Here is a 56,955-nt window from a genome sequence, read left to right on the forward strand (position 1 = left end):
ATGACCTTGAAGGCGTTTAAACAAGTCGTTGCTCGCGCACAAAACCGCTGCGAACAAAAGCCGAAAGCCCCTCGCCACATCCAGTCGACCAGTCCGTACAAAACCTGACAGATCAGGCGCACAGCCACTCCGGACCCATCCTACGTGCCTCCGGGACATTTCCTATTTCAACGTTTACCAGCTTCCAGAAAGCTGTCGGACCGTCATCGCTCCGAATTGACCGAGCATAAATCCGATGTTCCGGGACGTACGCATTTCTCTGGTTACCCCTTTGCAAAACAAGGAGCGACATACAACATGGCCAGTGTTCTTTCTCGACTGTTTGGACTCCACAAGTACGACGCTACTTCGCGATCTGATGCACCGCAGGTCGCAAACTTGCCGGTGCCTGAGACCCGTCCTCTCTCCACATCGACGACGGCCGAGCCCACCACCCATACACTGCGACCCTTGGAAAACTGGTGCCATCCGTTCCAGGACAAGCGCGATCCTCTGAGGCAACTGACCCACCTGGCCAAAGCGGTGGCCGGCTACTACCCACTTGGAAACGGCGGCATGTGGCACGGCGGCGTGCACTTCGACAAAGGCACCGCCGGTACCCTGAAGCAATCCAGCGTGCTTTGCCTGGCCGACGGCGAAGTGGTGGCCTACCGCATCGATACGGATTCGCCGAGAACCGCTTACTTCGCTAATGATCGAACGGTCGAAAAACCCTTTTCGCGCAACTTCGTGTTGGTTCGCCATCACCTTCAACCGCCGAAGATTGAAGGCAGCCAGGACACTCCACCGAGCCTGACTTTTTATAGCCTCTACATGCACCTGAAGGATTGGGGGAAGTACCAGCAGGATTCCACCCTCGCTCGCCCGCCATTCTGGCCCGAGCGCCCGACCTTTCGCGTCAAACAGACGGCAAACGACATTCACCCCGGCCAGCCCGAACAGCGTGGTCTGAAGGTGCACAACAAGGGGCATGGCCAGGTCATCGACTTTCTGCCGCGAGGAGCCGAAGTGGCTATCAGCGGCACCGGAGAATTGCGCAAGTTGGAGAGCAGTCTGGTACCGGCCAAACTGCTCAACCCCGATGGCTCGATCAAGGGCTATCTCTCTACTCAGGTGCTCAAACACCCAGACCGCAAAGAAACCCGCATCAGTTCGTCGAAGAAGACAGTCAACGTCCGGGCCGAACCGGTGATTGCCGATAACGTCATTTTCGAGTTACCGGTCGATTCACAAGTCACGGTCAGTGGCGAAGGCGAGTTTCGCAAGCTCGAGCGCATCAACCAGTATGTGCATTTTGACGCGCTGGAAGGCGCCATTGAGCCGGTAGCGACAGATCAGATAGTGGTGCTCGAGCAGCCTGTCGCAATCAAGGCGGGTGACTTGATCGGCCACCTTGGCCTGTATCAGGACGGCGGCGTGAATCAACCGGATGAGAAGCTGCACCTGGAAACCTTCAGCGGCGATGACGTCGAGGCATTCATCGACGCCAGTCGGGAGTGGGCCAAACGCCTGCCGGAGAAAGATAGAAGCTGGTTGAAATTCCCCATGGGCACGCCCGTAGTGCCTCTAGAAGGAAATACCACGGCTGCGCTATTGCAGGCGTCGAGTGATTCCAGCCCGCGCAGTGCTGCCGATTTACTGATCCCCAAGACGCTGCTCGATAATCTGCCGGCAGACCGAAAAATCCAGGTGCCCGCGAGCCCGACACGCAATGCTCGCACCTGGTATCGGCTGGAGCATTTGCTTCACGATGCCGACAACAACCTTCTCGATGGCTGGGTGTGTGAAGAACCAGGCGTAACGCCTTGGGTCAGTCCGTGGGCCTGGGAAGGCTATGGCGTCATCATCGACTACAGCAGACCCAAGCATTTGCTGGCTTCTTTTCTCAGCACCATAGGCCGTTTCAGCGACGAGGAACGCGAGCGCTATCGTGCCATTGCGGAAAAAGACGACAAAGGCCCGATGAAAAGGCGGTTGTACGAAATCATCGGCCGCCACCCCGACGGCACGCTAACGGTCACTGAATTGCTAGCGGCCCTTGAGCGACCGGCTCATGCGCAGGCGATTTCGCAGATGGTCCTGTACAAGGAAAGCGAGTGGTTTCAGCAGCCGAAGATATGGGACGCCCTGGATGAATTGCTCGGCCATAGCGGCTCGACGCCACACTTGAATTGGCTGGCGGAGAAGCAGCGGATTGCGCAGATGGGGTGGTGGCGGGATGTCGCGGAGAAAGTGGGGTTGCCTTCGTGGGGGAGTGCGTATCACTTTCATCCGATTGGGTTGGTGGGAGCGTTTAACAGTAACCGATTTAAATTTTCTCTCAAAATAATGAAAAGTATTTATCCGGGCCTTCCTGAGGAACGATTCGGTGACTTGCAAAAAATTGCTGAAGAATTAAACGCAAACTTAGATTTTTTCAAGTTGGATACCCCGTTGCGGAGGACGCATTTTTTTGCGCAGATCAGACAAGAAACAGGGAAAAATCTGTCTGTAGATGAGGAGTTTGGATACGGGGGCAGCGCACTCATTAATTTGTTCAGTTATTTTAGGGATAATCCGGAAGAAGCAAGTCGGTACGGATATAAAGTTCGTGCCGGGAAGATTAAAGAAAACGGCCTTCCTATGAGCCGCGCCGATTATGAAGCTATCGCTAATGGGGCATACGGTGGGCGCACAGAACTCGGCAATCGGGGGATTTCAAGCGGTGATGGGTGGAACTATAGAGGGCGCGGTCTGAAGCAGTTGACCGGACGGCACAATTACACATTGTTTCAGCATTGGCATTCAAGATTTTCGGCCCAATGGCCAAATGGTCGTCCTGATTTTATTGAAAATCCGGACTTGTTGTTAGAAATGAAATATGCGGTTCGATCAGCAGCATGTTTCTGGTTGAGTAATAAGCTACATGAAAAGGCAGATGTAGGTAGCGGCTTGCATGTTGTGGATTCAATAACCTCTATTGTAAATAAACATACAGCGAGCCATCCAGATAGAAGAGAAATTTTTATTGAGTTGCTGGAAAAAGGGATTTTGAATTGAAAAAAATATTGATTGCGTGTTTGGTTATTATGTTGTTCGTGAATTCCAAGTCTTGGGCAAAAGACCCATACGTAGATATAGATACGACAATGTGCAGGGAGGGTGAGGATATTTATATTAGTTGTGCTTTCAATGATGGTATGGATCAATATGATTATGTAGGAAAAGTGGCTTCAGTTTGCGCGAAATCGAATGCATCTCCAGACAGCGGATATGTTCAATACCGCTTTGGGAAACCGTCCTACGGTCTTGGCCCGGCAATCGTAGAAATGCAATATCCAGAAGAAAAAACACCTCCAAAAGGTGAGTTTGCAATTTACACTTCGAGAAATTCTGAAAGTAGAGGAGCGGCACTTCGTTTTGCAAACGGTAAATACCTTTATTCACTAGAGCGCCTGAACTCCTTTAGTTATAGAATCGTTGCCAGAAAGCAAGGCGAGAAGGTATTTGATAAAGAATGTAATCTTCCGGGTCTAAACTACCTAACTGACGGTGCATATAAAGGTATGCAAGTGATAGAACTTGGCCGAACAAAAATACCCGGCAGTAATAGGTGCGATGGTGTGGGACTCCGGGAAGCTTATAAATTTGTGGATGCTCATGGGGTAAAAGCATGTCTTGTCTACACGCAAGAGGGCGCGCAAACAGAAGGGGTATCATCCCGTGGACCTGATAGAATATCTCTTTATTCTGCCATGTCACCTGATGATCTAAAGTTTGTTTATGCGTTTCCCTATGGAGGCACAGAGGGAAAAATTCTCGACGCATTTTTTCTTCCCGTAGGAGGGAGGGATGAGAAACTGTTGTTCGTGATGTATCGTATAGAGTCGCCTAAGTTGTGGAAGTCGGTCAGTGATATTTATGGTGTTAGTGTTTTTAGGAGAGAGGGGGATGCTTTGCTTCTAGACGAAAAGCTCACGCTTTTTTTTGATTTCCGTGCGGACACCGTTGATAAGCAAGGACGATCAACGTATGTGTATCCGTATAAGGTAAAAAGCAGTGTTGAGAAAACGGTTGGTTCACCTTTGTTTCACGCCGTCATTGCTAAAAATAAAATCGCCGGCTCCATTTTGGAGAAAACATTTCTTTATGATGGTGGTTCGGAGCCGTTGCTGCAGTCTTTACCCAAGGCGTATCTGATCAAGGGAGACAGCGTTTTAGTGGAGGATGCGAAGTCTGGATGGTGTAGGGTCTCATACCAGACAAAAGTAGAGATGATTACAAAGTGGGTGCAGTGTAAGTCGATAAGCTTTTCGGCGATCTAGGTGAACTCATGCCAATCAAACTGGATAAAATTCCTCCCCTCGCACCGCGCCCCCAGCGACCTCGATTTTTACTTTGGCTGGGTATGTTGTTGCTCTGTTGTTTGCTGGGCATCGGTGGGACGCTGTTGTTCGGCGACGAATCGTTACCTCAGGAACCTTCGGATTTCTGGAGCTTGGCCTTGGGCATCCCTTTCCTGGCTTGGTGCGTGCTGGGATTCGGGCGAGTGCTGTTGTACACCGGTGAACAGGGTGCCGCCGATGGCTGGAATGATGCTCGCGAAGAAGACCTGAGCCGCAAGATGCGTCAGGGGCGTCGCTCGCAACAGGTGTTGGGCGTGAGCGTGCAGACTGCTCTTGAAGAACCTGCGGATGATCCGGAAATACAGCTGGACGCTCTGCTGAGTGGGACGACGGCGCTGAAGTCACAAGCGTCCAGGATGGATGGAGCAATACTTCGCCATAGTTGTTTATCTTGCGACGCAGATGAAAATCCGGAAGCAATAGTGCTGAGTATATGGGCGCAGACGCTCGCCGACCTGGCACCCACTCTGGCGCAGTTGCCTGCCGATCAACCATTGGCCCTGTTGCTGGATGTCGATACCGGTTTGCCGGAGAAGCAATGGCGCCGAGTGTGGCAACAGGCATGGCGCGAATCGGGCATTCGCCAGCCTGCAACCCCCGTCGATGGCCGCGGGCTGACTGCACTGGACCAGTGGCTCGACCAGCGAATTGGCGATCGGGCGTTGCTATTGGTTTTGGCCGTGCAGTTTGCGCCGCAGCAGCCGGATGGCACGGCGGAAGTTGCGGTCGGGTTGTTGTTTGGCAACCGTCTGACGCAGCCCACGTTATCGCCGATTGCCTTTCTGCACCGGCCGGAGCAGGCGCGCAAGCCCGCCTCTGATGATCTGCTTTACGCTACGCGCCAGGCGCTTGAGTGGGTGCCGCTTGAATCGAGATCAGTCGAGCAGGTTTGGCGAGCGGGTATTGATGCGCGGGGAAAGGCCGCGATTGCAGGCGTGCTGTCTGACGTCCCCATGTCAGTGAATAGGCCGCGAATGTGCGACCTTGATGCAATGCTGGGGCATCCAGGCTGCGCTTCGCCTTGGTTGGCCGTCGCTGCCGGGACGCAGGCGATTCGGCGCGGTGCCGGGTCGCAGTTCATTTACAGTGGTGGCGCGGCTGCGGCGGGTCTGTGGGGCACGGTGTTGATTCCGGTGTCACCACTTTTGAAATAGGTGAGTGAGTTCTACCGCCAGCCAGATGAACATCTCGCCGGAAAGCGTGCGCATGCACCGCAAAAACCGGTACCTGAAACTGGAAGTGGGATCGCAGTCGGAGTTGTTTGCGCAGTTTATCGAGTGGTTGCGCAGGCATTGAAAAGTCAAAAGATCGCAGCCTGCGGCAGCTCCTACACGGACGGCGTTGATCTTTCGGCTTTGGCAGTCAGCTGTTCGCGGCAGTAATCGGCAAACAACTGCGCCGGTTTGGTCAGTTGCCCGCGCTTGAGCCATGCCGCCACCAGCCCCGAACCGGTGACGTTTTCGGCGATGTCCACGCACACCACTTTCTGCCCGTCGTATGTGCACTCCGAATGCGGCTTGGTCACCAGGATCGAAAAACCAAAGCCTTGGCCAACCATGCCGCGCACCATCTCGATCGATGGCGAGCTGAAGGCGATGCGTGGGGTCAGGCCCAGCTCATCGAACAGACTGACGAAGTAGGTCCGGCTCGGCTGTACGTCCAGAAGAATCATCGGCTCCAGGCACAGATCCCGCAGCGACACTTGCGCCTGCTGGGCAAAGCGGTGATCCGCCGGCAGCAGCGCGTAAGGTCGTTGCGCCGGCATCAGCGGTTCGGTTTCGATGGTGCCGTCCAGATCGTGCTCGTAAAGGATCGCCAGATCGAAGGCGCCGGAGGTCAGGCCCTGTACCAACTCCTGCTGCTCGCCGTCGCGAATGCGGATTTCCACGCCCGGATACAACGCCGAGAACCCCGCCATCAGTTGCGGCAGGTACAGCGGCGCGACGGTTTCGAAACAGCCAATATCGATCTGCCCGGAGACCACATCGTTGTCGGCCAGGGCGTTCTGTTCGAACTCCCTGGCCATGCGCAGCAGTTCCTGGGCCTTGCGATAGAAGCGCGCACCACTGGGGGTCAACGACACGCCCTGGGCGTGATGGCGGATCAGCAATTGCACGCCGAAGCTGTCTTCCAGCCCTTTGATGGCCGTGGAGATCGAAGGCTGGGCGATGTACAGCTTGCGCGAGGCTTCGGCGACGCTGCCGCATTCGACGGTGGTGATGAAGTATTTCAGTTGACGCAGATTGTAGGCAGCCACAGCAAACCTCGGGGGAGAACGGATCAGGCATCCGGGCAATTTGCGCGCCACCCCTATCCTATCCGCTCGGGCAGCGATTTGTTGTGGTTGAACAATAACCACATGCGGCACCAGAAGGGAGATTGGCTACGTAGTTTTTTCTTGGCCTGCGAACACATTTTTACTGGTTTTCCACCGCTTGGGCCTGAGCGACTATCCAATACACAAGAATGTCCTCTGGAGCATCTGAACGTGTTCGAGCTTGAGTATTGGCAACGCAAGGCCGCTTCCCTGCGGTTTCCCGACCAGGCCGTGATCGACGGCCAGCGCCGCGCGGCGCAGTCGGGACAGACTTTCGCCGCGATCAACCCTGCCACCGGGCAATGCCTGGCCAACGTTGCCGCCTGCGGCGAAGAAGACGTGAACGCGGCGGTGCGTAATGCGCGGCAGGTCTTCGAGGCTGGCACCTGGGCGGCGCGCTCACCGACCGAACGCAAGCAAGTGCTGTTGCGCCTGGCCGACTTGATCCTCGAAAACCGTGAAGAGCTGGCACTGCTCGATTCGCTGAACATGGGCAAACCCGTCGCCGATGCCTACAACATCGACGTGCCGGGTGCCGCCAGCGTGTTCCGCTGGTACGCCGAGTGCCTCGACAAACTCTACGATCAGGTCGCGCCCAGTGCGCAGAACGTGCTGGCGACCATCACCCGCGAAGCCCTCGGCGTGGTGGCTGCCGTGGTGCCGTGGAATTTTCCGCTGGACATGGCCGCGTGGAAACTCGCTCCGGCCCTGGCGTCGGGCAACTCGGTGATCCTCAAACCGGCCGAGCAATCGCCATTTTCGGCCCTGCGCCTGGCTGAGCTGGCGCTGGAAGCCGGTGTACCTGCGGGTGTGTTGAACGTGCTGCCGGGCCTCGGCGAGCAGACCGGCAAGGCCCTCGGCCTGCACCCGGACGTCGACTGTCTGGTGTTCACCGGCTCCACCGAAGTCGGCAAATATTTCATGCAGTACTCGGCCCAGTCGAACCTCAAGCAGGTGTGGCTGGAATGCGGTGGCAAGAGTGCGAACCTGGTGTTTGCCGATTGTCAGGACCTGGATCTGGCGGCCGAGAAAGCCGCATTCGGCATCTTCTTCAATCAGGGGGAAGTCTGCTCGGCCAACTCACGGTTGCTGGTGCAGCGCTCGATCCATGACGAATTCGTCGAACGCCTCAAGGCCCAGGCTGAACGCTGGTTGCCGGGGGATCCGCTGGACCCGTCGAGCGCCGCCGGGGCCATCGTCGACAGCCGTCAGACCGCGCGCATCATGAAGTTCATCCAGCAGGCCGAGCAGCATGGTGCGAGCAAAGTCTGTGGCGGTCGGCAGTCGATTTTCAACGGCTCGGACAACTTCATCCAGCCGACGATTTTCACCGGCGTGACGCCGGACATGCCGTTGTTTCGCGATGAAGTGTTCGGCCCGGTACTGGCCGTCACGGCGTTCAACGACGAGGCCCACGCCTTGCAACTGGCCAACGACAGCGTCTACGGTCTGGCGGCTTCGCTATGGACCGATGACCTCAATCGCGCCCACCGTGTGGCGCGACAACTGCGAGCCGGTACGGTGTCGGTCAACAGCGTCGATGCGCTGGACGTGACCGTGCCTTTTGGCGGCGGCAAGCAGTCGGGTTTCGGTCGCGACCTGTCCCTGCATTCATTCGATAAATACACCCAGTTGAAGACCACCTGGTTTCAATTGCGCTGATAACAAAACGGAGAACTGGCGATGACCACACCACGTGACACCCGCGACTATCAGGCCGCCGACGCTGCGCACCACATCCATGCGTTCGTCGATCAGAAAGCCCTCAATGACGAGGGGCCACGGGTGATGGTCCGTGGCGAGCGCCTGCACCTGTGGGACAACGATGGCCGGCGTTACCTCGATGGCATGTCCGGGCTGTGGTGCACCAACCTCGGTTACGGGCGCAAGGACCTGGCCTTTGCTGCGAGCCAGCAACTGGAACAGCTGCCGTACTACAACATGTTTTTCCACACCACTCACCCACAGGTGATCGAACTCTCCGAGCTGCTGTTCAGCCTGCTGCCGGGGCACTACAGCCACGCGATCTACACCAACTCCGGCTCCGAAGCCAACGAGGTGTTGATCCGTACGGTGCGGCGTTATTGGCAGGTGCTCGGCAAGCCCGAGAAGAAAATCATGATCGGCCGCTGGAACGGATACCACGGTTCGACCCTGGCCGCGACGGCACTGGGTGGCATGAAGTTCATGCACGAAATGGGCGGCATGATTCCGGACATCGAGCACATCGACGAGCCGTACTTCTTCGCTCATGAGGGCAACCTGACGCCGGCGGAATTCGGTCTGCGTGCAGCGCAACAGCTGGAAGCGAAGATTCTCGAACTGGGTACCGACAAGGTCGCAGGCTTCATCGCCGAACCGTTCCAGGGCGCGGGCGGGATGATCTTCCCGCCCGAAAGCTACTGGCCGGAAGTCCAGCGCATCTGCCGCAAGTACGATGTGCTGGTGTGCGCTGATGAAGTGATTGGTGGCTTTGGTCGTACCGGCGAGTGGTTCGCCCACGAGTACTTCGGTTTCGAGCCGGACACCCTGTCCATCGCCAAGGGGCTGACCTCGGGCTACATCCCCATGGGTGGCTTGATCCTGTCGAAAAAAATGGCCTCGGTGCTGGTGGAGCAGGGCGGTGTGTTTGCCCACGGCCTGACCTATTCCGGGCACCCGGTGGCGGCAGCAGTGGCGATCGCCAACCTCAAGGCCCTGCGCGATGAAGGCGTGGTGACGCGGGTCAAGGATGACATCGGCCCGTACCTGCAACAGTGCCTGCGCGAAGTGTTCGGCAAGCACCCGATGGTGGGGGACATCCAGGGCACCGGCATGGTCGCGGCGTTGCAACTGGCCGAAGACAAATCCACTCGCAAGCGCTTTGCCAACGAGAACGACATTGCCTGGCGTTGCCGTACGATAGGCTTTGAGGAAGGGGTGATCATTCGCTCGACCTTGGGCCGGATGATCATGGCGCCGGCGTTGATTGCCAGTCGTGAAGAGATTGATGAGCTGATTGCCAAGACCTTGAAAGCGGTGGACCGTACGGCACAGGAATACGGCCGGATCTGATATCGCTGGAAGGTCCTTCGGACCTTAATCGCGAGCAGGCTCGCTCCTACATTGGATTTGTGTCGTTCATCGGAAACGAGGGCGACATAGACCCCTGTAGGAGCGAGCCTGCTCGCGATTGCGACAGACATAAAAGATCGCAGCCTTCGGCAGCTCCTACAGGGGATCGCATTCCAATGTAGGAGCTGTCGAAGGCTGCGATCTTTTGCTGTTCTCAAGCTTTGCACCCACCTCGGGCATCCCCGCCCACAGCGCCCTTTCACAGTGCGGGCTAACGAGTTTTTTCATCGTTCGCATCCACATATTTCCTCATTTTCCTAAGCCTGCCCTTGGGCCAACATCGATCTCGCCAGCCAGCCCAATGCTGCATGCCGAAGGGTCCATCAGAGACCACAGGCCGCAGCTGCACCAGGGCCGCTGGCCGTACTGCCCATGACAAAACTAAATCAACAGCTTTGGGAGTGCTCCATGATCAAGTCCTTGCTTACCCGCGTTGCCCATCCACTGGCGATCACCGCCATCGCCGCGACGGTCGCCACCAGCGCCCAGGCCGGCACCCTGTCCATCGGTCATACCACCTGGGTCGGCTACGGCACCCTGTACCTGGCCCAGGACCTTGGCTACTTCAAGGAAAACGGTTTGACCGTCGAGTTGCCGGTGGTCGAGGAAGCGGCGATGTACATGGCTGCACAGGCTTCCGGCGAGTTGTCCGGCTCGGCGTCGACCATCGACGAGGTGCTCAAGTACCGTCCGCAATTCTGCTTCAAGGCGGTGGCCGCGCTGGACGACAGCCATGGTGGCGACGGCGTGCTGGTCGGCAAGGACGTCAAGAGCCTGCAGGAACTCAAGGGCAAGGCCGTTGCGGTCAACGAAGGTTCGACCTCGCAGTTCTGGCTGTCGTATCTGCTGAAAAAACACGGTATGAGCATGAGCGACATCACCGTGCAGAACATGACGGCCGACGACGCCGCCACTGCGTTCATCGCCGGTCGCGTACCGGCCGCCGTGACCTGGGAGCCGCACTTGTCGATGGTTCGCGACAAGCAGCAGGGCAAGGTGCTGATCGACAGCAGCAGCACGCCGGGCGTGATTGTCGACGTGGTCGCACTGAACTGCGCCGTCATCGAAAAGCAGCCGGAAGACGTCAAGGCCCTGGTGGCCGGTTTGTATAAAGCGGTGCAGTACACCAAGGACCATCCGCAGGAAGCCTACAAAATCATGGCCAAGGGCGTTGGCGGCTACCTGGCCGATCCGAAGGAGCTGGAAGCTGCCGCGCAGGGCGTGCGCTTCTACGATCAGGCCATGAGCGAAAAACTTCTGGGCGCACCGGGCAAGCCGGGTGACAGCGCGCCGCTGATCAAGCTGGCCAACGAGACCGCCAGCGAGCTGCAAGGCAAGCCCTACAACGTCAGCAATGACGACCTGATCGACAACCGCTTCGTCACCCCGCTCTAGGAGGCTGCATGTTCAAGCGCAATTCATGGCTGAGCCGCTGCATCACGCCCAAGACCGGTCTGCCGGTCTCGGTGATCTGGAGCGCGAGCGGTCTTGCCTGGGTGCTGTTGGTCGGCCTGTGGGCTGGCTTGTCCTACGGTGGCGTGGTGCCGGGCATGTTTCTGCCGACGCCGGGTGCGGTGGTCGAGGCCGCTGTGCGCCTCGGTCGAGACGGCACACTCGGCCAGCATGTGTGGGCCAGCGTCGAAGTGGTGATGGTCGGCTTCATCGTGTCGTCCCTGGTGGCAGTGCCGCTGGGTTTGCTGATGGGCAGCTTCCGCATCGTCCAGGCCTTTCTTGAGCCGCTGGTAAATTTCATTCGTTACCTGCCGGTGACCTCGTTCGTGCCGCTGTTCATCTTGTGGATCGGCATCGGTCTGGAGCAGCGGGTGTCGGTGATCATCTTCGGCGTGTTTTTCCAGCAACTGGTGATGATTGCGGACGTGTCCAAAGGCATCTCCAAGGACCTGATCAACGCCTCCTACACCCTAGGTTCGAACCGTCGTGATGCGGTGCTGCATGTGATCGCTCCGGCTTCCCTGCCAGGCGTTCTCGACACCCTGCGGGTGACCATGGGCTGGGCCTGGACTTACCTGGTGGTGGCTGAACTGGTCGCCGCTTCCAGTGGCCTGGGTTATCTGAGCCTCAAGGCCATGCGTGGCTTTCAGGTGGATGTGATTTTCCTGGCCATCGCGATCATTGGCCTGCTGGGCCTGGTCACCGATCAACTGTTCCGTTTCCTACGCCTGAGGATTACCGCATGGGCTCAGTAACCGCCGCCACTCATCGTTTTGTCGCCCCTCAGGCTGCCCCGGTGAACGCGCCTCGGCTGCAGGTGGATAAGGTCAGCCTGCGTTACAAGAAACCCGATGGCGGCACGTTCACCGCTTTGGAGGAAGTGTCGTTCGAGGTGCCGGACCAGCAATTTGCAGTACTGGTCGGGCCTTCGGGTTGCGGCAAGTCGAGCCTGTTGTACCTCACCGCCGGTCTGGCCGAACCGACCTCGGGCGAAATTTACGTCGGCGGCCAACAGGTGGAAGGCCCCGGTGCGGATCGCGGCATGGTGTTCCAGAGCTACACGCTGTTCCCGTGGTTGACCGTGCGCCAGAATGTCGAGTTCGGCCTCAAGCGGCGCGGCATGCCGGCGGCGCAACGCAAGGACATCGTCGATTACTACGTCAACGAAGTGGGCCTGAGCGGCTTTGCCGACAACTACGCCAAGCAGCTGTCCGGCGGGATGATGCAGCGCGTCGCCATTGCCCGCGCGCTGGCCAATGACCCGCAGATCCTGCTGATGGACGAGCCCTTCGGCGCCCTCGACAGCCAGACTCGCCTGCAAATGCAGCAGTTGTTGCTGCGGGTGTGGGGCAACAGCAAGAAGACGGTGTTGTTCGTGACCCACGACATCGACGAGGCGATTCTGCTCGGCGATCGGGTCTACGTCATGGGCGCCAGGCCGGGGCGGATCAAGCAAATCCTCGATGTGCCGATCGAACGTCCACGCAACCTGGACATGGTCATGGAGCGCTCGTTCATCGAGATGAAGCGCGAGATCTTCGGGCTGCTGCATGATGATCTGGAGGCGGTGCATTAAGTCGCAAATGCACACCCCTGTAGGAGCTGGCCTTTGTGGCGAGGGGGCTTGTCGGATCGCCGCACCGCCCCGTTCGGCTGCGCAGCAGTCGTAAATACTGTGTTCGAAAATCTTGGGGCCGCTTCGCGACCCAATGGGGGCAAGCCCCCTCGCCACACAAGCCCACGCCCACAGATTTATGTATCAGGGGGCAGCCGGCAACAGGAACCGGGCAATCACCGGCAGGTGATCGGAGATGCGCAACGTATCATCCTGCCGCACCATTGCCTCGACCCGTTTGATCCGCGGGCTGTAGAACAGGTAGTCGACGGTCCGGTCCGGGCCGTTCAGCCCGGGATCGTTCGGGTAATGGGTCAGCCAGCGCTCGCGGTCGATACCACTGGCTTCGTTGTTGGTCGGGATCATCGGATACTTGTCCCACAGGATGTGCAACGGGCTGTCGGCGGAGTAGGGCGAGCGTTGCGTATCGGGCAGGCGTCGATACTGGCCAAGCGGCAACAGGTTGAAATCCCCGCCGATCAGCCACGGCGTGCCACGGCTTTCGAATTTATCGAGAGTCCTGGTCACGGCGGTCACCTGGTTTTGCGAGGTATTGTCGGCTTGGGTCGCACGCTCCAGATGGGTATTGAACACCGCCAACTGCCCGCCATCACTCAACGGCAAGTAGCTCACCAGCAAAGCGTTTTTGGGCTTGAACTGGCGGCTGAGCGGATTGCCCGAGGTGATGGGCAGTTGCAGGCGTTCGGCATGTTCGATCTGGTAACGGCTAAGGGTTGCCAGTTGCCGGCCAACACTGCCGAAGATGTGCGGGTTCGGCACGAAGTCGGCCTTCCAGTCGAAGGCGCTGGTGCCACAGGGATACAAGTCGGCGAGCCGTTCTTGCAGCAGTTTGAGTTGGTGCTGGTAATCGCTGGCCTTGGCGCCGTCGTCCAGTTCCTGCAACAGCACGATGTCCGGTTGTTCGTCGCGAATCACCCGCGCCACTTCGTCGAGGCTGAAAGCCATGTCTTCCGCTGTGGGACGTTCGTCGGTGCCAGCGGCCAGGTCATTCCAGAACACGTAACGCTTGCCGGCCAGGTACTGAACGTTCCAGGTCATCACCTTCAGCGCCTGTCCGGGAACCAGGGTGGGGGCCTGGGCACTGCAACTGACTGGCAATACTTCTTTGGCGTCGGGGCGCCAGGTCAGGCTGTATATCATCGCGGTGATCAGGCCGATCACAATCAGCAGGCCCAGCAGGGTGTAGCGCAGTAGACGGGTCATGGCTCGGCTTATTAGCGTTACAGGATTGCTCCCGAGCATACCCGAGAGCGATGGTCGCGCCCAAGGTCAGAGCGAGCTGTCATTTCTCTCAGGCAACGGGTTGATCAGCATGAACAGTCGGAACAGCACCACGCTGGTAAACAGCTGCAGGAAACTGTGGGCACTGTCGATCAATAGTGAGACCACCGGGTTTTGCGGTTCCGGATACGCCGCCAGAGTGGCCCCCCTGAGCAGCCACAACGGCCCCATCACACACAGAATGCACAGCAGAATGCGCAGGAAGTGACCGCTGGTCAGGCGCAGGCTTTCCTTCATGGCCGCCAGCGGCGCCAGGCCGCGCAACACCAGCAGGTATTCGCCAAACGCCAGGGTCACCATCAGGTAGATACCTGGCAGGAAATACAGCGACAGGCCCAGCAGAATCAGCACGGTATTGAGCGCCGTCAGCAGGGCGAAGCGCGGCCACAGGCTCGCCGCCATCGTCAGCAGGTCGCGGTTGCGCGGCGACTCGCCGCGGCTGCGGGCGTCGAGAAACAGAATCAGCGCGGCGGTGTACAGCGGGTACACCAGCAGGCCGACAATCACGCTGATGCCGGGGAAACTGTCCGGCTCCGTGGAGTGGTCGACCACTTGTTGCAGCAGCGCCTCAAGCATCACCAGCGGCAGGCACAGCTGCACGATCTGGCCCAGATTGCGCTTGAAGAAATACAGGGAGTCACGCAGGACATCTAACGGATTCATCAGTGGGTATCGCAGGTTGGAAGCAGTGGCTCACTTTAACCGATGAAGTACTCGGGGACGCAAACGTAAACGTTCGGTAAAGGTCATTGAAACATCTTGTTTCAGCCTCCATTAAGGTCGAGCACCTTATCCTCAGTGGAAAAGGGCAACGATTTCCCCCGGCAATCTACGAGGTCGCCATGAACAGCGAAGAACAAACCCTGATCGATGGACTGTTTTCCCGGCTGCAACAGGCCGAAACGGACTCAGCCCCGCGCGACGCCCAGGCCGAGGCGCGGATCAAGGAACACCTGACGCGCCAACCGGCGGCAGGTTATTTCATGACCCAGGCGATTCTGGTGCAAGAGGCGGCGATCAAGAGCCTCGATGAACAGAACAGGCAACTGACCGGGCAAGTCCAGCAGTTGCAGGCCGAACTGCAACAGGCCAAGGCTCAGGCAACCCCGGCTCCGGCACCGAGTAGCGGTGGCTTTTTGTCGAGTATCTTTGGTGGCGCATCCCGTGATCCTCAGCCCGCGCCAACCCAGAGTGCACCGCCGTCGAGCGGTGGCTGGCGTGAGCCGGGACGCTCGTCGTTCGGTTCACAATCGCCACAGCAGAACTTCGGCGCGCCGCCGCAAAACTTTCCACAGCAGGGCTATGCACCGCAGCAACAGGCCCCGGCAGCGGCTGGCAGCAGTTTCCTCGGTGGAGCGCTGAAAACCGCGGCTGGCGTAGCGGGTGGCGTGATGCTGGCACAAGGCATCAGCAGCCTGTTCCATCACAATCAGCAACCGGAAGTCGTCGAAGTCATCAAGGAAGAGCCGGCCCAGGTCAACGACCAGGGCAACAACGGCTGGGGCGATGACCAGCGCGTGGCCGGTAACGATTCCTGGAGCAACGATCAGGGCGGGTTCAGCGACGCTGATTACAGCGATGACAACTCATCGCTCTTCGGCGGCGACGACGATTCCTACGTCTGACACATCAGTGGCAAGGGAGCTTGCTCCCTTGCCACATAGCCGATTATTCGCGGAACAATCCTTCGGGCTGGCATACTGGGCGACCTTTCGGGCCAGGTGCCTGATTCAGCCTTGAGGAAAGCCGGTGAAAAAAATCGCAGTGTTCGCCGATGTCCAGAACCTCTACTACACCGTGCGTCAGGCTTATGGTTGCCACTTCAACTACGCCGCACTGTGGGCTGACATCAGCAAACAGGGCGAGATCGTCGAGGCCTACGCCTACGCCATCGATCGCGGTGACAGTAAACAGCAGCAGTTTCAGCAGATCCTGCGCAACCTCGGTTTCACCGTAAAGCTCAAGCCGTACATCCAGCGCAGCGATGGTTCGGCCAAGGGCGACTGGGACGTGGGCATTACTCTCGACATCATGGATGCCGCCGACCATGTCGATGAAATCGTCCTGGCCTCCGGCGACGGTGATTTCGACATGCTGCTCGAACGCATCATCAGCAAACACGGGGTGCAAGCGGTGGCCTACGGTGTGCCGGGTCTGACCGCCAACTCGCTGATCCGCGCCGCCAGCCGCTACGTGCCGATCGAAGGCGCGCTGCTGCTCAAGAATTGATTTTTACGGAGTTGAACCAGGTTTGGAACGCATAGCAGTCATCGACTTTGAAACCACCGGGATCTCCCCGAGCAGCAGCTGCCGGGCCACGGAAATCGCCGTGGTGATCCTTGAACAGGGGCGCATCGTCGAGCGTTACCAAAGCCTGATGAACGCCGGCGTGCGCGTCCCGGCCTTCATCGAACAACTCACCGGCATCAGCAACGCCATGCTGCGCACCGCGCCGCCGGCGGAGCAGGTGATGAACGAAGTGAATGAATTCGTCGGTACCACGCCACTGCTGGCGCACAACGCCGCATTCGACCAGAAGTTCTGGGATTTCGAACTGGGGCGGATCAAACGCACCCGCTTGCAGAATTTTGCCTGCTCGCTGCTACTGGCCCGCCGCTTGATGCCTGCCGCGCCGAACCACAAACTCGGCACCTTGACCACGTTCGCCAACCTGCCCCACACCGGCAAGGCCCACCGGGCCATGGCCGATGCCGAGATGGCGGCCAACCTGACGGCGTACCTGGCCGAAGAGTTGCGCCAGAAGCATGGTTTGCGCGAGCTGTCCCATGATCTGTTGTGCAAGTTGCAGAAGGTCCCGGCGGCGAAAGTGGGCGAACACCTAAAGCGCTATCGCGGGTTCTGAATTCACCACACATCCCCTGTAGGAGCTGCCGAGTGAAACGAGGCTGCGATCTTTTGACTTTGATTTTAAAGATCAAGATCAAGAGATCGCAGCCTCGTTTCACTCGACAGCTCCTACGGTCCTACGGTCCTACAGAAAGCTATTTGCCATTCCCTTCGATATGCCCCAACGGCACCCGCTTCTCGATGGCGCTGGACAACACAATCGAGGTCTTGCTGAACCCGAACGTGGCAATCCGGTTGATCAGTTCTTCCAGCTCCGGCATCGAGCCCACAGCCGCTTGCATGATCACGCACGGGTCACCCGTCACCCGATGGCATTCGGTCAATTGCGGGATTTTGATCAGGTCGTCGTAGGCTTTCTGGTTGCCGTGCTGGTTCAGGCGCAGTTCGATCACGCACTGGATCGGCAGGCCGAGCTTGGCCATGTCGACTTTTGCCTGATAACCGGTGATCACGCCGCTGGCTTCGAGCTTGGCCACGCGCTCGGCCACGGCCGGGGCGGACAGGTTGACCTTGCGCGCCAGGTCGGCGTAGGACGCGCGACCGTTTTCCAGCAGGGCGCTGAGCAGCATGCGGTCGTATTTGTCCATGGAACGGCTCCTGAAAATGACTGACTTTCGAAAACACGGTTTATCGCAAAAAACTCCGTGTTTTGAAAAGTGTACCGATACGATAAACAGGTTTTGTAACTTATTTTCCGTCGTTGGCCTTTCTAGAATAGCCGTTCACTTGTCTTGCCTGCGAGCTGCTCCCCATGCCTGGCCTCCGTCGTTTTCCCTTACCGTTGATCGCTGCCTTTTTCGCGTTGTACGTGATTTGGGGCTCGACCTACCTGGTGATCCGCATCGGCGTGGAATATTGGCCGCCGTTGCTGCTCGCCGGCATCCGCTTCGTCATTGCCGGGACCTTGATGTACGCCTTCCTGCGCTGGCGCGGGGCACCGGCGCCGACCTGGGCGCAATGGAAAGCCGCGGGGATGATTGGCGTCTTGCTGCTGGCGTGCGGTAACGGTGCGGTCAGTGTGGCCGAGCATACGGGCGTGGCTTCCGGGGTGGCGGCTTTGGCAGTGGCGACGGTGCCGCTGTTTACCTTGCTGTGCGGATATTTCTGGGGCGCGCGTAATACCCGTCTCGAATGGGCCGGGATTGTGCTCGGTTTGATCGGCATCGCCATGCTCAACCTCGGTTCCAACCTGCAGTCGAGCCCGCTGGGTGCGGCCCTGCTGATTTTCGCAGCGGCGACCTGGGCCTTCGGCTCGGTATGGAGCAAACACTTGCCGTTGCCTCAAGGCGCGATGGCCAGTGCCGTGGAAATGCTGGTGGGTGGCGTCGTGTTGCTGATCGCCAGCGCGGTAAGCGGTGAACACCTGGAAAAGATGCCGCCGCTCGAAGGTTGGGCCGCGTTGGCGTATCTGACCGTGTTCGGTTCGATCATCGCCTTCAACGCCTACATGTACCTGTTGAAGCACGTGCGTCCGGCGGCGGCCACCAGTTATGCCTACGTCAACCCGGCGGTGGCGGTGTTGCTGGGGATCGTGTTCGTTGGCGAGACTATCGGTATCGAGGAAGCCCTGGCGATGGCAGTGATCATCAGCGCCGTGGTGCTGATCGGTTTGCCGCAGTGGCGTCGCACGCCAGCGCGGCCAGTGGTGCCGACGGCAGTGCCGACAGAATCCCGTGTGAATTAGGGTAAACTGCGCGCCATTGCATCTTGTTTTGCACACTTGTTTTGAACAACCCGCGCTGAATTTTCCTACGGTACTCCCATGACTTTCGCCACCCTTGGCCTGATCGAACCCTTGCTGCGCTCCCTCGAGACGCTCGGCTACCAGACTCCGACGCCGGTTCAGGCGCAAGCCATTCCGGCGGTGCTGGCCGGTCGTGACCTGATGGCCGCGGCCCAGACCGGCACCGGCAAGACCGCCGGTTTCGCCTTGCCGCTGTTGCAACTGCTGGCCATGGAAGGGCCGAAAGTCACCGCCAACTCGGTGCGCGCGCTGATCCTGGTACCGACCCGCGAGCTGGCCGAGCAGGTTCACGAAGCCGTGCGCCAGTACGCCGAAAACTTGCCGCTGCGTACTTACGCGGTCTACGGCGGCGTCAGCATCAACCCGCAAATGATGAAGCTGCGTAGCGGCGTCGACCTGCTGGTGGCGACCCCGGGCCGCTTGCTCGACCTGTTCCGCCAGAACGCGCTGAAGTTCAACCAGCTGCAAACCCTGGTGCTGGACGAAGCCGACCGCATGCTCGACCTGGGCTTTTCCGAGGAGCTGGCGAACATTTACCGCGCGCTGCCGAAGAAACGTCAGACTTTGCTGTTCTCCGCGACCTTCTCCGATGACATCCGCCTGCTGGCCGGGCAGATGCTCAACGATCCGCTGACAATCGAAGTCAGCCCGCGCAACGTCGCGGCCAATACGGTCAAGCAATGGATCGTGACGGTGGACAAGAAGCGCAAGCCGGAACTGTTCGTGCACCTGATGCGCAAGGGCAAGTGGAAGCAGGTGCTGGTGTTCGCCAAGACCCGCAACGGCGTGGACGCGCTGGTGGAAAAACTCCAGGGCCTGGGCATCAACGCCGACGGTATCCATGGCGACAAACCCCAGGCGACCCGCCAGCGCGCACTGGACCGGTTCAAGGCGAGTGAAGTGCAGATCCTGGTCGCTACCGACGTGGCGGCTCGGGGCCTGGACATCGAAGACCTGCCGATGGTGGTCAACTTCGATTTGCCGATCGTCGCTGAGGACTACATCCACCGCATCGGTCGTACCGGCCGCGCGGGTTCGACCGGCGAGGCGATTTCCCTGGTGTGTGCCGATGAAGTGAATCTGTTGTCGGCCATCGAGATGCTGACCCGTCAGACCCTGAAGCGGCAGAACGAGCCGGACTTCGAGCCTGAGCACCGGGTGCCGGACACCGATGCCAGTGGCCAGGTGGTCAAGAAGCCGAAAAAACCGAAGAAGCCCAAGGCGTCCGGTGGTGGCGGTGGTAAACGCAATCTGGGTCGGTGGGTTGATAGCGGAGAGGTTGCGCCGGCGGAACCGTCGATCAAGCCTGTGCGCAAGGTGCCGGTGTTCAATACCGGGCCGCGTAAGCGCAAGCCTTGATTAACTGCGACGTCTGTTAAGCCGCCATCGTCGGAACGCCGCCCGGAGCCGGCTCGCTCCTACAGTTGGAATGCATTTTTCTGTAGGAGTGAGCCTGCTCGCGATGGACGCGCCTCGGTCTTCAGCCCTTGCGCTGCAACCACTCAATCATTCCAAGACCGGCCGCCCGCCCGCTGGCGAAACACGCGGTCAGCAGATAACCGCCAGTCGGCGCTTCCCAATCGAGCATTTCCCCGGCGCAAAACACGCCGGGCATTTGCTTGAGCATCAATCGCTCATCCATCGCCTCGAACAACACACCACCCGCGCTGCTGATGGCCTCGTCCAGTGGACGGGTTTTTACCAGTGTCAGTGGCAATGCCTTGATCGATTTGGCCAGCAAGGTCATGTCGGCAAAGCAGTCGGCGCTGGTCAGTTCACGCAATAGCGCCGCTTTTACCCCATCGATGCCCAACTGACTGTGCAGGTGTTTGGCCATGGAGCGCGATCCCCGGGGTTTGCTCAACGCCGCCGCAACTTTATCCACAGGCCGGCCCGGCAACAGGTCCAGATGAAGGGTTGCCGAGCCGTGCTGGTTGATCGCCTCGCGGATCGGTGCCGACAGGGCGTAGATCAAACTGCCCTCGATCCCGGTGGCGGTAATCACACATTCGCCGAGCCGCGGCACGTCGTCGTTAAGGCCGATGGCGGTGTTTTTCAGCGGCGCGCCGGCGAATTTACTGACCATCAATTCGCTCCAGGCCTGCACCTCAAAGCCGCAATTGCTCGGTTGCAACGGTGCCAGTCCCACGCCGTGTTGCTCCAGCGACAACATCCACGCGCCGTCCGAGCCCAGCCGCGACCAACTGCCGCCACCGAGGGCGAGCAGGGTGGCGTCGGCTTGAACGGTTTTTTCGCCTTCCGGGCTGTCGATGCGCAAACCGCCGTGCTCGTTCCAGCCGAGCCAGCGGTGGCGGGTGTGGATAACTACACCGCAGTCGCGCAGGCGCTTGAGCCAGGCGCGCAGCAGCGGCGCGGCTTTCATGTCGGTGGGGAATACCCGGCCGGAACTGCCGACGAAGGTTTCGATGCCTAGCTCGTGAATCCATTGGCACAGCGCATCGGCACCGAAGCCGCGCAGCAGCGGGGCGATCTGCGGGGCGCGTTCGGCGTAGCGCGAGAGAAACGCCGGGTAGGCTTCAGAGTGAGTGATGTTCATGCCGCCGACGCCGGCCAGGAGGAATTTTCGTCCGACCGAAGGCATGCCGTCGTACAGGTCGACCTTGATCCCGGCCCGGCTCAACACTTCGGCCGCCATCAGACCGGCGGGGCCGCCGCCGATGATGGCGACGTGAGGGGGGAGGGCTGGCAAGGATTGGGTCATGGGATGCGCTGCGGTATGACGGAATAAGCCGGGCATTCTACCGCCCTGCCTTCTGTAGGAGCGAGCTTGCTCGCGAAGGTCTTGAACGATAACGCGGATAACCAGCTGCTCAGCGGCGACGGTGAGTTTTTCGCGAGCAAGCTCGCTCCTACAGAGATCATAGGTGCTTTTGATGGTGGTTAAAAAACAACCACTACTCTGTAGCCTATACGTAGTGTGGGCTGCAGGCCCTTTCACTCAGGTTATCCACAGGCAGTTCCACAGGCATTGTGGGTAAAGCATCCACAGCTCAGTGACAGCCTGATGACTGCCAGACACGCTGCGCGCTGTGATGGAGGATGCCATGACGGCGGGCCAGGGCCTGGCGGTCCTTGCTGTAGCCGCCGCCGATCACCCCGACCAGCGGAATGTCACGGCCCAGGCAATGGCGCATCACGCTTTCATCACGGGCAGCGACGCCTTCGTCTGTCAGCTGCAGATAACCCAGGGCGTCGTCCTTATGCACATCGACCCCGGCGTCATACAGCACCAGATCCGGTTGGTAGAGCGGCAGCAGGTAGTTGAGTGCGTCGTCCACGACCTTCAGGTAATCGGCATCGCCCATGCCGTTGGGCAGCGCAATGTCCCAGTCGCTTTCGGCCTTGCGTGCGGGAAAGTTCTTTTCGCAGTGCAGGGAAACGGTCACTGCTTCCGGGGTGTTGTGCAGAATTCGTGCAGTCCCGTCGCCCTGATGCACGTCGCAATCGAAGATCAGCACCCGGTTCACCTTTCCACTTTCCAGCAGGTAATGGCTGATCACCGCCAGGTCATTGAAGATGCAGAATCCGGCCGGATAGTCGTAGTGCGCGTGGTGGGTGCCGCCCGCCAGGTGACAGGCCAGGCCATGCTCCAGCGCCTGCTCGGCCGCCAGCAACGAGCCGCCGACCGCCCGCACCGTGCGCCGGGCCAGGGCTTCGCTCCAGGGCAGGCCGAGGCGGCGCTGGTCTTCGCGGGACAACTCGCCACTCATGTAGCGCGCGATATACGAAGGGTCATGGGCGAGGGCGAGAATCTCTGCAGAACACAGTTCCGGGCGCAACAGGTTGGCATCGCGGGTCAGGCCGCTGTCCACCAGGTGATCGCGCAACAGGCGGAACTTGTCCATGGGGAAGCGGTGATCCGCCGGAAACTCGGGACTGTAGTCTTCGTGATAAATCAGCGGCAGTGGCATGGTCATTTCATGTAGGAATGAGAGAAGGATCCTACCAGCGTTGTAGACTGGCGACATTGAAATGGAGGGGCGGGGCACGATGGAGCCAATACTGGAACTTGAAAGCGCTCGGCTGCTGTTGCGCCAGTGGCGCGATGAAGATTTAGCGGACTTTGCGGCGATGTGTGCCGACCCGCAGGTGATGCGCTATTTTCCGGCAACCATGAGCCGGCTGGAAAGCGCTTCATTGATCGGGCGAATCCGCGGTCATTTCGCCGAGCACGGTTATGGTCTTTGGGCCTTGCAGCGAAAGGACTCTGGCCAGTTCATCGGGTTTACCGGGCTGAGCGTGGTCGGGTTCGACGCGCCTTTCACCCCCGCCACGGAAATCGGTTGGCGCCTGGCCCGCGAGCACTGGGGCCTCGGTTACGCCAGTGAAGCGGCCTGGACCGCTCTGCGCTGCGGGTTCGACCGCTTGCCGCTGAAGGAGGTCGTGGCCTTCACGACGCAAACCAATCTGCCGTCAGAGAAAGTCATGCAGGCCATCGGCATGCACCATGATCCGGCGAATGACTTCGATCACCCGCGACTCGAGGCTGATCATCCGTTGCGTCGGCATGTGCTGTATCGCATCAGCCGCGAACAATGGCTGCAAACCTTGCATGGATAACCTGACACGGACGTTTACAATGGCCTTCATGGGCCCGGTCCAGAAACTGAATCGACCGTTGCAGCCAAGGCTGCGCGGCAATGTTTTGCGTGAGGAGCATCTGAATGAGCCAAGTGTTGGATGATCTGGTCGACCTGCTGACCCTGGAACCGATCGAAGAAAACCTGTTCCGTGGCCGCAGCCAGGATCTGGGTTTTCGCCAGTTGTTCGGTGGGCAGGTGCTCGGCCAGTCGCTGTCGGCGGCCAGTCAGACGGTTGAAGAGGCGCGCCATGTGCATTCGATGCACGGCTATTTCCTGCGTCCGGGTGATGCCGGGCTGCCGGTGGTGTATCAGGTTGACCGGGTGCGTGACGGTGGCAGTTTCAGCACGCGCCGGGTGACGGCGATTCAGAAGGGCCACCCGATCTTCACGTGCAGTGCGTCGTTCCAGTACGACGAAGAAGGCTTCCAGCACCAGACTGAAATGCCGCAAGTGGTCGGTCCGGAAAACCTGCCATCGGAGCTGGAAATCACCCAGCAGCGCGCGCACCTGATCCCCGAGAAAATGCGCGAAAAGCTGTTGTGCCCCAAGCCGATCGAATTCCGCCCGGTGACCGAGAAAGATCCCTACAACCCGCTGCCGTCCGACCCGGTCAAGTACGTCTGGTTCCGCGCCGACGGGGCATTGGCCGATTCGCCGGCGCTGCATAAGTATTTGCTCGCCTACGCATCGGACTTTGGCTTGTTGACCACCTCGATGCAGCCCCACGGCAAATCGGTGTGGCACAAGGACATGCAGGTTGCCAGCCTCGATCACGCGCTGTGGTTCCACCAGAATCTGCGTGCCGATGACTGGTTGCTCTACGCGATGGACAGTCCGTGGGCGGGCAACTCCCGGGGATTCTCCCGTGGCAGCGTGTTCAACCGCGCAGGACAACTGGTGGCCTCGGTCACTCAGGAAGGCTTGATCCGTCATCGCAAGGACTGGGCATGAGCCTGGCCGATGTACGTCACTGGGTGTTCGACATGGACGGTACCCTGACGGTCGCCGTGCACGACTTCGCGGCGATTCGCGTGGCGTTGGCGATCCCTGCCGAACACGACATCCTGACTCACCTCGCCGCACTGCCGGCCGATGAAGCCGCAGCCAAACATGCGTGGCTGCTGGAGCATGAGCGGGACCTGGCCCTCGGTTCGCAACCGGCGCCGGGCGCGGTGGAGCTGGTGCGCGAGCTGGCCGGGCGCGGTTATCGCCTGGGCATTCTCACGCGCAATGCCCGGGAGCTGGCGCATGTCACGCTGGAGGCCATTGGCCTGGCCGACTGCTTTGCACTGAAGGATGTGTTGGGCCGCGATGATGCACCGCCCAAACCGCATCCGGGCGGGCTGCTGAAACTGGCCGAAGCGTGGAAGGTGCCGGCGAGCGAGATGGTGATGGTCGGTGATTACCGTTTTGATCTGGATTGCGGGCGGGCAGCGGGAGCGCGCACGGTGCTGGTGAATCTGCCGGATAATCCATGGCCGGAATTGACCGATTGGCATGCGGCGGATTGTGTCGAGTTGCGGCAGATGCTGTTGGCTTGAGTGCTTCGTTGCCTGGTCAACCGCTTTCGCGAGCAGGCTCGCTCCCACATGTGATCTCTGGTGTTCACAAATGATGTGTTCACCGCAAAATCCTTGTGGGAGCGAGCCTGCTCGCGAAGGCGTCAGATCAGGCACTGCAAAACCTACTGCCCAAACAAAGCCTTCTGCCCCTGCGGCGAAGTAAACATCCCGTCGCCGTCATGCCCGACCCCGGGTACTTCAATCAGTTGCTGCTTCAAACCCTGCGGTTGCAGCCGCTTCAGATAATCGAAGTAAAAACGCCCGCGGGCCAATCGATACGGCCCTTGCGCCTTGGCCTCACAGCTTTTATCCAGCGCCGGATGATTCGGGTCGATGTCCTGCTGCCCCAGCAGATAAACGACTTCACGCTTGAGGTAACTTTCCTGCAGCTGCGCGGCGGTTTGCCCTTCGGCGTAGGCCGGTAAATCCGCCAGGCCGTACTTCCAGCGATTGAAGTTCGGGCAACCGGCGTGGCTGAACGCCACCGGCCGGCGCTCATCGAAATAAGCGTAGGAGGACGGGTTGGCGATCACGTAGCGCACCTGCACGCCAGCCGCATCGAGGCCGGACTGCGCGTGACCGAGCAATGCATAGCGCTGAACCACCTGCGCGCCTCCGGAGTGCCCGGCGATGACGATTTGCTTCACGTCCGGAAACTGCTGGCGGTCACCCAGGCGGGCGATGATTTCGTCGAGCGCGGCGTAGGAACTCAGCCGAAACGGCGCCGTGGATTCGCCGCCGGCCATCCACTCATTGCCTTGCCAACGCAAAACCGTGTCGGCCACCGGATGGAGCGCAACGTCGGTTTCATTGAGGAATTGCGGGGCGATCACCAGTGTCGTCGCGCTCTGTCCGGCGAGTTCGGCGGCGTGTTCGCCGCTTTGCAGATAGGTTTGCGCATTGCGCAAGCGTCCGTGGAGGATGATCAGCACCCGTTCAATTTTTGCCGGGGCGGGGCTGATGCCCACCGCGATTTCACCTGATTTCAACAGCAGGCGCCCTGAGCTGAGGTCTTTGACCCCCTGCTCGGCGGCCTGGGACGTTGCGCAAGTAAACAGAACAACCAACAACCAATTCTTCATTTACAGATTTTTCGCCGCAAAGGTATCGCACTGGCCAACCTGGCCTTGGGCGAAACCGGTTTTGAACCAGCGCACCCGTTGCGCCGACGTACCGTGGGTGAACGAGTCCGGGACCACGCGGCCCTGACCCTGTTGCTGCAAACGATCGTCACCGATGGCGTTCGCTGCGTTCAGTGCTTCTTCGATGTCGCCTGGTTCCAGCCAGTTCAGGCGCTTCTGCGCATTGTTGGCCCAGACGCCGGCCAGGCAATCGGCTTGCAGTTCCTGACGAACCAGCAAACCGCCGTCGCCATCCATCTGTCGGCCTTGTTGGCGCGCGGCCTGAATTTTTGCGGACACCCCAAGCAGGGTCTGCACATGGTGTCCGACTTCGTGAGCGATCACGTAGGCCTGGGCGAAGTCACCCGCGGCGGAAAAGCGTTGGGACATTTCCTGGAAGAACGCCATGTCCAGGTAGACTTTCTGGTCCGCCGGGCAATAGAACGGGCCGGTCGCCGAGGTGGCCAGGCCGCAGGCCGAATTCACGCGGTTGCTGAACAGCACCAGGGTCGGGTCTTTGTATTGGCGGCCGGCCTGCTGGAAAATCGCACCCCAGGTGTCCTCGGTATCGCCGAGGATCGAACGAACGAACTCCGCGCTTTCATCATTGACCGGCGGTGCCTTGCGACTCTGGTGGGTAGCAGGCGCCGATTGCTGGCCCATTTGACCGGTCAGTTGTCCGAGGATTTGCAGCGGATCCTGGCCGGTGATCCAACCGATGCCGACGATCAGCAGGATCGCCGTCAGGCTCAGGCCCTTGCCACCGCCTAAGCGCATCCCACCGCCACCACTGCCGACATCATCGCCACGGGCATCGACCACGTTGTCGCTGCGTCGGCCTTTTTTCCATAGCATGTGGGAAACCTCTTCTGTTCCGGGTAAAGCTCCGTGCGATGAGTGTTGCTGCCAAGTGGGAGCGATGCCAGTCCGGTCGTCAGACTGCTGGTTGTGCGACAGGTTCCAAATTTTGCTTCGTGGGGCTTCTCTTCTAGAATCAGCCAAATTTTGTTTGGGACCTACCATGGCCGGCAGTCAGATCGAACGTGTCTTCAGCGTGCTGGAAAGCCTGACCAGTGAACCGCAGGGTTTGCCGATGCAGACGTTGGCCGAGAAATTGGACATCCCTAAAAGCGCGACTCATCGGTTGCTCGCCGAACTGATTCGCCTGGGTTACGTGCGGCAGAATCCGGACAACCTGCGCTATCACCTGTCGACCAAACTGGTGGCAATGGGCTTTCGATACCTGTCCGGCAGCGGTGCGGATATCGTTCAGTCGGTGCTTGATCGACTGGCCGGGGAAACCGGTGAACTGGTGCGTCTGGGGGTGATTCAGGGTGAACGGCCCGTCTGGATCGCCAAGTCCCAGGGGGCCCGCTCGGGCCTGCGCTACGACCCGGACATGGGGCGTGATGCGCCATTGTTCTACACGGCTTCCGGGCATGCGTGGCTGGCGTGCATGAGCGATGCCGAGGCGCTGTCGCTGGTCGAGCGGCAAGGGGCCGAATTGCCTCGGGACATCGGGCCCAATGCACCCCGTTCGAATGTTGAACTGCTGGAGCGCTTGCGTCTGGCGCGGGAGCAAGGCTACGCCTGGGTCGAGGAAAGTTCGGCGGTGGGCACCTCGGCGATTGCCGCTGTGGTACGTCATCCACTGGATGGCCGGGTGATCGGCGTGCTCAGTATTGCCGGGCCAAGCGCGCGAATGCCCGGTGCGCGCTTGCATGAGTTGGCGTCGACCTTGTTGAAGTACGCCGAAGAGCTTTCGCTGGCGAGCCAGGCGTCAGAGTTGTTCTGTTGAGCGTGATGTCTGCTTGAATAGAGTGTGCGGTATCCGCACACTTTCTTGAGTCATTGATGTCATAAAATGGAACCGGGTTCTAAATTATTCAGGTCTCGCCTCAACCCATAAAAGGACTTCATCTTGACGTCGCCCAGCAGCACCCCGCTTTCCGGCGTTAATCAGCCCTTCAAAGGGATCCTGCTGATCGTTGTCGCGACCTTCCTGTTTTCCAGCCACGACGCCTTTTCCAAATATCTCTCGGGTTTCTATCCCATTGTCATGGTGGTCTGGGCGCGTTACGTGGTTCACACCTTGCTGATGGCCGGGATTTTCCTGCCACAATCCGGGCTGCGAGTGCTGCGTACCAAACGGCCATTGCTTCAGTTGATCCGGGCGCTGTGCCTGCTGGGTACCAGTCTGTTTTTCACCACAGGCTTGATGTACATCCCGCTGGCCGAGGCTACGTCGGTCAACTTCCTTGCTCCGGTGCTGGTCACCGCGTTGTCGGTGCCGCTGTTGAAGGAGCGAGTGACACGGGGGCAATGGCTGGCGGTGATTTGCGGTTTTATCGGGGTGTTGATCATCGTTCACCCCGGGGGAGATTTGTTTACTCCGGCGGTGTTGCTGCCGTTCTGCTCTGCGCTGTTTTTCTGCTTTTATCAACTGCTGACACGCAAGCTCAGCGAGATCGACAGCCCGACCACCAGCAATTTCTTCGCAGGCTTGTGCAACACGCTGGTGATGAGTGCGCTGGTGCCGTTCTTCTGGCAGACGCCGAACCTGGTGCATGGCGCGATGATGCTGGCGCTGGGGGCCTGCGGGATGACGGCACACCTGTTCCTGACCCAGGCTTTCCGCCTCGCGGCACCGGCATTGCTGGCACCGTTCAGCTATTGCCAGATCATCTTCGCCGGCCTGCTGGGCTGGCTGCTGTTTTCCCATACGCCGACACTGACCACCGTGCTTGGCATTGCCGTTATCTGCTGCAGCGGGTTGGCAGCGGCCTGGCAACAAAGCCGCCGCTAAAAAACTGTGGGAGCCGGCTCGCTCCCACAGGGGCATGGCGCCGAACTTTAGTCAGTGACGGTCGGAATCTTGCGCGGTGCCATGAAGTACATCCAGGTCAGCGCAATGAAGTACATCGCCGGAATCATGGTGAACAGCACGGTGTAGTTGTTGTTGGTGATGGTCAGGATGTGGCCGACCAGCTGGGTCATGAACATCCCGCCAATCGCGGCACACATGCCGCCGAAGCCGAACACCGTACTCATCATGTGCTTGGGCGTGTAGTCCATCACCAGGCTCCAGATGTTCGCGGTCCAGGCCTGGTGTGCGCCGATGGCCAGGGAGATGGCGAACACCGCGACCCACAGGTTGCTGGAGCCGGCCGCCATGATCACGCCGATGATGCAGCAGGCGAACAGGAACATGGACATCAGTCGCGCCTTGATCGGGTTGACTCCGCGACCGATCAGGAACGAGGAGAGGATGCCGCCGCCAACGCTACCGAAGTCGGCAGTGAGGTAGATGATGATCAGCGGGATACCCATCTGGGTGACGTTGATACCCAGGTTGTATTGCTGGTTGAGGAACGGCGGCAGCCAGTACAGGTAGAACCAGAACACCGGTGCGGTGATCGAGTAGGCGAGGGCGAAGGCCCAGGTGCCACGCATGCGCAGGATTTTCGAGAACGGCACGCGGGTTTGTTCCGGTTCGACTTCGTTCTGGATGTAGTCCAGCTCCGACTGTTTGACGCTCGGGTGATCTTCCGGGTTGAAGTACTTCAGGCCCCAGAACAGCAGCCAGATCCCGCCCAGTGCCGACATGCACAGGAACGCGGCTTGCCAGCCCCAGACGTGCAGGATCAGTGGCAGCAGCATCGGTGTGAACATCGCGCCGACGTTGGTTCCGGCGTTGAAAATGCCGGTGGCCACGGCGCGCTCGCCGGCCGGGAACCACAGGCGCGTGGTTTTCACGCAAGCCGGGTAGTTCGCTGCTTCGGTCAGGCCGAGGATGAAGCGACAAACCATGAAGCCGACCGCCGAAGTGGCCAGGCCGTGGGCGCCGGTCGCCAGGCTCCAGAGCAGTACGGCGCAGAAGAACACGCGCTTGACGCCGACCCGGTCGATCAACCGGCCTTGCAGAACGAACCCGATGGCGTAACCCACCTGGAACCAGAAGTTGATGTTGGCGTAATCCATCGCCGTCCAGCTCATTTCCTTGGCCAGGATGGGCTGCATCACGCCCAGGGCGGCGCGGTCGATGTAGTTCAGGGTGGTGGCGAAAAACACCAGCGCCAGCATGCCCCAACGGGTTTTGCCGACCGCCATGGCGCCGCGGATTTTGTCGCCGATGCCACCGGCAGTGACGTTCATGGCCGAAGCCATGCGAGAGCTTTGGGAAGGAATCATGTGTACCACCCGTTTTTTTGAATTTGTTATTTGGTGTTTTGGACATCGCGGCCGGTGCTGCGTGTCCGGACTTAATGTGAGGGCGATGTTGGGCAGTGGACAAAAAATCGTCAATTCGCCTACGGCCATTTTGTTCGATAATCGCACACAAAACTAACTGGATAGTACACTTTGAATTGCTGTGTAAGTCTGTCAGCCCAATAATTCTCGCAAGACAAACGCTACCCGCGTAGGAGCTGCCGAAGGCTGCGATCTGTTGATGTTGATTTCGGTTGATCGAGGAAGGCCAAAATCAAAAGATCGCAGCCTTCGGCAGCTCCTACGTAAGCGCGTGCAACGCCCCTAACAAGATTGCCTCCACCGGGAGCCGAAATATGCAGCGTTCCATTGCCACCGTATCCTTGAGCGGTACCCTGCCGGAAAAACTCGAAGCCATTGCTGCCGCCGGTTTCGACGGCGTCGAGATTTTCGAAAACGACCTTCTCTACTACGACGGTAGTCCACGGGAAATTAAACAGATGTGCGCCGATCTCGGGATCGCCATCACCCTGTTTCAACCGTTCCGTGATTTCGAAGGCTGTCGGCGAGATCGGCTGTCGCGCAATCTGGAACGCGCCGAGCGCAAGTTCGACCTGATGCAGGAGCTGGGCACTGACCTGGTGCTGGTGTGCAGCAACGCCTCGTCCGAGTCCATCGGTGATGAACGGATTCTGGTCGATGACTTGCGCCTGCTGGCCGAACACGCCGGGGCACGCGGCCTGCGCATCGGTTACGAAGCGCTGGCCTGGGGTCGGCATGTGAACACGTATCAACAGGTGTGGAACATCGTGCGGCAGGCCGATCACCCAAGCCTTGGCGTGTTGCTGGACAGCTTTCACACCTTGTCGCTCAAGGGCGATCCGAGCGCTATCGCCGAGATTCCGGGCGACAAGATCTTCTTCGTGCAAATGGCTGACGCGCCGATCCTGGCCATGGACGTGCTGGAGTGGAGCCGGCATTTTCGCTGCTTCCCGGGCCAGGGCGAATTCGATTTGCCGGGATTCCTCGCGCCGATCATCAAGAGCGGGTACACCGGGCCATTGTCGCTGGAAATCTTCAACGACGGCTTCCGTGCCGCGCCGCCACGAGCCAACGCCGCCGACGGCTTGCGCTCGTTGTTGTACCTGGAGGAGAAAACCAGCGAGCGTCTGGCGCAGGAAGCAAAGCCTGCGGCCAACTCCGGGATTCTGTTCGAAACGCCCAAGGCCAGCGAGTACAACGGAATCGAGTTTCTGGAGTTTGCCGTGGACGAAAGCCTCGGCGCCAAACTCTCCCATTGGCTGGAGCGGCTAGGGTTCGTCAAGGTCGGGCAGCATCGCTCCAAGAGCGTCAGCCTGCTGCGTCAGGGCGATATCAACCTGATCCTCAACTCCGAACCTTACTCTTTCGGCCACAGCTTTTTCGAAGCCCACGGCCCTTCGTTGTGCGCTACCGCCGTGCGGGTCAAGGACAGCGCCAGCGCGCTGGCCCGAGCCGTGGCCTACAAGGGCCAGCCCTATCGCGGACTGGTCGGCCCCAATGAACTGGAACTGGCGGCGGTGCGTGCGCCGGATGGCAGCCTGATCTATCTGGTGGACCAGGATGCCGACGTCTACGGCACCGACTTCAATCTGCTGGCGGATGCGCCGGCCAGCGGCGGCCTCAAACGCATCGACCACATGGCCATGGCGCTGCCGGCCGACAGCCTCGACAGCTGGGTGCTGTTCTATAAGAGTCTGCTGGATTTCGAGGCGGACGATGAAGTCGTGTTGCCCGATCCTTATGGTCTGGTGAAGAGCCGTGCCCTGCGCAGCCGCGACAGTTCGATCCGCCTGCCACTGAACATTTCCGAGAACCGCAACACCGCGATCTCACACGCGCTGTCGAGTTATCGCGGCTCCGGTGTGCATCACATCGCGTTTGATTGTGATGACATCTTTGCCCAGGTCCGCCGTGCAAAAGAGGCGGGTGTGCCGCTGCTGGATATCCCGCTCAACTACTACGATGACCTGGCGGCGCGGTTCGATTTCGACGACGAGTTCCTCAGCGAACTGGCCTACTACAACGTGCTGTACGACCGCGACGCCCAGGGCGGTGAGCTGTTTCATGTGTACACCGAGCCGTTCGAGGGGCGATTCTTCTTCGAGATCATCCAGCGTAAAAACGGTTATGCCGGCTACGGCGCGGCCAACGTCGCGGTGCGGCTGGCGGCCATGGCCAAATCCCGTAGCGGCGCATTGCGCCAGGCGAAGTTGTAGGAAATTCGTAAACGCGGGATTAAACGTGGGCCGCGCGGCTTCCTTCACTGTGTTGCGCGGCCCATAATCGCCAGCCTGTGCAGTGATGGCCGTGAGCCCGCAATGACAATGACCTCAGAACTCCCCGCAGCCTCCGTAGAACCGGGTGCCGAGCCGCGCAAGAGTCGCAAGAACAACCCGGAAAAGACCCGCGAAAACATCCTGCAGGAGGCGATTGTCGAATTCGTCCAGCAGGGGCTTTCCGGGGCTCGCGTCGATGCCATCGCCGAGCGCATCCACACCTCCAAGCGCATGATCTATTACTACTTCGGCAGTAAGGAACAGCTCTACGTCGAAGTGCTGGAGAAGCTTTACGGCGATATCCGCAACACTGAAAGCCGCCTGCACCTGACCGAACTGCCTCCGGTGGAAGCCATTCGACGGATGGTTGAATTCACCTTCGATCACCATGATCGCAACGTCGATTTCGTGCGCATCGTCAGTATCGAAAACATCCACAACGCCGAGTATGTAAAGCGTTCCGAGGCGATCAGGGCGATGAACAACACCGTTCTCGATTCCCTCGATGTGATTCTGCGTCGTGGCGTTGAAGAGGGTGTCTTCCGCGCCGGCCTGGTGCCGCTGGATGTGCATCTGCTGATCAGTTCGTTCTGCTTCTATCGCGTTTCGAACCGCCATACCGTGGGTGAGATTTTCCAGATCGACTTGCCGGACGAACGCATCAAGCAGCGTCATCGGGAGATGATTTGCGAGTCGGTGTTGCGTTATTTGCAAGCCTGATGCGGGGTGAGGGGATTGCCCCCCTCACTTCACTCATTCAGCCATTCATGCTCTGGAAATGCTCAAGCATCCGCTGAGCATCGGGCACCACGCCGCTGAACAGCTCGAACGCCTTCACTGCCTGAAACACCGCCATATTGCCGCCATCCAGCGTCCGGCAACCGAGGGCGCGGGCGTGGTGTAGCAGTTCGGTTTCCAACGGGAAATAAACGATCTCCGCCACCCACAATTCGGCCCGCAGCAACGCGACCGGCACCGGCATGCCTGGCAGTTTTTTCATGCCCATCGGCGTGGTGTTCACCAGCCCGTCAGCCCGGACCATGGCGCTCGGCAGGTCATACCCGGCCACCGCCCGACCGACGCCGAAATGCTGATTGAGGTTGTCAGCCAGATCCTGGGCGCGGCGGATGTCCACGTCAAAAATGCTCAGCTGTTGTACGCCTTCATTCAATAACGCGTGGGCCACCGCCGCACCTGCGCCGCCAGCGCCCATTTGTACGACACGTTCAACGGCAACGCCCTTCAAACCCCGGCGAAAACCCTCGGCAAAGCCCAGGCAATCGGTGTTGTGGCCGATGCGTTTGCCGTCCTTGAGCACCACGGTGTTGACCGCGCCTATACCGCGGGCCTCCGGCGAGAGTTCGTCGAGCAGCGGGATGATCGCCTGCTTGCATGGAAAGGTGATGTTCAGCCCGGTGAAATTCATGCGCTCGGCAGCCATCAACAGGTCGGGCAGGGCGTTGCTGTCGAGCTTCAACTGATCAAGATCAATCAGGCGATACAGGTAGCGCAGCCCCTGGGCATCGCCTTCATGCTCGTGCATGGCCGGTGTGCGGGAAGCCTGGATGCCGGCGCCAATCAGCCCGGCCAGTATCACGTGGTTCTGAGTCACGGCGATCACCCCTTCAAACGATGACTGAAGTGTTCCAGCGCCAGGCGATAGCCATGACTGCCAAAACCGGCCATCACCGCAGTCGCAATGCCGGAGACGAACGAGTGGTGACGAAAGGGCTCGCGGGCATGCACGTTGGACAGGTGGACTTCGATCACCGGCAGTTCGCTGGCAACCAAGGCGTCGCGAATGGCGATCGAGGTGTGAGTCCACGCGGCAGGATTGATGACGATCCCGGCGCAGCGGCCACGGGCGGCGTGAATCCAGTCGAGTAATTCGCCTTCATGATTGGTCTGGCGAAACTCCACTGTCAGGCCGAACTCTTCGGCGGCACGTGCGCACAGGGTCGAGATGTCTGCCAGGGTTTCGTGGCCGTAAGTCGCCGGTTCACGGGTACCGAGCAGGTTCAGGTTCGGGCCGTTGAGCACCAGAACGATAGGGGACATCGGAATCTCTCCACTTATTATTTTTGGAATCGGCCGAGGTTTTCGGCCTGTGGAGATAAATTGTACTAACTAGTTAATTCGGTCAATTGAAGAGAAGGCACGCTGACGGTTTGTGGGCGATGATCGGACACTTTCGGTGTTCAGTGCGGCAAGTGCTCTATCAGAAAATCGATAAACGCCCTCAATCGCAGCGGTACATGGCGACTTTGCGGGTAAAGCAGCGTGAACGGCCGCGACCTCCCGCCATAGGTTTTGAGCACTTCCACCAGCGAGCCGTCGGCCAGTTCCTTTTCCACGATAAAACGATAGGTCTGAAACAACCCCGCCCCATGTTTGGCCAGGGTCACACCGCCCAGTACATCGTCGGAACAACTGAGGTTGCCCTCGGCCAGAATCTCCCGGGGCACGCCTTCATCGTTGAACAACCAGGCAATGCGCCGGCCGCTGCTGGGCAATTCGTACTGAATGCATTCGTGGTTTCCGAGGTCGTCGAGGGTTTTCGGAATGCCGGCCCGTTTCAGGTAATCAGGGCTGGCGATCATCACCAGGGCGGCATCTTCCAGCTGTCGGGCGATCAGGCCGGAATCCGGGATGGCTCGCACGCGAATCGCCATGTCGTAGCCTTCGCCGACGAAATCGATGTTGCGATTGCTGATGTGCGACTCGACCTTCACCGCCGGATAGCGCGCCCGAAATTCGGGCAATAGCGGCAGGATTCGATGATGCGCGTAGGTGGTCGGAATACTGATGCGCAAAGTACCGGACGGCACTTGCTGTTGGCCCATGACCTCACGCTGGGCCTCGACCAATTGCGCCAGGGCCTGACGGCACTCCTCGTAATAGCGGCGACCACTGTCGGTCAGCTTCACGCTGCGGGTGGTGCGCGCGAACAGGCGCACGCCCAGGCGTTCTTCCATGCGCGACACCGAACGGCTCACGGCAGCGGGTGTGACACCTGCCACCAGCGCCGCGGCAGTAAAACTGCCGGCCTCGGCCGCGAGGCAAAACAGCTCGATGCTGCCCAACTGAAGATCGTCGAATTGTCGCTGCATGATTGATTACACCGGGGATCAAATGAAGAAACTGGATCAGTATTTATCAGGTGCCAGCGCCGTAATGAAAGGATTTCTTACCATTTCGCGTGGTGTTCCGCAGAGCCGGCAAGTAACAGGCCGCTAGCCTGAGAGCGGAAGAAATGATTTCAGCGGTTAATACCGATGGTCAGAATTTTCCAGGAAATGTCGAATCCTCGGATTCATTAACCTAACGGATGGGTTAGCATGAAGGTATGCAATTACAAAGGACTGTCGGTAGTGATCATGTTGCGAGACGAGCATTGTCCGCCTCATGCGCATGTGGAGGCGGGTACATGGAGTGCGAGATTCAGGTTCAGTTTTTGGCACAACGGTGTCGAGCTCTGGGATGTAGTCCCGCTTTCGTGTCGGCCACCGTTGGCGGTGCTTGAGGGATTGCGCCAATCGCTCCAGCAACCTGCCCATTTGCGGCGCGCCCGGGGCATCTGGTGGCGAAAATTGCAAACGGCCTGTCTTGATAATCAATTGTGGGACTGGCAAAGCAATGAAGTCGTTGTGGTGAAAAGGCTTGTCAGTACCACCAATATGATTGGATCGGCTTGCTACGAACCTGAATCGAACAGGACGTTGCTATCCCTGATAGGCGCACAGGAAAGTGTGGAGATCGAGTTATGAAAACGATAAAAGCCAAGGTTCAGGTCGATAGTCCCGTAACGGAAAGTAGCCTGGACAAAGCCATTGAACGTGGCGAATTACGTAGAAAAAATAGCCTTCAAGCGACGGCGGTTACCTACCTGGCTCCCTGTCTGGCCGTCAGCTTCGAAGACGGCAGCGGTGTATTGCTGCCCGTAGCCAATTATCCGGAGTTCGATGATTTTGAGGTCGAGGACTACGCTGGTCTGACTGTCGGCTACGGGGGTACTGCACTGTGCCATGAAGGCAACGACCTGCATGTATCTATCGCCGGGATGATTTCTGCGAGCAAGCCGCTGATGGCCATGGCGGCGTCGGTCGTCGCTTCGCGCAATGGTCGCCAGAGCAGCGCCGCAAAGTCTGAAGCCGCGCGGGCCAACGGCAGGAAAGGCGGGCGCCCGCGCAAGGTCGATGTTGTCGTGTAAGTGTCCACAAAAAAGCCGTCGTGAAGACGGCTTTTTTGTGTCGGGCAGGAGCCATCAACGCCGGGTGAGCATCACCCCGGATTCCATGTGATGGGTCCAGGGAAACTGGTCGAACATCGCGCACCGGGTGATGCGGTGGGTGTCGTGCAGTTGGGCGATATTGGCTGCCAGGGTCTCTGGATTACAGGAGATGTACAGGATGTTGTCGAAGCGTCGGGTCAGCTCGCAGGTATCCGGGTCCATGCCGGCGCGAGGCGGGTCGACGAACACGCTGCCGAACTCGTAGCTCTTGAGGTCGATGCCGTGCAGGCGGCGAAACGGACGCACTTCGTTCAAGGCTTCGGTCAGCTCTTCGGCGGACAAACGTACCAGGTTGACGTTATCCACCGCGTTCTCGCTGAGATTGCTCAGCGCCGCGTTGACCGAGGTCTTGCTGATTTCGGTGGCCAGCACTTTGCGCACGCGGGTGGCGAGCGGCAGGGTGAAGTTGCCGTTGCCGCAATACAGCTCCAGCAAATCATCGGAACGATCGCCAAGCGCATCGTATGCCCAGTTGAGCATCTTCTGGTTCACCGTGCCGTTGGGCTGGGTGAACGCGCCTTCCGGCTGGCGGTAGCTGAAGGTGCGATCGCCGACTTCCAGCTTCTCGACCACGTAATCGTGGCCAATGACTTCGCGCTTGCCCTTGGAGCGGCCGATGACGCTGACGTTCAGGTCCGTCGCCAGTTTCGACGCCGCCGCGTGCCAGTGCTCGTCCAGCGGGCGGTGATAGCACAGGGTGATCATCGCGTCGCCGGCCAGGGTGGTCAGGAACTCCACTTGGAACAGCTTGTGGCTCAGGGCCGCACTGGCTTGCCACGCTGCCTTGAGCTGCGGCATCAACTGGTTGATGCGCAGGCTGGCAATCGGGAACTTTTCGATCAGGATTGGCGTGCGTTTGTCTTCCTGGGAAAACATCGCGTAATGACGCTCGCCGGCCTCGCGCCACAGGCGGAACTCGGCGCGCAGGCGGAAGTTTTGCAGCGGCGAATCGAAAACGGCTGGCTCGGGTGCATCGAACGGGGCCAGCAGGTCACGCAAACGCGTGACTTTTTCTTCGAGCTGAACGGCATAGGCCTGGGAATCAAAATTCATGCGTTGAACCAACCCAGCTTGATCACGAATAGAATCGACAGGATCACCAGCGCCGGGTTCAGCTCACGGCCACGTCCGGACATCAGCTTGATGGCGGTCCAGGAAATGAAACCAAAGGCAATCCCATTGGCGATGGAATAAGTGAACGGCATCGCCAGCGCGGTGATCACCACCGGTGCGGCGACGGTAATGTCGTCCCAGTCTATTTCGGCCAGGCCGGATGTCATCAGCACGGCGACGAACAGCAGGGCCGGTGCGGTGGCGAAGGCCGGAACGCTGGCGGCCAGTGGCGAGAAGAACAGCGCCAGCAGGAACAGGATCGCCACCACGATGGCGGTCAGGCCGGTGCGGCCACCGGCACTCACGCCAGCGGCGGATTCGATGTAGCTGGTGGTGGTCGAGGTGCCCAGCAGGGAACCGGCCATGGCTGCAGTGCTGTCGGCGATCAGCGCGCGGCCCATTTTCGGCATGTGACCGTCTTTGCGCATCAGACCGGCGCGCTTGGCGACGCCGATCAGAGTGCCGGAGTTATCGAACAGATCGACGAACAGGAAGGCGAAGATCACGCTGACCAGACCGATGTCCAGTGCGCCCTTGATGTCCAGTTGCAAGAAGGTCGGGGCCAGGGACGGCGGCATCGACATCACGCCGCCGAACGGGGTGAAGCCCATCACGATCGAAACGATGGTCACCACCAGTATGCCGATCAGCACCGCACCGCGCACGGCAAGGGCTTCGAGCGCGACGATCAGGGCAAAGCCGAGGGTAGCGAGGATCGGCGCCGGTTGTTTCAGGTCACCGAGGCCGACCATGGTCGCCGGGTTGCTGACCACGATACCGGCGTTGTGCAGGGCGATCAGTGCCAGGAACAGGCCGATACCGGCAGCAATCGCCGAGCGCAGCGGTAGCGGGATGCTGTTGATGATCCATTCACGGATGCGGAAGATCGACAGCAGAAAGAAACACACCGCCGAGATGAACACCGCGCCCAGTGCCACTTGCCAGGTGTGGCCCATGTGCAGGACCACGGTGTAGGTGAAGAAGGCGTTCAGGCCCATGCCCGGTGCCAGGGCGATCGGGTAATTGGCGATCAGGCCCATGGTCGTCGAGCCGATGGCGGCTGCCAGACAGGTGGCAACGAACACCGCGCCCTTGTCCATGCCGGTCTCGCCAAGGATGCTCGGGTTGACGAACAGAATGTAGGCCATGGCCAAAAAGGTCGTGACGCCCGCCAGAATCTCGGTCCGCACGTTGGTGTTGTGTGCCTTGAGTTGAAACAGCCTTTCCAGCATGCCTGCTCCCCGTGGCGCGCCGGGCGCCGTGAATGTATCGACCTCAACAGCAAAGCACAGGCAGCAGAACGCGCCTGGAAATTACTGTGGGCCGGAAAAAGCCGCGCATCATACCAGTAGCTTGGGGATATGGCTGCTTATGGCGGTGATCGTCGTCGATGTTTTGCGACAACACCAAGTACGCCATACTGCGCGCTGGTTTTTTGGGGTGGATGGGGCCTGCATGAAAAGGCGTCTGGTTAGCGTGTTCGGCGTATGGATGGCGTTGTTGCTCGGGGCTCAAACGGCCGTGGCGGCCTCGGCTGCGCCACTGACGCAATTGAAGGTGCTCAAAGTCGCGTCGCCGTCCTGTGGCGTTGAAAACATCGACGAAGGGCAAACCCGGACTCGCTGCGATCACAATGGCCCGAGCATCACGGTGTACGTGCTGGAAGTGGGTTATGGACGCGAGGCCCATGTCGCCCTGGACGGTTTCGAAGTGAATGGCACCCGCACACCGGTCTGCGCGTTCAAGAACGGCAACCTGACCAGTTGCACCCCAGGCGAAAAAACCGTCGGTTATTTGTATGCCCTCGATCTGGCGGGCAAGCAGGAAGGCACGCTGACCTTCAGCAACACCTCGATCAACGCGCCCGGCAACACGATGTCGACGCAGCTTTACATCAAGTAACCACAGGTCCCGAACAAGGGTTAGGAAAGCTGACTACGCTTAAAAGATCATTCTGTGGACAATACCTGATGACCATTAGAGCCTTGATTGCCCTCGCCGAGGGCACCGATGACCTGCAAACCGTGACCCTGATCGACGTACTGCGCCGCGCGAAAATAGAAGTGGTGGTGGCCAGTATCGAAGGGCGGCGCATGCTTACCTGCGCTCGCGGTACGCGCCTGACGTCCGATGCCATGCTGGTGGATTTGCTGGCGCAGCCCTTCGACCTGATCGCCTTGCCGGGTGGTGCGGTGGGTTCGCAGCACTTGGCAGCCCACCAACCCCTGCAACAATTGATCAAGGATCAGGCGGCAGCCGGTCGCCTGTTCGCCGGCATCGCCGAGGCGCCCGCCGTGGCGCTGCAGGCCTTTGGCGTATTGCGTCAACGGCGCATGACCTGCCTGCCCTCGGCCAGCCATCAATTGTTGGGCTGTAACTTCGTCGATCAACCGGTGGTGGTCGACGGCAATTGCATCACCGCCCAGGGCTCGGCTGGCGCCTTGGCGTTTGCCCTGGCGCTGGTGGAGCAACTCTGCGGTAAAGCCACACGTGCGGCGGTGGCGGGGGAATTGTTGGTTTAGGTTGCTTCAGACTTTCGCCTCTTCCTTCTCTTCCTCTTTAGCTACATGCATGCGATCGCGGCTGGCCAGTGACGGGAACAGTTTGACCCACGCCCCGGTTACCACCAGCGTGCCGATCCCGCCCATGACCACGGCTGGCACGGTGCCGAACCAGTGGGCAGTCAGGCCCGATTCGAATTCGCCCAGTTGGTTCGAGGCGCCGATGAACAAGCCGTTCACGGCACTGACCCGACCGCGCATTTCGTCCGGGGTTTCCAGTTGCACGAACGAGGCACGGATCACCATGCTGATCATGTCTGCCGCGCCCAGCACCACCAATACCGCCAGGGAAAACCAGAACGAGGTCGACAGGCCGAAGGCGATGGTTGCCACGCCGAAGACACCCACGGCGGTGAACATCACCCTCCCGACGTTGCGCTCCACGGCAAACCGCGCCAGGCACAGCGACATCAGCAGTGCACCCACTGCCGGTGCCGAGCGCAACAGGCCCAGCCCCCACGGGCCGGTCAGCAAGATGTCCTTGGCGAACACCGGCAGCAACGCCGTCGCACCACCCAATAGCACCGCGAACAGATCAAGGGAGATCGCCCCGAGAATGTCCGGACGACTGCGGATAAAGCGAATGCCCGCCAGCAGTGAATCCAGAGTGGCCTTGCCCTTGTTCAGCGGGGTTTGCCGGGCTGGCAGGTTGAGCATCAGCGAACAGGCGATGACATACAAAAGCACTGTCGGGCCATACACCCAGACGCTGCCGAAGGCGTAGAGCAAACCGCCGAGGGCCGGGGCGACGATGGTGGCCGATTGCTGGGCCGATTGCGCGGCGGCCACCGCACGGGGAAACAGCGCGCTGGGCACGATGCCTGGCAGCAGGGCCTGGGTGGTCGGCATTTCGAAGGAACGAGCGGCACCGAGCAGGAAGGCCAGGATAAAGATCATTTCCCGGGTGACCTGGTCGGTCGCGCTGCCGATGGCCAACGACAGGGCGATCAATGCCTGCAAGGACTGGCAGATCGCCGCGACCTTGCGCCTGTCATAGCGGTCGGCGACGTGCCCTGTGTGCAGCATGAACAGCACGCGCGGGGCGAACTCGACCAGGCCGACCAGACCCAGGTCGAGCACGTTGCCGGTCAACTGATACAGGTTCCAGCCGATGGCCACGGTGAGCATCTGAAAGCCGCTGGCGGTGAAGACCCGGGCCAGCCAGAACGCGAGAAAAGGGCGATGGTGACGTAACAGCAAGGGCTCTTGGCTGGGCATCTGCGGGACAATCTGGGGAGAGGGGAATGGCGAGATTATCACCAACCTGTAACAGGAAACTGTCATGAGAAAAAATTCAGTTAGCCAGACATCGATTTTTCAAACGCCGAAAACCTTGTGGCGAGGGGGCTTGCCCCCGTTGGGTTGCGAAGCGGCCCTAATCCCTATGGGCTTTCCCTCAGACACACAGTGTTTGCGCGGATTACGACTGCTGCGCAGCCGAGCGGGAGCAAGCTCCCTCGCCACAGGGAATGTGTTGCCGCAGATATCAAAAGTCATGAGGCAACTTGTCACGCGGCAAAAGACCACGCGGGTTATCCCCGAAATTGGGACTACTCTTTCAACGTTGATTGATCCAGATCAAAACCCACAAAAGGAATTGATCCGGCGGCCGCAAGGCCAGATTCCCTGCGTTGTGATGCGTGCAAAAAAAGAACAAACAGAGATTCGCCACACTCCATATCCGTGGGGACCGTGGGTGCAGGCTTCCAGCCAGCAGCCGTACTACCTGACAGAGGAAGACTTATGTTCGGTTTAGAGGCACTTGATCTCGCCCGAATTCAGTTCGCGTTCACCATCTCGTTCCACATCCTGTTTCCGGCCATCACCATCGGCCTGGCGAGTTATCTGGCGGTACTCGAAGGCCTGTGGCTGAAAACCCATAACGACACCTACCGTGACCTCTACCATTTCTGGTCGAAAATCTTTGCCGTCAACTTCGGCATGGGGGTGGTTTCCGGCCTGGTAATGGCCTATCAGTTCGGCACCAACTGGAGCCGCTTCTCGGACTTCGCCGGCTCGGTTACCGGGCCGTTGCTGACCTATGAAGTGCTCACGGCATTCTTCCTCGAGGCCGGGTTCCTCGGCGTCATGCTGTTTGGCTGGAACAAGGTCGGACGTGGCCTGCACTTCTTCGCCACCGTGATGGTGGCCATCGGTACATTGATCTCGACGTTCTGGATTCTTGCCTCCAATAGCTGGATGCAGACCCCGCAGGGCTTCGAGATCGTCAACGGTCAGGTCATACCCACCGACTGGCTGGCGGTTATCTTCAACCCGTCGTTCCCGTATCGCCTGATGCACATGGCCACGGCGGCGTTCGTCGCCACGGCCTTTTTCGTCGGCTCCTCCGCGGCCTGGCATTTGCTGCGCGGCAAGGACAACCCGGCAATCCGCAAAATGCTCTCGATGGCCATGTGGATGGCATTGATCGTCGCGCCGATCCAGGCGGTCATCGGCGATTTCCACGGCCTCAATACGCTTGAGCATCAGCCGGCGAAAATCGCCGCGATCGAAGGCCACTGGGAAAACAAGGGCAACGAGGCGACGCCGCTGATCCTGTTCGGCTGGCCGGACATGAAGGAAGAAAAAACCAAATTCGCCGTCGAGATCCCGTACCTGGGCAGCCTGATCCTCACTCACTCACTGGACAAGCAGGTGCCGGCACTCAAGGAGTTCCCGCCTGAAGACCGGCCGAATTCGACCATCGTGTTCTGGTCGTTCCGGATCATGGTGGGCCTGGGCATGCTGATGATCTTCACCGGTTTGTGGAGCCTGTGGCTGCGCAAGCGCGACACCCTCTACTCCTCGCGACCGTTCCTGTACCTGGCGCTGTGGATGGGGCCGTCCGGTCTGATCGCTCTCCTCGCCGGCTGGTTCACCACCGAAATCGGCCGTCAGCCGTGGGTGGTCTACGGCCTGATGCGCACGGCGGATGCGTCGTCCAACCACAGCTTCATGCAGATGAGCATCACCCTGATCCTGTTTGTCGTGGTCTATTTCGCGCTGTTTGGTGCCGGTCTTGGTTACATGATGCGCCTGGTGCGCAAGGGGCCGAAAATCGACGAAGGCAAGGAAACCAACGACGGAGGCCCCGGCCAGAAACGCACTCCGGCCCGGCCGTTTTCCGCAGCCGACGACGAGCACATCGACGCCGATCACAGCCTGACCAAGGAGATTTGAATCATGGGTATTGATCTTCCGCTGATCTGGGCCGTGATCATCATCTTCGGCATCATGATGTACGTGGTCATGGACGGTTTCGACCTGGGCATCGGCATTCTCTTCCCGTTCATTCCGGGCAAGACCGATCGCGATGTGATGATGAACACCGTCGCCCCGGTCTGGGACGGCAACGAGACCTGGCTGGTGTTGGGTGGCGCGGCGTTGTTCGGCGCGTTTCCGCTGGCCTATTCCGTGGTGCTCTCGGCGTTGTACCTGCCGCTGATCCTGATGTTGATCGGGTTGATCTTCCGCGGTGTGGCCTTCGAGTTCCGCTTCAAGGCCAGGGACGACAAGCGCCATCTGTGGGACAAGGCGTTCATCGGTGGTTCGGTCACTGCGACGTTCTTCCAGGGTGTAGCGCTCGGTGCGTTCATCGATGGACTGCCAGTGGTCAATCGGCAGTTCGCCGGTGGTTCACTGGACTGGCTGACCCCGTTCACGATGTTCTGTGGTGCGGCGCTGGTGGTGGCGTATGCGCTGCTCGGTTGCACCTGGCTGATCATGAAGACCGAAGGCAAGTTGCAGGAACAGATGCATGACCTGGCCCGGCCATTGGCCTTCGTGCTGCTGGCGGTGATTGGCATCGTCAGCATCTGGACCCCGTTGGCCCACACGGATATCGCCGCACGCTGGTTCACCATGCCGAATCTGTTCTGGTTCATGCCGGTGCCGATTCTGGTGCTGGTGACGATGTACGGCCTGATCCGCGCCGTGGCCCGCAACGCGCACTACACGCCGTTCCTGCTGACCCTGGTGCTGATCTTCCTTGGTTACAGCGGATTGGGCATCAGCCTGTGGCCGAACATCATCCCGCCGTCGATCTCGATCTGGGATGCCGCCGCGCCGCCGCAAAGTCAGGGCTTCATGCTGGTGGGCACGCTGTTCATCATTCCGTTCATCCTGGGCTACACCTTCTGGAGCTACTACGTGTTCCGCGGCAAGGTCACCCATGAAGATGGTTATCACTAACCCCAGCACCACGAACCTTTGTAGGAGCGAGCTTGCTCGCGATGGCGTCCTCACAGACGCCATCCACCTTAAACGGAGTAATGAGCCATGCTTGGCAAACACACCCTGCACGACATTGAAGAAGCCGAAAAAAAACCGCTGTGGCAGCGGCTCGGCTGGCTGGCCGTGATCTGGGTCGGCAGCGTCGGCGCCTTGTTCATCGTCGCCAGCCTGATGCGTCTGTTCATGAGCGCGGCCGGCCTGACCACACACTGACATCTCCCCCGTGGCCTCAGGGCACGGATTTACGACCCTCCGACCGGAGGGTTTTTTTTGTCTGTTACTTGCGCGCCTTGAGGATCACGAACTTCGGGTTGGCCGCCACTTGCTCGACACCGCGGAACAATCGCGCGAGCTTGCTGTGGTAACCCAGGTGACGATTGCCGACGATGTACAGCGCGCCGCCCACGACCAGCGCTTCGCGCGCTTGCTGGAACATCCGCCAGGCCAGGAAATCGCCCACCACCTGTTGCTGGTGAAACGGTGGATTGCACAGCACGACATCAAGCGATTGCGGTTCCTGGCCGGCCAGGCCATCACCGGCACGCACGATCACTTCCCGTTCACCCAAGGCTGCGCGCCAGTTCTCGGACGCCGATTGCACGGCCATGAACGACTCGTCCACCAACGTGTAGTGGGCCTCGGGGTTTTGCAGGGCGCTGGCGATGGCCAGGACGCCGTTGCCGCAGCCGAGATCGGCGACCCGCGCCGAGCCGAGGTTTTTCGGCAAGTGCGGCAGGAAGGCTCGCGTGCCGATGTCCAGGCCTTCGCGGCAAAACACATTGGCGTGGTTGAGCAGTTCGATAGCCGGGTCGTCGAGTCTGTAGCGCGTTGGGTAAGGCGATACAACTGGCGTTTTGTCTTGCGCCGTGGCAATCAATAGCCGCGCCTTCTTCACGGCCAATGAGGCTTGCACCGGGCCGATGTAACGCTCCAGCAAGTCGCCCGCGGCCCGGGGCAGATGTTTGATCATGGCCGCGGCAACCACTTGGGCGCCGGGTGCCAGTTGACCTTGCAGGCGGATCAGTTGTTCTTCCAGCAGTGCCAGGGTTTTCGGTACACGGATCAGCACGCAGTCGAACGGCCCGGCAAAGGTTTCGCTGGCGGGTATGCTCGGCACCGCATCAAACGCCAGGCCGTTGCGCACCAGATTCTTTTCCAGCCCCTGCAAGGCCAGGAACGAATCACCGCTGCTGACCACTTGCACCTTGCCCGCCAGGCTGGCCGCCAACGCGCCGAAACTGTCATTGAGCACCAATACCCGGGTGTCCGACGCCGGCTGCTGTTCGGCCAGATGATTGAGCAGGTATTCATCGGCCGCATCGAAAGCTTGCAGCGGTTCGTTCTGCTGTTCGGGTTGGCGGATCAGGTCGAGGCTGGCGAAGGGTGTTTCGAGCAAAGGCATGGGGTGGGGCTCTGGGTAATCAACGGATGTCCCGCTGCCTGAGGCGTTGGAGCGGGCGGGGCCGACCGAGTGTACTGCGTCGTGAAGGTCTACACGCCATCACTCAGGAGGGACCGCAAATGGTACGTTTTTTTTGCCTGGATTACCCGCAGGTTTTCCCGCAGTCGGGCGCTTTCAGATGGCCCCGGACCGGGCTGCGGCGATGACTGCCGCAATCTTGTTGTTGACGCCGAGCTTCTCGATAGCCCTGTGCACATGAAAGTTGATGGTGCGTTCACTCAAATTGAGGATCCTGGCAATTTCATAGGCCGTCTTGCCGTCGGCCGACAGTTTCAATACTTCGAGTTCCCGCCGTGACAAGGGCGGAGCCTGGGGGCGAGCCGGTTTTTTTGGTTGCATTGCGTTCGCCAGAGCGTGCAAATGGCGGCTGATGAACACCGAGAATCCAAGATGCTCGTACAACTCATAGGCTGAAATCGGGCAATGGCTTCTGGCCAGGCTGAAAATGCTGCGCAGACCGGTTTCCTCATCAAAGATCGCCTGGGACCAGCCATGCTGCAAGCCCTGTTGTCGCAGCAACTGCCATAACCATGGCGCCCTGGAAAAAAGCTCTTCACTCCAGAGAACAGGCAACATTGAATGATTGCAGTGTGCCACTATCGGGTCTATTTGCGTGGCGTTGCTTTTTTCATATTGAGTATTCCACTCTAGGGGGAAGTTGTTCAGGTTCACCGTACTGGTGTCGACCCCGAAAGAGTTCGAAGTAATTGAAAAGCCACAAAATTTATATCCAAGGTTTCTAGCGAAACTGAGCGCGATTCGATAGGCAGTATTGATCTCTTGTGTGTGCGCCAATTGTTTGAGCTGTGACTCCTTCCAGATCTCCATACAGTGATCTCCATTAGAGTGTCTTCTGGGTGCAGTATTGGATCCAGGATCCGGCACGCCACGAAGTGTAGGACATTTCCTACGCAAGTGGTTCGACAATTTTGCTCTTTTGACTGTTGGAAAAGTGTGCTCAAGGTTCTTAGGGAATAAGTGGTTATGAAATGCCACATATAATTTTATATATAGGGTTGTATCCGTATTCTGTAATCGACGACTAGTGCGCATTAATGTCACTACAAATTGTCGGTGGTTACGCTGCTTCCTTTGCGGGACACTGGGGTATCTGTTGATTGGAGCCTTCCATGTCCGTCAGTGAAGAAAAATTTACGCGCCAGACCTTGCTCGAGGTTCATCCGTTGACCCCGAACCTTTTTACCCTGCGCGCCACGCGGGATGCCGGGTTTCGTTTTCGTGCGGGGCAGTTTGCCCGGTTGGGCGTCACCAAGGCTGACGGCAGCACGGTATGGCGCGCCTACTCGATGGTGTCCTCGCCCTTTGACGAGTTCCTCGAGTTCTTTTCCATTGTCGTACCGGGCGGTGAGTTCACCAGTGAGCTGAGCCGCCTGGGCGTTGACGATACATTGCTGGTCGACCGCCAGGCATTCGGCTACTTGACGCTGGACCGTTTTGTCGATGGCCGCGATCTGTGGTTGTTATCCACAGGCACGGGCATCGCGCCGTTCCTGTCGATACTCCAGGATTTCGAAGTCTGGGAGAGATTCGAGCGGATCATCCTGGTCTACAGCGTTCGCGAAGCCCGGGAACTGGCTTATCAGGAGCTGATCGCGGGGCTGGCGCAACTTGAGTATCTGGCTGAATACGCACACAAATTGCAATTCATCGCCACCGTCACTCGTGAGCAGCATCCTGGCGCATTGAACGGACGGATCACCACACTGATTGAAAGTGGCGAGTTGGAGCGCAGCGCGGGAGTTGCGCTGACGCCTGAGCATTCACGGGTCATGCTGTGCGGCAACCCGCAGATGATCGATGATACGCGCAAGTTGCTTAAACAGCGGGACATGCACTTGAGCCTCAGCCGGCGTCCCGGCCAAGTGGCGGTGGAAAACTTCTGGTAAGCAAAACGGCGCCTCAAAGGCGCCGTTTTTTGCCAGTGCAGTCAAGGCCGGTTGTTTTGGGCCTTGAGCAAGTCGCGGATCTCGCCCAGCAACTCTTCTTCCTTGGTGGGAACCGGCGGCAGGCTAGGGGCCACGGACTCCTCACGCTTCAGGCGGTTGATGGCCTTGACGCCCATGAAGATTGCAAAGGCGACGATGACGAAGTCGATGATGGTCTGGATGAACTTGCCATAGGCCAGCACCACCGCAGGAATGGCGCCGTCTGCTGCCTTGAGCGTTATGGCCAGATCACTGAAGTCCACGCCACCGATCAGCATCCCGATTGGCGGCATGATCAGGTCACCGACAAACGACGTAACGATCTTGCCGAAGGCCGCACCGATGATGATGCCGACGGCCATGTCGACCACGTTGCCTTTGACCGCGAAGGCCTTGAACTCGTTTAGCACGCCCATAGGTTATTCCTTGTTACAGATGAGGTAGATGTGCGCAGTGTAAATCAGCAAATCGCATCCTGCTCGAATCAACTGCCTGCTGTGCTTGCCAGCCATTGACCCGGGTGGTGTTGAAAAATTCACCGATTGATCTCATCTGAGGTCGGTCAGGCCTTCTGAGGCGTTCGCATACGACTTTTTTTCAGCGAAATGGCGCCATTTGTGTGGGCGAGCCAAGGTTGAGCGACCACTCCTGAATGGGGACGCTCAAGATGATCGGGCAGTTAGTGGCCAAAAGGCTGCATTGAAAATTAAATGCAGGTGAAGTGATATGAACTGTTTCGTTAGTTTGGTGTGTCTGACAAGTTGCACGTTTCTCTGAATCACTGCTGCGTTTTGTGTGAATGTTTTCGAAGTTGTGCAAAAAGTATGTAGGTGAACAAAGTCTGTATAGGTTTTCGAAGTGTGCGGCATGGCATGTCCCTAGAGTTTGTTGGCCGAGTTGAGCGAAAAACTTATACAAGGTTTTGTAGGGTGGGTGTATCTCAATATACCTGTGTTTAATAAGGTTATTTGAAGTCATCAAAAGGGTTGCGAAATATCTGGCCGCACTCGCGCGGCTTGGCTGAGCTATCATCGCGTTTTTTTCCGGGAGTTCCGATGGCCAAGGCCAAGCGCATGTACGGCTGCACCGAGTGCGGCTCAACCTTCCCCAAATGGGCCGGCCAGTGCGGTGAGTGCGGGGCCTGGAACACGCTTACCGAAACCATGGTGGAAAGCGGCGGGGCAGCTGCCCCCAGCGGTCGTACCGGCTGGACCGGCCAGCAGGCGCAGATCAAGACTCTGGCCGAAGTCAGTGTCGAAGAAATTCCGCGCTTCTCTACCGCTTCCAGCGAGCTGGACCGGGTTCTGGGGGGGGGGCTGGTGGATGGCTCGGTGGTGCTGATCGGTGGCGACCCCGGCATCGGCAAGTCGACCATTCTGTTGCAAACCTTGTGCAACCTCGCCAAGAGCATGCCGGCGCTGTATGTCACCGGTGAGGAATCCCAACAGCAAGTGGCCATGCGTGCGCGGCGCCTGGGGTTGCCTCAGGATCGATTGCGGGTCATGACCGAAACCTGCATCGAAACCATCATTGCCACGGCCCGTCAGGAAAAGCCCAAGGTGATGGTGATCGACTCGATCCAGACGATATTTACCGAGCAATTGCAATCGGCACCGGGCGGTGTATCGCAGGTGCGCGAAAGCGCGGCGTTGCTGGTGCGTTATGCCAAACAGAGCGGCACGGCGATTTTCCTGGTGGGCCACGTCACCAAGGAAGGCGCGCTGGCTGGCCCTCGGGTGCTGGAGCACATGGTCGATACCGTGCTGTATTTCGAAGGTGAGTCCGACGGGCGCTTGCGTCTGCTGCGGGCGGTGAAGAACCGCTTCGGTGCAGTCAATGAACTGGGCGTTTTCGGCATGACCGACAAAGGTCTGAAAGAAGTCTCCAACCCGTCGGCGATTTTTCTGACCCGTGCCCAGGAAGAAGTCCCGGGCAGTGTGGTGATGGCAACATGGGAAGGCACACGGCCGATGCTGGTGGAGGTTCAGGCGCTGGTGGACGACAGTCACCTGGCCAACCCGCGTCGGGTCACGCTGGGGCTGGATCAAAACCGGCTGGCGATGTTGCTGGCTGTGCTGCACCGTCACGGTGGCATTCCGACCCACGATCAGGACGTGTTTCTCAACGTGGTCGGCGGGGTCAAGGTGCTGGAAACGGCGTCCGACCTGGCGTTGATGGCAGCGGTGATGTCCAGTTTGCGCAACCGGCCGTTGCCCCACGATCTGCTGGTGTTCGGTGAAGTCGGGCTTTCCGGTGAAGTGCGTCCGGTGCCGAGCGGTCAGGAGCGTTTGAAAGAAGCGGCCAAGCACGGCTTCAAACGGGCCATCGTGCCCAAGGGCAATGCGCCGAAGGAGGCGCCGGCGGGGTTGCAGGTCATTGCCGTCACTCGCCTGGAGCAGGCACTCGACGCGTTATTCGAGTAACGCCTATCCCCCTGTAGGAGCTGCCGAAGGCTGCGATCTTTTGATCTTGCATTTTTAAGATCAAAAGATCGTCCGAACGCGGCCCGAGCCTTCGGCAGCTCCTACAGAGGTACGTTCAGATTTCGATCAGCGCACCCAACTCTCGCTCCAGCTCCTGCGGATCAGCCAGGTTGAGCTCGATCAATCGCCGCAGGCACTCGATGGACTCCAGGCTGATGTGCCGGCAGACAAAGCCAAGCTGGCCGTGGTCTTCGTGGGTCAGTTGCACATCCATGATGATGTCCGCCTCTTCGCCCAGATGAATGTCGACCAGAAAATCCTGCTGCGCATTACCCAGCCACGGAACGGGTCGCTCGATCAGCAACCCCTTGAGCGACAGATCAATCAACTTCACCGACCAGGTGGACTCTCCCTGACTCAGCTCGGTTCGGGCATCGAACGCAATACGTTTGAAGCGGCGACGTTCGGCTGGGTGCTCGCTCATGGCGCGATCCTCGTAGATGTACGCCTGACTATAGACCTGCATACTTCAAGGCAGCCAGCGCGTGCAGGTGGCCAGACCAATGTCGGGGGTATGGCCTTTGCCGTCAGGAGAGCTAAACTCGATATGGTTGTCTTTCTTGTCCACTCTGGCTGGAATATCAAAATGAAAAATAACAATAGCCCGCTACGCCATTTGCCTTGGCTGGTGCTGGCAATCACAGGTGCGTGCGCCCTGGGTGTTGTGGCATTGCGCCGGGGCGAGGCAATCAACGCCTTGTGGATTGTGGTCGCTGCCGTGGCCATCTATCTGGTCGCCTATCGCTACTACAGTCTGTTCATCGCTAACAATGTCATGCAACTCGATGCGCGACGGGCCACGCCTGCCGTGCTCAACGATGACGGTCTGGACTACGTGCCGACCAACAAACACATTCTCTTCGGTCACCACTTCGCGGCCATCGCTGGTGCAGGCCCTCTGGTCGGTCCGGTGCTGGCGGCGCAGATGGGCTACCTGCCCGGCACGCTGTGGCTGATCGCCGGTGTGGTGCTGGCCGGTGCCGTGCAGGACTTCATGGTCCTGTTCATGTCCACCCGCCGCAATGGTCGCTCCCTGGGCGACATGGTTCGCGAGGAAATGGGCCGCATCCCCGGCACCATCGCGCTGTTCGGCTGCTTCCTGATCATGATCATCATCCTCGCGGTGCTGGCGCTGATCGTGGTGAAAGCCCTGGCCGAAAGCCCGTGGGGTATTTTCACGGTGATGGCGACCATCCCGATCGCGATGTTCATGGGCATCTACATGCGCTACATCCGCCCCGGTCGCATCGGTGAAATTTCGCTCATCGGCGTGCTGTTGCTGCTCGGCTCGATCTGGCTCGGCGGACAGATTGCCGCGGATCCGGTCTGGGCCAAAGCGTTCAGCTTCACCGGTGTGCAAATCACCTGGATGCTGATCGGCTATGGTTTTGTCGCGGCGGTATTGCCGGTGTGGCTGATCCTGGCACCCCGTGACTACCTGTCGACCTTCCTGAAAATCGGCACCATCGTCGCCCTGGCCATCGGCATTCTGATCACCATGCCCGAGCTGAAAATGCCGGCCCTGACCCAGTTCATCGACGGCACCGGCCCGGTGTGGAAGGGCGGGCTGTTCCCGTTCCTGTTCATCACCATCGCCTGTGGCGCGGTGTCGGGTTTCCACGCGCTGATCGCCTCCGGGACCACGCCGAAACTGCTGGATAACGAAACCAACGCCCGCTACATCGGTTACGGCGGCATGCTGATGGAATCCTTCGTGGCCATCATGGCCATGGTCGCCGCGTCGGTGATCGAACCGGGTGTGTACTTCGCCATGAACAGTCCGGCCGCGGTTGTCGGCGGGGATGTGGTGGCGGTAGCAACAGCGGTCAGCAACTGGGGCTTTGCCATCACGCCGGAAGCCCTGCAAGCGGTGGCCCATGACATCGGTGAAATCACCATTCTGGCCCGTGCCGGTGGTGCGCCAACCCTGGCGGTCGGTATCGCACAAATCCTGCACAGTGTTCTGCCGGGTGAAAACACCATGGCGTTCTGGTACCACTTCGCGATCCTGTTCGAAGCGCTGTTCATCCTGACCGCGGTCGACGCCGGTACCCGAGCCGGGCGTTTCATGCTCCAGGACTTGCTCGGTTCGTTCGTGCCGGCCCTGCGCCGCACCGAATCCTGGACCGCCAACCTGATCGCTACCGCCGGTTGTGTGACCATGTGGGGCTGGTTGCTGTATCAGGGCGTGATCGATCCACTGGGCGGCATCAACACCTTGTGGCCGCTGTTCGGTATCTCCAACCAGATGCTGGCCGGTATCGCGCTGATGCTCGGCACCGTGGTGCTGATCAAGATGAAACGCCAACGCTACATCTGGGTCACCTTGCTGCCGGCGGCATGGCTGCTGATTTGTACCACCACGGCGGGCTTCATCAAGCTGTTCGATGCCAACCCGGCGATCGGCTTCCTGTCGCTGGCCAGGAAATACAGCGATGCGCTGGCCAACGGTCAGATCCTCGCCCCGGCCAAGGACATCACCCAGATGCAGCACGTGATCTTCAACGCCTACACCAACGCAACGCTGACCGCGCTGTTCCTGTTCGTGGTGTTCAGTATCCTGTTCTATGCACTCAAGGTCGGTATTTCCGCCTGGGGCAGCAAGGGACGTACGGATAAGGAAGCGCCATTCCAGGCGCTGCCGGAAGCGTGATCGAGGATTTGCACCATGTTCAATGACCTGAGTCGCCTCGGTAAATACCTCGGTCAGGCCGCGCGCCTGATGGTCGGCATGCCCGACTACGACAACTACGTCGAGCATATGCAGACCAAGCACCCGGACAAACCGGTGATGAGCTATGAGATGTTCTTTCGGGAGCGTCAGGAAGCCCGTTACGGTGGCAAGGGTGGACCGAAGTGCTGTTGATCTTGTAGGAGCGAGCTTGCTCGCGATGAACGCAAGGTCGACGCGTGCATTCAGAAAGCACGCGTTAACGTTGACGTCCATCGCGAGCAAGCTCGCTCCTACAGTTTTTTAAACGTAGGGGAGATTTTTGTTTTGCTCACACCCATCCCGGTCACAATCCTCAGCGGCTTTCTCGGCGCCGGCAAGACCACCCTGTTGCGTTACCTGCTCAAGGCCGAGCACGGCCTGAAAATCGCCGTCATCGAGAACGAATTCAGCGATGCCGGCATCGATACCCAGTTGTTGGGTGATGAGCCGGTGCAAGTGATGACGCTGTCCAACGGCTGCGTCTGCTGCACCATCCATACGGACCTGACCAAAGCGCTTTATCTGTTGCTGGAGCGTCTGGATCAGGGCGATATTGCCTTCGACCGCCTGGTGATCGAATGCACCGGCCTGGCCGACCCGGCGCCCGTGGCGCAAACCTTTTTCATCGACGAAGAGTTGCGCGAGCGCTATATCCTCGACGGCATCATCACGCTGGTCGACGCGGCACATGCCGATTTGCACCTGACCCAGACCATCGCCCAGGCTCAGATTGGTTTCGCCGACCGCTTGCTGGTGAGCAAGCGCGACCTGGTAGACGAGGCGACCTTCACCGCGCTGAGCGAGCGCCTGACCCGCATCAACCGTCGTGCGCCGATTCGCGTGGTTGACCATGGAAGGATCGACCTGGCTGAACTGCTTGATGTCCGCGGTTTCAATTTGAACGCCGACCTTGGTGGTGGCGTGAGCCTGCGGCCGGTGAACCGGGCCCCGTCTCTCGATCGCATTTCCAGCCTGGTGCTGCGTACCGACAAGCCGCTGGATATCGACAGGCTAAGCGAGTTCATGAACGAACTGCTGGAAGACCATGGCAAGCAACTGCTGCGCTACAAAGGTGTATTGAATATCCTCGGCGAATCGCGTCGCATGGTGTTTCAGGGTGTACTGAAGCTTTATGGTTTCGACTGGGATACAGAGTGGGCTGAAGATGAATCGCGTGAAAGCGTGATCGTGTTTATTGCTGATGATTTGCCGGAAGAGAAAATTCGTGAGGGGTTTGCACGGGTGGCGGCGGTCTGAAGCTTTATGGCGTTTGTGAGGACGCCATCGCGGGCTTGCCCGCGATGCGATCTAGCCGGCAGCACAATGTTCACGGGTTGTATTGAGCAGAGTCTGTTCCAGATAATCCAGATGCCGGTTGAGCACAATTTCCGCCTTCGCAGCATCCCCTCGCTCCAGCGCATCCAGGATCTCCATGTGCACCTGCCACACGCAATAATCCATCGACTGCAGCTCAAACTGCGCAAGCGCCAACGAAGTCAGCGGCACCAGGCTGTCTAGAAAGTGCGATAACGGTGCATTACCTGCCATTTCTGCCAATCGCAGGTGAAACTCTCCCGACAAACGGATCGCCCGGCCACGCTCAGTGCAATGACGCTCGTTGTCGACCAGTGTCCGCAGGCGCTTCAAGCCTTGCGCGCAGGGTCGCTGGCAGGCCAGCCGCACCAGCATGATCTCGGCCAGACGCCGGGCATGCAGTGTCTGCCGGGTATGCTCTGCATCAAGCTCGGCGACGCGGGGACGATGGTTGACTCGAAGAGTGATGATCTGCTGATGGGACAGTCGCGTCAGCACATCACGCATGTCGCTGCGCCTTGCACCGAACATCTGCGCCAGGCTTTCTTCCGTAAAGCGACTGGCCGAATGGATGCGCTGTTCGAAAATCGCATCGAGGACCCGTGAATACAGGTCATCCACCGAAGGGCGGACGGGCAGGGTAGCGAGCGTTTGTGGCGAGGCGTAGCTGTTCATGGCCAATCTCCAGTTCGAAGAGGTTTCAACTGCCGAGGTTGTCTTCCGGGATGTTCAGTTCGATGCCCATGCGCTGGCCTTCGCGCAAAATGTGCCGACGCATCTCGGCGCTGGCCTGGGCGCTGTTCTTGCTGCGGATCGCCCGCACCACGGCTTCGTTTTCTTCAAGGCGTTCAGCCAGATGCTCCGGGGAGTTGCGCAACACTTCGGCGCTTTGCTTGAGGGCATTGCTGGTTTGCTGGACCACACTCTGGAAGATCGGATTCGACGTTAGCGTGAACAGCTCTTCGTGGAACGCGATGTAGGCGCTTACGCCGGCTTCACTGTCATTGGCCTCCAGGGCTTCGCGCATGTCCATCAGGGTCAGGCGCAGTTGCCCGACTTCCTTGCTGCTGATGGACTGCGCCACGAGGCCGACGATGAACGGTTCGAGGGTGTAACGCAGTTGCAGCACGTCTTCCAGGCTCGCTGCGGCCACTGCGCTTTCGTGGGACTGGCCATCGCTGAGGCTGGCCTCGAGTACCACTACGCCTTTGCCCGGCATCGAGCGCACCAGGCCAAGGGTTTCCAGGACAATGACCGCCTCACGCAGGCTCGGGCGGCTGATACCCAGCTGTTCGGCCAGTTCACGTTGCCCCGGCAGCATTTCGCCGGAGCGCCACTGACCACGGGCCAGAGCGGCCCGAAGTTTTTCCACGACTGAAGTTACGACGGTTGACGAGGTAATCACTGTTCGCTCCATGATCATCTAAAAGTGGTGAAGGTGTGCCGGCCAAGGCGAGGACGGCACACCGTTGATTCAGAATTCCTGCTGATGCGCCGGTGCGACCGGTTTACGCGGCTGGAAGGTATAACCCGCCTGGCCGGAAAGTACCTTGTTCGCCCGCTGCACATCGATGTCCTTTTCCCACCGCGCGATGGCGACGGTCGCCACACAGTTGCCGATCAGGTTGGTCAGCGCCCGGCCGATGCCCATGAACCAGTCCACGGCCAGCACCAGCACCAGACCCACCACCGGAATGGCCGGAATGGCTGTCAGGGTGGCCGCCAGGATCACCAGCGCCGAGCCCGGAATGCCGTGTGCTCCTTTGGAGGTGATCAACGATACCAACAGAATGGTCAGCAAGTCGGTCATCGCCAGCGGCGTACCGGTGGCATTGGCGATGAACACAATGGCCAGGGTCAGGTAGATCGAGAAACCGTCGAGGTTGAACGAGTAACCGGTAGGTATCACCAACCCGACCGTCGAACTGCCGATGCCTAGATGCTCAAGCTTGCGCATGATTTGTGGCAGCACGGCATCGGAGGACGCGGTGCCCATGACAATCAACAGTTCTTCGCGCAGGTACTTGAGCAACGGCCACATCTTCAAGCCGGAGAGGCGCATCACCAGGCCGAGAATCAGGGCCACGAAGGCAGTACAGGTCAGGTAGAACAGGCCGACCAGGCTGCCCAGGTGTTGCAGCGAGTCCAGGCCATATTTGCTGGTGGTGAAGGCGATCGCACCGAACACACCGATCGGCGCCAGGCGCACGATCATGCCCATGATGCGG

General features: G+C 59.4%; 54 protein-coding genes and 1 pseudogene (1 of these 55 only partly in view). 33 read left to right on the plus strand and 22 right to left on the minus strand.

Going from position 1 to position 56,955, the window contains the following annotated elements; translation table 11 throughout:
- Positions 1-297 precede the first annotated feature (297 nt).
- The 4 genes and pseudogenes from KW849_RS31540 to KW849_RS26920 form a co-directional block, all read left to right on the plus strand.
- The gene (locus tag KW849_RS31540) at positions 298-3,039 is read left to right on the plus strand and encodes a hypothetical protein (RefSeq protein ID WP_256357395.1); all 2,742 of its coding nucleotides are present in this window, start codon (positions 298-300) and stop codon (positions 3,037-3,039) included.
- A complete protein-coding gene (locus tag KW849_RS26910; protein ID WP_218432399.1) occupies positions 3,036-4,304 on the plus strand; it encodes a hypothetical protein in 1,269 nt (422 codons plus the stop codon). Before KW849_RS31540 ends, KW849_RS26910 begins: the two co-directional genes overlap by 4 nt.
- 8 nt (positions 4,305-4,312) lie before the next feature.
- Positions 4,313-5,539 (plus strand): hypothetical protein, encoded by a 1,227-nt coding sequence (locus KW849_RS26915; protein ID WP_218432400.1) that lies wholly within the window; start codon positions 4,313-4,315, stop codon positions 5,537-5,539.
- A gap of 10 nt (positions 5,540-5,549) precedes the next feature.
- Positions 5,550-5,681 (plus strand): annotated as a pseudogene (locus tag KW849_RS26920) (LuxR C-terminal-related transcriptional regulator); the annotation flags it as partial.
- 31 nt (positions 5,682-5,712) lie between these two features.
- On the opposite strand, the gene KW849_RS26925 reads toward KW849_RS26920, so the two are convergent.
- Positions 5,713-6,642, minus strand: a complete 930-nt coding sequence (locus KW849_RS26925) for a LysR family transcriptional regulator (protein WP_218432401.1) — start codon at positions 6,640-6,642, stop codon at positions 5,713-5,715.
- Between the two features lie 231 nt (positions 6,643-6,873).
- On the opposite strand from KW849_RS26925, the gene KW849_RS26930 reads away from it, so the two are divergent.
- From KW849_RS26930 to KW849_RS26950, 5 genes are all read left to right on the plus strand, one after another.
- Positions 6,874-8,364: an aldehyde dehydrogenase gene (locus KW849_RS26930; protein ID WP_218432408.1), complete on the plus strand. Its 1,491-nt coding sequence runs from the start codon at positions 6,874-6,876 to the stop codon at positions 8,362-8,364.
- A gap of 21 nt (positions 8,365-8,385) precedes the next feature.
- Complete coding sequence (locus tag KW849_RS26935; protein ID WP_218432410.1) at positions 8,386-9,756, plus strand: aspartate aminotransferase family protein; 1,371 nt, start codon at positions 8,386-8,388, stop codon at positions 9,754-9,756.
- A gap of 468 nt (positions 9,757-10,224) precedes the next feature.
- A complete protein-coding gene (locus KW849_RS26940) occupies positions 10,225-11,211 on the plus strand; it encodes an ABC transporter substrate-binding protein (RefSeq protein ID WP_218432412.1) in 987 nt (328 codons plus the stop codon).
- Between the two features lie 8 nt (positions 11,212-11,219).
- Positions 11,220-12,023 (plus strand): ABC transporter permease, encoded by an 804-nt coding sequence (locus tag KW849_RS26945; protein WP_007990681.1) that lies wholly within the window; start codon positions 11,220-11,222, stop codon positions 12,021-12,023.
- Entirely contained in the window at positions 12,011-12,844 is an 834-nt protein-coding gene (locus KW849_RS26950) for an ABC transporter ATP-binding protein (protein ID WP_218432414.1), read from the plus strand. The genes KW849_RS26945 and KW849_RS26950 overlap by 13 nt, the downstream gene beginning before the upstream one ends.
- 183 nt (positions 12,845-13,027) lie before the next feature.
- Here the strand turns inward: KW849_RS26950 and KW849_RS26955 are convergent, their stop codons facing one another.
- The gene (locus KW849_RS26955; RefSeq protein ID WP_218432416.1) at positions 13,028-14,107 is read right to left on the minus strand and encodes an endonuclease/exonuclease/phosphatase family protein; all 1,080 of its coding nucleotides are present in this window, start codon (positions 14,105-14,107) and stop codon (positions 13,028-13,030) included.
- Positions 14,108-14,173: 66 nt separating this feature from the next.
- A complete protein-coding gene (locus KW849_RS26960) occupies positions 14,174-14,848 on the minus strand; it encodes a YciC family protein (RefSeq protein ID WP_218432418.1) in 675 nt (224 codons plus the stop codon).
- Between the two features lie 179 nt (positions 14,849-15,027).
- On the opposite strand from KW849_RS26960, the gene KW849_RS26965 reads away from it, so the two are divergent.
- The 3 genes from KW849_RS26965 (at position 15,028) to KW849_RS26975 (ending at position 17,048) form a co-directional block, all read left to right on the plus strand.
- Positions 15,028-15,810, plus strand: coding sequence for a DUF2076 domain-containing protein (locus tag KW849_RS26965; protein ID WP_218432421.1), 783 nt, complete (start codon positions 15,028-15,030; stop codon positions 15,808-15,810).
- A 124-nt stretch (positions 15,811-15,934) separates the two neighbouring features.
- Entirely contained in the window at positions 15,935-16,414 is a 480-nt protein-coding gene (locus KW849_RS26970; protein ID WP_007990686.1) for an NYN domain-containing protein, read from the plus strand.
- A 22-nt stretch (positions 16,415-16,436) separates the two neighbouring features.
- A complete protein-coding gene (locus KW849_RS26975; RefSeq protein WP_218432423.1) occupies positions 16,437-17,048 on the plus strand; it encodes a PolC-type DNA polymerase III in 612 nt (203 codons plus the stop codon).
- A gap of 139 nt (positions 17,049-17,187) precedes the next feature.
- Here KW849_RS26975 and KW849_RS26980 read toward each other — a convergent pair whose 3' ends face one another.
- Positions 17,188-17,640: an Lrp/AsnC family transcriptional regulator gene (locus KW849_RS26980; RefSeq protein WP_007990688.1), complete on the minus strand. Its 453-nt coding sequence runs from the start codon at positions 17,638-17,640 to the stop codon at positions 17,188-17,190.
- A gap of 164 nt (positions 17,641-17,804) precedes the next feature.
- On the opposite strand from KW849_RS26980, the gene yedA reads away from it, so the two are divergent.
- Both yedA and KW849_RS26990 read left to right on the plus strand, forming a co-directional pair.
- Positions 17,805-18,737, plus strand: coding sequence for a drug/metabolite exporter YedA (gene yedA / locus KW849_RS26985; RefSeq protein WP_108216373.1), 933 nt, complete (start codon positions 17,805-17,807; stop codon positions 18,735-18,737).
- Between the two features lie 78 nt (positions 18,738-18,815).
- A complete protein-coding gene (locus KW849_RS26990) occupies positions 18,816-20,156 on the plus strand; it encodes a DEAD/DEAH box helicase (protein ID WP_008052427.1) in 1,341 nt (446 codons plus the stop codon).
- Positions 20,157-20,277: 121 nt separating this feature from the next.
- Here the strand turns inward: KW849_RS26990 and KW849_RS26995 are convergent, their stop codons facing one another.
- Complete coding sequence (locus tag KW849_RS26995; RefSeq protein ID WP_218432425.1) at positions 20,278-21,519, minus strand: TIGR03862 family flavoprotein; 1,242 nt, start codon at positions 21,517-21,519, stop codon at positions 20,278-20,280.
- 289 nt (positions 21,520-21,808) lie between these two features.
- Complete coding sequence (locus tag KW849_RS27000) at positions 21,809-22,729, minus strand: histone deacetylase (RefSeq protein WP_218432427.1); 921 nt, start codon at positions 22,727-22,729, stop codon at positions 21,809-21,811.
- Positions 22,730-22,808: 79 nt separating this feature from the next.
- Here KW849_RS27000 and KW849_RS27005 point away from each other — a divergent pair, with 79 nt between their 5' ends.
- The 3 genes from KW849_RS27005 (at position 22,809) to KW849_RS27015 (ending at position 24,942) form a co-directional block, all read left to right on the plus strand.
- Positions 22,809-23,378 carry a GNAT family N-acetyltransferase gene (locus KW849_RS27005; RefSeq protein WP_218432428.1) on the plus strand — a complete coding sequence of 190 codons (570 nt, stop codon included), beginning with the start codon at positions 22,809-22,811 and terminating at the stop codon, positions 23,376-23,378.
- Positions 23,379-23,482: 104 nt separating this feature from the next.
- Positions 23,483-24,352: an acyl-CoA thioesterase II gene (tesB, locus tag KW849_RS27010; protein WP_108216378.1), complete on the plus strand. Its 870-nt coding sequence runs from the start codon at positions 23,483-23,485 to the stop codon at positions 24,350-24,352.
- Entirely contained in the window at positions 24,349-24,942 is a 594-nt protein-coding gene (locus KW849_RS27015) for an HAD family hydrolase (RefSeq protein ID WP_218432429.1), read from the plus strand. The genes tesB and KW849_RS27015 overlap by 4 nt, the downstream gene beginning before the upstream one ends.
- 143 nt (positions 24,943-25,085) lie before the next feature.
- On the opposite strand, the gene KW849_RS27020 is transcribed toward KW849_RS27015, so the two are convergent.
- Both KW849_RS27020 and KW849_RS27025 read right to left on the minus strand, forming a co-directional pair.
- Positions 25,086-26,045 (minus strand): alpha/beta hydrolase, encoded by a 960-nt coding sequence (locus tag KW849_RS27020; RefSeq protein WP_218432430.1) that lies wholly within the window; start codon positions 26,043-26,045, stop codon positions 25,086-25,088.
- On the minus strand, positions 26,046-26,939 hold the full coding sequence (locus KW849_RS27025) for a neutral zinc metallopeptidase (protein WP_218432431.1): 894 nt from the start codon (positions 26,937-26,939) through the stop codon (positions 26,046-26,048).
- A 166-nt stretch (positions 26,940-27,105) separates the two neighbouring features.
- Here KW849_RS27025 and KW849_RS27030 point away from each other — a divergent pair, with 166 nt between their 5' ends.
- Both KW849_RS27030 and KW849_RS27035 read left to right on the plus strand, forming a co-directional pair.
- Entirely contained in the window at positions 27,106-27,882 is a 777-nt protein-coding gene (locus KW849_RS27030; protein ID WP_218432433.1) for an IclR family transcriptional regulator, read from the plus strand.
- 123 nt (positions 27,883-28,005) lie between these two features.
- Positions 28,006-28,890, plus strand: coding sequence for a DMT family transporter (locus KW849_RS27035; RefSeq protein WP_108216383.1), 885 nt, complete (start codon positions 28,006-28,008; stop codon positions 28,888-28,890).
- Between the two features lie 47 nt (positions 28,891-28,937).
- On the opposite strand, the gene KW849_RS27040 is transcribed toward KW849_RS27035, so the two are convergent.
- Positions 28,938-30,275: an MFS transporter gene (locus tag KW849_RS27040; protein ID WP_218432435.1), complete on the minus strand. Its 1,338-nt coding sequence runs from the start codon at positions 30,273-30,275 to the stop codon at positions 28,938-28,940.
- A 374-nt stretch (positions 30,276-30,649) separates the two neighbouring features.
- On the opposite strand from KW849_RS27040, the gene quiC reads away from it, so the two are divergent.
- Complete coding sequence (quiC, locus tag KW849_RS27045) at positions 30,650-32,551, plus strand: 3-dehydroshikimate dehydratase QuiC (protein ID WP_218432438.1); 1,902 nt, start codon at positions 30,650-30,652, stop codon at positions 32,549-32,551.
- Positions 32,552-32,653: 102 nt separating this feature from the next.
- Positions 32,654-33,331, plus strand: a complete 678-nt coding sequence (locus KW849_RS27050; RefSeq protein WP_218432440.1) for a TetR/AcrR family transcriptional regulator — start codon at positions 32,654-32,656, stop codon at positions 33,329-33,331.
- Between the two features lie 37 nt (positions 33,332-33,368).
- Here the strand turns inward: KW849_RS27050 and KW849_RS27055 are convergent, their stop codons facing one another.
- The 3 genes from KW849_RS27055 to KW849_RS27065 form a co-directional block, all read right to left on the minus strand.
- Positions 33,369-34,223 carry a shikimate dehydrogenase gene (locus KW849_RS27055; protein WP_218432442.1) on the minus strand — a complete coding sequence of 285 codons (855 nt, stop codon included), beginning with the start codon at positions 34,221-34,223 and terminating at the stop codon, positions 33,369-33,371.
- Between the two features lie 5 nt (positions 34,224-34,228).
- A complete protein-coding gene (gene aroQ / locus KW849_RS27060; protein ID WP_218432444.1) occupies positions 34,229-34,669 on the minus strand; it encodes a type II 3-dehydroquinate dehydratase in 441 nt (146 codons plus the stop codon).
- Positions 34,670-34,809: 140 nt separating this feature from the next.
- A complete protein-coding gene (locus tag KW849_RS27065; RefSeq protein ID WP_218432446.1) occupies positions 34,810-35,721 on the minus strand; it encodes a LysR family transcriptional regulator in 912 nt (303 codons plus the stop codon).
- Positions 35,722-35,949: 228 nt separating this feature from the next.
- Here KW849_RS27065 and KW849_RS31545 point away from each other — a divergent pair, with 228 nt between their 5' ends.
- On the plus strand, positions 35,950-36,378 hold the full coding sequence (locus tag KW849_RS31545; protein WP_256357396.1) for a DUF4160 domain-containing protein: 429 nt from the start codon (positions 35,950-35,952) through the stop codon (positions 36,376-36,378).
- Positions 36,375-36,821, plus strand: coding sequence for a DUF2442 domain-containing protein (locus KW849_RS27070; protein WP_218432448.1), 447 nt, complete (start codon positions 36,375-36,377; stop codon positions 36,819-36,821). The genes KW849_RS31545 and KW849_RS27070 overlap by 4 nt, the downstream gene beginning before the upstream one ends.
- 54 nt (positions 36,822-36,875) lie before the next feature.
- Here KW849_RS27070 and trmA read toward each other — a convergent pair whose 3' ends face one another.
- Both trmA and KW849_RS27080 read right to left on the minus strand, forming a co-directional pair.
- Positions 36,876-37,955, minus strand: a complete 1,080-nt coding sequence (trmA, locus tag KW849_RS27075) for a tRNA (uridine(54)-C5)-methyltransferase TrmA (protein WP_218432451.1) — start codon at positions 37,953-37,955, stop codon at positions 36,876-36,878.
- Positions 37,952-39,247, minus strand: a complete 1,296-nt coding sequence (locus KW849_RS27080) for an NCS2 family permease (protein WP_008004270.1) — start codon at positions 39,245-39,247, stop codon at positions 37,952-37,954. The genes trmA and KW849_RS27080 overlap by 4 nt, the downstream gene beginning before the upstream one ends.
- A gap of 223 nt (positions 39,248-39,470) precedes the next feature.
- On the opposite strand from KW849_RS27080, the gene KW849_RS27085 reads away from it, so the two are divergent.
- Positions 39,471-39,917, plus strand: coding sequence for a DUF4879 domain-containing protein (locus KW849_RS27085; RefSeq protein ID WP_218432452.1), 447 nt, complete (start codon positions 39,471-39,473; stop codon positions 39,915-39,917).
- A 68-nt stretch (positions 39,918-39,985) separates the two neighbouring features.
- Positions 39,986-40,537: a DJ-1 family glyoxalase III gene (locus KW849_RS27090; protein WP_108216393.1), complete on the plus strand. Its 552-nt coding sequence runs from the start codon at positions 39,986-39,988 to the stop codon at positions 40,535-40,537.
- A gap of 6 nt (positions 40,538-40,543) precedes the next feature.
- On the opposite strand, the gene KW849_RS27095 is transcribed toward KW849_RS27090, so the two are convergent.
- Positions 40,544-41,794, minus strand: a complete 1,251-nt coding sequence (locus tag KW849_RS27095; protein WP_218432454.1) for an MFS transporter — start codon at positions 41,792-41,794, stop codon at positions 40,544-40,546.
- Between the two features lie 525 nt (positions 41,795-42,319).
- Between KW849_RS27095 and KW849_RS27100 the strand changes: the two genes are divergently transcribed.
- The 3 genes from KW849_RS27100 (at position 42,320) to KW849_RS27110 (ending at position 45,022) form a co-directional block, all read left to right on the plus strand.
- The gene (locus tag KW849_RS27100) at positions 42,320-43,756 is read left to right on the plus strand and encodes a cytochrome ubiquinol oxidase subunit I (protein WP_218432455.1); all 1,437 of its coding nucleotides are present in this window, start codon (positions 42,320-42,322) and stop codon (positions 43,754-43,756) included.
- 3 nt (positions 43,757-43,759) lie between these two features.
- Entirely contained in the window at positions 43,760-44,767 is a 1,008-nt protein-coding gene (gene cydB, locus KW849_RS27105; protein WP_056728750.1) for a cytochrome d ubiquinol oxidase subunit II, read from the plus strand.
- Positions 44,768-44,854: 87 nt separating this feature from the next.
- Positions 44,855-45,022, plus strand: a complete 168-nt coding sequence (locus tag KW849_RS27110; RefSeq protein ID WP_218432456.1) for a DUF2474 domain-containing protein — start codon at positions 44,855-44,857, stop codon at positions 45,020-45,022.
- A 64-nt stretch (positions 45,023-45,086) separates the two neighbouring features.
- On the opposite strand, the gene KW849_RS27115 is transcribed toward KW849_RS27110, so the two are convergent.
- Positions 45,087-46,211 (minus strand): methyltransferase, encoded by a 1,125-nt coding sequence (locus tag KW849_RS27115; RefSeq protein WP_218432457.1) that lies wholly within the window; start codon positions 46,209-46,211, stop codon positions 45,087-45,089.
- Between the two features lie 174 nt (positions 46,212-46,385).
- Entirely contained in the window at positions 46,386-47,099 is a 714-nt protein-coding gene (locus KW849_RS27120) for an autoinducer binding domain-containing protein (protein WP_218432458.1), read from the minus strand.
- Positions 47,100-47,401: 302 nt separating this feature from the next.
- On the opposite strand from KW849_RS27120, the gene KW849_RS27125 reads away from it, so the two are divergent.
- On the plus strand, positions 47,402-48,178 hold the full coding sequence (locus KW849_RS27125; protein ID WP_108216399.1) for a ferredoxin--NADP reductase: 777 nt from the start codon (positions 47,402-47,404) through the stop codon (positions 48,176-48,178).
- A gap of 41 nt (positions 48,179-48,219) precedes the next feature.
- Here KW849_RS27125 and mscL read toward each other — a convergent pair whose 3' ends face one another.
- A complete protein-coding gene (gene mscL / locus KW849_RS27130) occupies positions 48,220-48,633 on the minus strand; it encodes a large-conductance mechanosensitive channel protein MscL (RefSeq protein WP_108216400.1) in 414 nt (137 codons plus the stop codon).
- A gap of 639 nt (positions 48,634-49,272) precedes the next feature.
- Between mscL and radA the strand changes: the two genes are divergently transcribed.
- Entirely contained in the window at positions 49,273-50,640 is a 1,368-nt protein-coding gene (gene radA / locus KW849_RS27135) for a DNA repair protein RadA (RefSeq protein ID WP_218432459.1), read from the plus strand.
- Between the two features lie 115 nt (positions 50,641-50,755).
- On the opposite strand, the gene KW849_RS27140 is transcribed toward radA, so the two are convergent.
- Entirely contained in the window at positions 50,756-51,124 is a 369-nt protein-coding gene (locus KW849_RS27140; protein ID WP_218432460.1) for a PilZ domain-containing protein, read from the minus strand.
- Between the two features lie 162 nt (positions 51,125-51,286).
- On the opposite strand from KW849_RS27140, the gene KW849_RS27145 reads away from it, so the two are divergent.
- From KW849_RS27145 to yjiA, 3 genes are all read left to right on the plus strand, one after another.
- A complete protein-coding gene (locus tag KW849_RS27145; protein ID WP_218432462.1) occupies positions 51,287-53,353 on the plus strand; it encodes a carbon starvation CstA family protein in 2,067 nt (688 codons plus the stop codon).
- A gap of 15 nt (positions 53,354-53,368) precedes the next feature.
- Positions 53,369-53,566, plus strand: a complete 198-nt coding sequence (locus KW849_RS27150; RefSeq protein ID WP_007895266.1) for a YbdD/YjiX family protein — start codon at positions 53,369-53,371, stop codon at positions 53,564-53,566.
- Between the two features lie 132 nt (positions 53,567-53,698).
- On the plus strand, positions 53,699-54,670 hold the full coding sequence (yjiA, locus tag KW849_RS27155) for a GTPase (protein WP_218432464.1): 972 nt from the start codon (positions 53,699-53,701) through the stop codon (positions 54,668-54,670).
- A 51-nt stretch (positions 54,671-54,721) separates the two neighbouring features.
- On the opposite strand, the gene KW849_RS27160 is transcribed toward yjiA, so the two are convergent.
- From KW849_RS27160 to KW849_RS27170, 3 genes are all read right to left on the minus strand, one after another.
- A complete protein-coding gene (locus KW849_RS27160) occupies positions 54,722-55,402 on the minus strand; it encodes a GntR family transcriptional regulator (protein ID WP_218432466.1) in 681 nt (226 codons plus the stop codon).
- A gap of 25 nt (positions 55,403-55,427) precedes the next feature.
- Positions 55,428-56,132, minus strand: coding sequence for a FadR/GntR family transcriptional regulator (locus KW849_RS27165; protein ID WP_108216407.1), 705 nt, complete (start codon positions 56,130-56,132; stop codon positions 55,428-55,430).
- A gap of 69 nt (positions 56,133-56,201) precedes the next feature.
- Positions 56,202-56,955: the 3' portion of a C4-dicarboxylate transporter DctA gene (locus KW849_RS27170; RefSeq protein ID WP_108216408.1), read on the minus strand. The gene runs 560 nt beyond the window's last position; the window shows 754 of its 1,314 coding nt (coding positions 561-1,314); its start codon lies beyond the right edge, outside the window; it ends in the stop codon at positions 56,202-56,204.

The sequence above is a fragment of the Pseudomonas sp. PDM26 genome (assembly GCF_019219185.1).
GTDB lineage: Bacteria > Pseudomonadota > Gammaproteobacteria > Pseudomonadales > Pseudomonadaceae > Aquipseudomonas.

Excerpts from the sequence above, each read along its gene's own strand:
- KW849_RS27115 (WP_218432457.1), bottom strand. The coding sequence starts at position 46,211 with ATGCCTTTGCTCGAAACACCCTTCGCCAGCCTCGACCTGATCCGCCAA.
- KW849_RS27015 (WP_218432429.1), top strand. The coding sequence starts at position 24,349 with ATGAGCCTGGCCGATGTACGTCACTGGGTGTTCGACATGGACGGTACC.
- KW849_RS27120 (WP_218432458.1), bottom strand. The coding sequence starts at position 47,099 with ATGGAGATCTGGAAGGAGTCACAGCTCAAACAATTGGCGCACACACAA.
- KW849_RS27100 (WP_218432455.1), top strand. The coding sequence starts at position 42,320 with ATGTTCGGTTTAGAGGCACTTGATCTCGCCCGAATTCAGTTCGCGTTC.
- KW849_RS31540 (WP_256357395.1), top strand. The coding sequence starts at position 298 with ATGGCCAGTGTTCTTTCTCGACTGTTTGGACTCCACAAGTACGACGCT.
- KW849_RS26940 (WP_218432412.1), top strand. The coding sequence starts at position 10,225 with ATGATCAAGTCCTTGCTTACCCGCGTTGCCCATCCACTGGCGATCACC.
- KW849_RS26915 (WP_218432400.1), top strand. The coding sequence starts at position 4,313 with ATGCCAATCAAACTGGATAAAATTCCTCCCCTCGCACCGCGCCCCCAG.
- KW849_RS26980 (WP_007990688.1), bottom strand. The coding sequence starts at position 17,640 with ATGGACAAATACGACCGCATGCTGCTCAGCGCCCTGCTGGAAAACGGT.
- radA (WP_218432459.1), top strand. The coding sequence starts at position 49,273 with ATGGCCAAGGCCAAGCGCATGTACGGCTGCACCGAGTGCGGCTCAACC.
- tesB (WP_108216378.1), top strand. The coding sequence starts at position 23,483 with ATGAGCCAAGTGTTGGATGATCTGGTCGACCTGCTGACCCTGGAACCG.
- yedA (WP_108216373.1), top strand. The coding sequence starts at position 17,805 with ATGCCTGGCCTCCGTCGTTTTCCCTTACCGTTGATCGCTGCCTTTTTC.
- KW849_RS27085 (WP_218432452.1), top strand. The coding sequence starts at position 39,471 with ATGAAAAGGCGTCTGGTTAGCGTGTTCGGCGTATGGATGGCGTTGTTG.
- KW849_RS27030 (WP_218432433.1), top strand. The coding sequence starts at position 27,106 with ATGGCCGGCAGTCAGATCGAACGTGTCTTCAGCGTGCTGGAAAGCCTG.
- KW849_RS26965 (WP_218432421.1), top strand. The coding sequence starts at position 15,028 with ATGAACAGCGAAGAACAAACCCTGATCGATGGACTGTTTTCCCGGCTG.
- KW849_RS27050 (WP_218432440.1), top strand. The coding sequence starts at position 32,654 with ATGACAATGACCTCAGAACTCCCCGCAGCCTCCGTAGAACCGGGTGCC.
- KW849_RS27140 (WP_218432460.1), bottom strand. The coding sequence starts at position 51,124 with ATGAGCGAGCACCCAGCCGAACGTCGCCGCTTCAAACGTATTGCGTTC.
- KW849_RS27070 (WP_218432448.1), top strand. The coding sequence starts at position 36,375 with ATGAAAACGATAAAAGCCAAGGTTCAGGTCGATAGTCCCGTAACGGAA.
- KW849_RS27020 (WP_218432430.1), bottom strand. The coding sequence starts at position 26,045 with ATGAAGAATTGGTTGTTGGTTGTTCTGTTTACTTGCGCAACGTCCCAG.
- KW849_RS27005 (WP_218432428.1), top strand. The coding sequence starts at position 22,809 with ATGGAGCCAATACTGGAACTTGAAAGCGCTCGGCTGCTGTTGCGCCAG.
- KW849_RS27160 (WP_218432466.1), bottom strand. The coding sequence starts at position 55,402 with ATGAACAGCTACGCCTCGCCACAAACGCTCGCTACCCTGCCCGTCCGC.
- trmA (WP_218432451.1), bottom strand. The coding sequence starts at position 37,955 with ATGAATTTTGATTCCCAGGCCTATGCCGTTCAGCTCGAAGAAAAAGTC.
- KW849_RS27065 (WP_218432446.1), bottom strand. The coding sequence starts at position 35,721 with ATGCAGCGACAATTCGACGATCTTCAGTTGGGCAGCATCGAGCTGTTT.
- KW849_RS26950 (WP_218432414.1), top strand. The coding sequence starts at position 12,011 with ATGGGCTCAGTAACCGCCGCCACTCATCGTTTTGTCGCCCCTCAGGCT.
- KW849_RS26935 (WP_218432410.1), top strand. The coding sequence starts at position 8,386 with ATGACCACACCACGTGACACCCGCGACTATCAGGCCGCCGACGCTGCG.
- KW849_RS26995 (WP_218432425.1), bottom strand. The coding sequence starts at position 21,519 with ATGACCCAATCCTTGCCAGCCCTCCCCCCTCACGTCGCCATCATCGGC.
- KW849_RS27025 (WP_218432431.1), bottom strand. The coding sequence starts at position 26,939 with ATGCTATGGAAAAAAGGCCGACGCAGCGACAACGTGGTCGATGCCCGT.
- KW849_RS27090 (WP_108216393.1), top strand. The coding sequence starts at position 39,986 with ATGACCATTAGAGCCTTGATTGCCCTCGCCGAGGGCACCGATGACCTG.
- KW849_RS27040 (WP_218432435.1), bottom strand. The coding sequence starts at position 30,275 with ATGATTCCTTCCCAAAGCTCTCGCATGGCTTCGGCCATGAACGTCACT.
- KW849_RS26945 (WP_007990681.1), top strand. The coding sequence starts at position 11,220 with ATGTTCAAGCGCAATTCATGGCTGAGCCGCTGCATCACGCCCAAGACC.
- cydB (WP_056728750.1), top strand. The coding sequence starts at position 43,760 with ATGGGTATTGATCTTCCGCTGATCTGGGCCGTGATCATCATCTTCGGC.
- KW849_RS27110 (WP_218432456.1), top strand. The coding sequence starts at position 44,855 with ATGCTTGGCAAACACACCCTGCACGACATTGAAGAAGCCGAAAAAAAA.
- KW849_RS27125 (WP_108216399.1), top strand. The coding sequence starts at position 47,402 with ATGTCCGTCAGTGAAGAAAAATTTACGCGCCAGACCTTGCTCGAGGTT.
- KW849_RS27095 (WP_218432454.1), bottom strand. The coding sequence starts at position 41,794 with ATGCCCAGCCAAGAGCCCTTGCTGTTACGTCACCATCGCCCTTTTCTC.
- aroQ (WP_218432444.1), bottom strand. The coding sequence starts at position 34,669 with ATGTCCCCTATCGTTCTGGTGCTCAACGGCCCGAACCTGAACCTGCTC.
- KW849_RS31545 (WP_256357396.1), top strand. The coding sequence starts at position 35,950 with ATGAAGGTATGCAATTACAAAGGACTGTCGGTAGTGATCATGTTGCGA.
- KW849_RS27080 (WP_008004270.1), bottom strand. The coding sequence starts at position 39,247 with ATGCTGGAAAGGCTGTTTCAACTCAAGGCACACAACACCAACGTGCGG.
- KW849_RS26990 (WP_008052427.1), top strand. The coding sequence starts at position 18,816 with ATGACTTTCGCCACCCTTGGCCTGATCGAACCCTTGCTGCGCTCCCTC.
- mscL (WP_108216400.1), bottom strand. The coding sequence starts at position 48,633 with ATGGGCGTGCTAAACGAGTTCAAGGCCTTCGCGGTCAAAGGCAACGTG.
- KW849_RS27145 (WP_218432462.1), top strand. The coding sequence starts at position 51,287 with ATGAAAAATAACAATAGCCCGCTACGCCATTTGCCTTGGCTGGTGCTG.
- KW849_RS27000 (WP_218432427.1), bottom strand. The coding sequence starts at position 22,729 with ATGCCACTGCCGCTGATTTATCACGAAGACTACAGTCCCGAGTTTCCG.
- KW849_RS26955 (WP_218432416.1), bottom strand. The coding sequence starts at position 14,107 with ATGACCCGTCTACTGCGCTACACCCTGCTGGGCCTGCTGATTGTGATC.
- quiC (WP_218432438.1), top strand. The coding sequence starts at position 30,650 with ATGCAGCGTTCCATTGCCACCGTATCCTTGAGCGGTACCCTGCCGGAA.
- KW849_RS26960 (WP_218432418.1), bottom strand. The coding sequence starts at position 14,848 with ATGAATCCGTTAGATGTCCTGCGTGACTCCCTGTATTTCTTCAAGCGC.
- KW849_RS27150 (WP_007895266.1), top strand. The coding sequence starts at position 53,369 with ATGTTCAATGACCTGAGTCGCCTCGGTAAATACCTCGGTCAGGCCGCG.